52 protein-coding genes and 1 tRNA gene are annotated in these 55,389 nt (G+C 73.0%); 21 read left to right on the top strand and 32 right to left on the bottom strand.

Annotation, left to right across the window (positions count from 1 at the left end):
• Positions 1-69 precede the first annotated feature (69 nt).
• The 8 genes from hpnD to ACFV18_RS10965 all read right to left on the bottom strand — a co-directional run bounded on the left by hpnD (position 70) and on the right by ACFV18_RS10965 (position 7,440).
• Positions 70-927 carry a presqualene diphosphate synthase HpnD gene (hpnD, locus tag ACFV18_RS10930; protein WP_380481982.1) on the bottom strand — a complete coding sequence of 286 codons (858 nt, stop codon included), beginning with the start codon at positions 925-927 and terminating at the stop codon, positions 70-72.
• Between the two features lie 41 nt (positions 928-968).
• A complete protein-coding gene (hpnC, locus tag ACFV18_RS10935) occupies positions 969-1,889 on the bottom strand; it encodes a squalene synthase HpnC (RefSeq protein WP_380481642.1) in 921 nt (306 codons plus the stop codon).
• A gap of 190 nt (positions 1,890-2,079) precedes the next feature.
• Positions 2,080-2,868: an ABC transporter ATP-binding protein gene (locus ACFV18_RS10940; RefSeq protein WP_380481984.1), complete on the bottom strand. Its 789-nt coding sequence runs from the start codon at positions 2,866-2,868 to the stop codon at positions 2,080-2,082.
• A gap of 16 nt (positions 2,869-2,884) precedes the next feature.
• Positions 2,885-3,826 carry an ABC transporter permease gene (locus ACFV18_RS10945; RefSeq protein ID WP_380481644.1) on the bottom strand — a complete coding sequence of 314 codons (942 nt, stop codon included), beginning with the start codon at positions 3,824-3,826 and terminating at the stop codon, positions 2,885-2,887.
• 120 nt (positions 3,827-3,946) lie between these two features.
• Positions 3,947-4,831 (bottom strand): glycosyltransferase family 2 protein, encoded by an 885-nt coding sequence (locus tag ACFV18_RS10950; RefSeq protein ID WP_380481646.1) that lies wholly within the window; start codon positions 4,829-4,831, stop codon positions 3,947-3,949.
• The gene (locus ACFV18_RS10955) at positions 4,828-5,658 is read right to left on the bottom strand and encodes a CDP-alcohol phosphatidyltransferase family protein (RefSeq protein ID WP_380481648.1); all 831 of its coding nucleotides are present in this window, start codon (positions 5,656-5,658) and stop codon (positions 4,828-4,830) included. The genes ACFV18_RS10950 and ACFV18_RS10955 overlap by 4 nt, the downstream gene beginning before the upstream one ends.
• Positions 5,636-6,697, bottom strand: a complete 1,062-nt coding sequence (locus tag ACFV18_RS10960) for an iron-containing alcohol dehydrogenase family protein (RefSeq protein WP_380481650.1) — start codon at positions 6,695-6,697, stop codon at positions 5,636-5,638. Before ACFV18_RS10960 ends, ACFV18_RS10955 begins: the two co-directional genes overlap by 23 nt.
• Positions 6,685-7,440: a sugar phosphate nucleotidyltransferase gene (locus ACFV18_RS10965; protein ID WP_380481652.1), complete on the bottom strand. Its 756-nt coding sequence runs from the start codon at positions 7,438-7,440 to the stop codon at positions 6,685-6,687. Before ACFV18_RS10965 ends, ACFV18_RS10960 begins: the two co-directional genes overlap by 13 nt.
• A gap of 432 nt (positions 7,441-7,872) precedes the next feature.
• Between ACFV18_RS10965 and idi the strand changes: the two genes are divergently transcribed.
• Positions 7,873-8,478, top strand: coding sequence for an isopentenyl-diphosphate Delta-isomerase (gene idi, locus ACFV18_RS10970; RefSeq protein ID WP_380481654.1), 606 nt, complete (start codon positions 7,873-7,875; stop codon positions 8,476-8,478).
• A 4-nt stretch (positions 8,479-8,482) separates the two neighbouring features.
• Here the strand turns inward: idi and ACFV18_RS10975 are convergent, their stop codons facing one another.
• Complete coding sequence (locus ACFV18_RS10975; protein ID WP_380481986.1) at positions 8,483-8,995, bottom strand: ATP-binding protein; 513 nt, start codon at positions 8,993-8,995, stop codon at positions 8,483-8,485.
• Positions 8,996-9,414: 419 nt separating this feature from the next.
• On the opposite strand from ACFV18_RS10975, the gene ACFV18_RS10980 reads away from it, so the two are divergent.
• A tRNA-Leu gene (locus ACFV18_RS10980) sits at positions 9,415-9,502 on the top strand.
• Positions 9,503-9,613: 111 nt separating this feature from the next.
• Here ACFV18_RS10980 and ACFV18_RS10985 read toward each other — a convergent pair.
• A complete protein-coding gene (locus tag ACFV18_RS10985; protein WP_380481655.1) occupies positions 9,614-10,048 on the bottom strand; it encodes a MerR family transcriptional regulator in 435 nt (144 codons plus the stop codon).
• Positions 10,049-10,125: 77 nt separating this feature from the next.
• Here ACFV18_RS10985 and ACFV18_RS10990 point away from each other — a divergent pair, with 77 nt between their 5' ends.
• Entirely contained in the window at positions 10,126-11,574 is a 1,449-nt protein-coding gene (locus ACFV18_RS10990; protein WP_380481656.1) for an MFS transporter, read from the top strand.
• Here the strand turns inward: ACFV18_RS10990 and ACFV18_RS10995 are convergent.
• Positions 11,532-11,954, bottom strand: coding sequence for a Fur family transcriptional regulator (locus ACFV18_RS10995; RefSeq protein WP_380481658.1), 423 nt, complete (start codon positions 11,952-11,954; stop codon positions 11,532-11,534). The two genes, ACFV18_RS10990 and ACFV18_RS10995, sit on opposite strands and share 43 nt — an antisense overlap.
• A 208-nt stretch (positions 11,955-12,162) precedes the next feature.
• On the opposite strand from ACFV18_RS10995, the gene katG reads away from it, so the two are divergent.
• On the top strand, positions 12,163-14,385 hold the full coding sequence (gene katG / locus ACFV18_RS11000) for a catalase/peroxidase HPI (protein ID WP_380481660.1): 2,223 nt from the start codon (positions 12,163-12,165) through the stop codon (positions 14,383-14,385).
• Positions 14,386-14,448: 63 nt separating this feature from the next.
• Here katG and ddaH read toward each other — a convergent pair whose 3' ends face one another.
• The 13 genes from ddaH to ACFV18_RS11065 all read right to left on the bottom strand — a co-directional run bounded on the left by ddaH (position 14,449) and on the right by ACFV18_RS11065 (position 29,138).
• Positions 14,449-15,258, bottom strand: a complete 810-nt coding sequence (ddaH, locus tag ACFV18_RS11005) for a dimethylargininase (RefSeq protein ID WP_380481662.1) — start codon at positions 15,256-15,258, stop codon at positions 14,449-14,451.
• Between the two features lie 87 nt (positions 15,259-15,345).
• On the bottom strand, positions 15,346-16,698 hold the full coding sequence (locus tag ACFV18_RS11010; RefSeq protein WP_380481663.1) for an FAD-binding oxidoreductase: 1,353 nt from the start codon (positions 16,696-16,698) through the stop codon (positions 15,346-15,348).
• 217 nt (positions 16,699-16,915) lie between these two features.
• Entirely contained in the window at positions 16,916-17,251 is a 336-nt protein-coding gene (locus ACFV18_RS11015; protein ID WP_380481665.1) for a hypothetical protein, read from the bottom strand.
• Entirely contained in the window at positions 17,248-17,598 is a 351-nt protein-coding gene (locus tag ACFV18_RS11020) for a cupin domain-containing protein (RefSeq protein ID WP_380481667.1), read from the bottom strand. The genes ACFV18_RS11015 and ACFV18_RS11020 overlap by 4 nt, the downstream gene beginning before the upstream one ends.
• 29 nt (positions 17,599-17,627) lie before the next feature.
• A complete protein-coding gene (locus ACFV18_RS11025) occupies positions 17,628-18,302 on the bottom strand; it encodes a response regulator (RefSeq protein WP_380481669.1) in 675 nt (224 codons plus the stop codon).
• A gap of 122 nt (positions 18,303-18,424) precedes the next feature.
• Positions 18,425-20,152 carry a tryptophan 2-C-methyltransferase gene (gene tsrT, locus ACFV18_RS11030; RefSeq protein WP_380481671.1) on the bottom strand — a complete coding sequence of 576 codons (1,728 nt, stop codon included), beginning with the start codon at positions 20,150-20,152 and terminating at the stop codon, positions 18,425-18,427.
• Between the two features lie 37 nt (positions 20,153-20,189).
• Positions 20,190-21,404, bottom strand: coding sequence for an acyl-CoA dehydrogenase family protein (locus tag ACFV18_RS11035; protein ID WP_380481673.1), 1,215 nt, complete (start codon positions 21,402-21,404; stop codon positions 20,190-20,192).
• The gene (locus ACFV18_RS11040; RefSeq protein ID WP_380481675.1) at positions 21,401-22,723 is read right to left on the bottom strand and encodes an acetyl-CoA carboxylase biotin carboxylase subunit family protein; all 1,323 of its coding nucleotides are present in this window, start codon (positions 22,721-22,723) and stop codon (positions 21,401-21,403) included. The genes ACFV18_RS11035 and ACFV18_RS11040 overlap by 4 nt, the downstream gene beginning before the upstream one ends.
• On the bottom strand, positions 22,720-23,988 hold the full coding sequence (locus ACFV18_RS11045) for an ATP-grasp domain-containing protein (RefSeq protein WP_380481677.1): 1,269 nt from the start codon (positions 23,986-23,988) through the stop codon (positions 22,720-22,722). The genes ACFV18_RS11040 and ACFV18_RS11045 overlap by 4 nt, the downstream gene beginning before the upstream one ends.
• A complete protein-coding gene (locus ACFV18_RS11050) occupies positions 23,985-25,262 on the bottom strand; it encodes an MFS transporter (protein WP_380481679.1) in 1,278 nt (425 codons plus the stop codon). Before ACFV18_RS11050 ends, ACFV18_RS11045 begins: the two co-directional genes overlap by 4 nt.
• The gene (locus ACFV18_RS11055; protein WP_380481681.1) at positions 25,259-26,314 is read right to left on the bottom strand and encodes an NAD(P)/FAD-dependent oxidoreductase; all 1,056 of its coding nucleotides are present in this window, start codon (positions 26,312-26,314) and stop codon (positions 25,259-25,261) included. Before ACFV18_RS11055 ends, ACFV18_RS11050 begins: the two co-directional genes overlap by 4 nt.
• The gene (locus ACFV18_RS11060) at positions 26,311-27,858 is read right to left on the bottom strand and encodes a class I tRNA ligase family protein (protein WP_380481683.1); all 1,548 of its coding nucleotides are present in this window, start codon (positions 27,856-27,858) and stop codon (positions 26,311-26,313) included. Before ACFV18_RS11060 ends, ACFV18_RS11055 begins: the two co-directional genes overlap by 4 nt.
• Complete coding sequence (locus tag ACFV18_RS11065) at positions 27,858-29,138, bottom strand: lysine N(6)-hydroxylase/L-ornithine N(5)-oxygenase family protein (RefSeq protein WP_380481685.1); 1,281 nt, start codon at positions 29,136-29,138, stop codon at positions 27,858-27,860. Before ACFV18_RS11065 ends, ACFV18_RS11060 begins: the two co-directional genes overlap by 1 nt.
• Before the next feature lie 554 nt (positions 29,139-29,692).
• Here ACFV18_RS11065 and ACFV18_RS11070 point away from each other — a divergent pair.
• From ACFV18_RS11070 to ACFV18_RS11085, 4 genes are all read left to right on the top strand, one after another.
• Positions 29,693-31,258 (top strand): alpha-amylase family glycosyl hydrolase, encoded by a 1,566-nt coding sequence (locus ACFV18_RS11070; RefSeq protein WP_380481687.1) that lies wholly within the window; start codon positions 29,693-29,695, stop codon positions 31,256-31,258.
• 194 nt (positions 31,259-31,452) lie between these two features.
• Entirely contained in the window at positions 31,453-32,055 is a 603-nt protein-coding gene (locus tag ACFV18_RS11075) for an SDR family NAD(P)-dependent oxidoreductase (protein ID WP_380481988.1), read from the top strand.
• Between the two features lie 212 nt (positions 32,056-32,267).
• Positions 32,268-33,431, top strand: a complete 1,164-nt coding sequence (locus tag ACFV18_RS11080) for a serine hydrolase domain-containing protein (protein ID WP_380481689.1) — start codon at positions 32,268-32,270, stop codon at positions 33,429-33,431.
• A gap of 711 nt (positions 33,432-34,142) precedes the next feature.
• A complete protein-coding gene (locus ACFV18_RS11085; protein ID WP_380481691.1) occupies positions 34,143-35,258 on the top strand; it encodes an IPT/TIG domain-containing protein in 1,116 nt (371 codons plus the stop codon).
• Positions 35,259-35,411: 153 nt separating this feature from the next.
• Here the strand turns inward: ACFV18_RS11085 and ACFV18_RS11090 are convergent, their stop codons facing one another.
• Positions 35,412-36,221 carry a DUF5753 domain-containing protein gene (locus ACFV18_RS11090; protein ID WP_380481693.1) on the bottom strand — a complete coding sequence of 270 codons (810 nt, stop codon included), beginning with the start codon at positions 36,219-36,221 and terminating at the stop codon, positions 35,412-35,414.
• Between ACFV18_RS11090 and ACFV18_RS11095 the strand changes: the two genes are divergently transcribed.
• Together ACFV18_RS11095 and ACFV18_RS11100 are read left to right on the top strand one after the other, a co-directional pair.
• The gene (locus ACFV18_RS11095) at positions 36,181-36,450 is read left to right on the top strand and encodes a hypothetical protein (protein WP_380481695.1); all 270 of its coding nucleotides are present in this window, start codon (positions 36,181-36,183) and stop codon (positions 36,448-36,450) included. The two genes, ACFV18_RS11090 and ACFV18_RS11095, sit on opposite strands and share 41 nt — an antisense overlap.
• A gap of 135 nt (positions 36,451-36,585) precedes the next feature.
• The gene (locus ACFV18_RS11100; protein WP_380481697.1) at positions 36,586-36,867 is read left to right on the top strand and encodes a hypothetical protein; all 282 of its coding nucleotides are present in this window, start codon (positions 36,586-36,588) and stop codon (positions 36,865-36,867) included.
• Positions 36,868-36,939: 72 nt separating this feature from the next.
• Here the strand turns inward: ACFV18_RS11100 and ACFV18_RS11105 are convergent, their stop codons facing one another.
• On the bottom strand, positions 36,940-37,758 hold the full coding sequence (locus tag ACFV18_RS11105) for a UbiA family prenyltransferase (RefSeq protein WP_380481699.1): 819 nt from the start codon (positions 37,756-37,758) through the stop codon (positions 36,940-36,942).
• A gap of 181 nt (positions 37,759-37,939) precedes the next feature.
• On the opposite strand from ACFV18_RS11105, the gene ACFV18_RS11110 reads away from it, so the two are divergent.
• The 4 genes from ACFV18_RS11110 to ACFV18_RS11125 all read left to right on the top strand — a co-directional run bounded on the left by ACFV18_RS11110 (position 37,940) and on the right by ACFV18_RS11125 (position 42,566).
• The gene (locus tag ACFV18_RS11110; protein WP_380481701.1) at positions 37,940-39,655 is read left to right on the top strand and encodes a protein kinase; all 1,716 of its coding nucleotides are present in this window, start codon (positions 37,940-37,942) and stop codon (positions 39,653-39,655) included.
• A gap of 292 nt (positions 39,656-39,947) precedes the next feature.
• Positions 39,948-41,006, top strand: coding sequence for a type III polyketide synthase (locus ACFV18_RS11115; protein ID WP_380481703.1), 1,059 nt, complete (start codon positions 39,948-39,950; stop codon positions 41,004-41,006).
• A gap of 16 nt (positions 41,007-41,022) precedes the next feature.
• Positions 41,023-41,541, top strand: a complete 519-nt coding sequence (locus ACFV18_RS11120; protein WP_380481705.1) for an isoprenylcysteine carboxyl methyltransferase family protein — start codon at positions 41,023-41,025, stop codon at positions 41,539-41,541.
• On the top strand, positions 41,538-42,566 hold the full coding sequence (locus ACFV18_RS11125) for an NAD(P)/FAD-dependent oxidoreductase (protein ID WP_380481989.1): 1,029 nt from the start codon (positions 41,538-41,540) through the stop codon (positions 42,564-42,566). Before ACFV18_RS11120 ends, ACFV18_RS11125 begins: the two co-directional genes overlap by 4 nt.
• A gap of 30 nt (positions 42,567-42,596) precedes the next feature.
• Here the strand turns inward: ACFV18_RS11125 and ACFV18_RS11130 are convergent, their stop codons facing one another.
• Positions 42,597-43,922: a cytochrome P450 gene (locus ACFV18_RS11130; RefSeq protein WP_380481707.1), complete on the bottom strand. Its 1,326-nt coding sequence runs from the start codon at positions 43,920-43,922 to the stop codon at positions 42,597-42,599.
• 180 nt (positions 43,923-44,102) lie between these two features.
• Between ACFV18_RS11130 and ACFV18_RS11135 the strand changes: the two genes are divergently transcribed.
• Positions 44,103-44,486 (top strand): hypothetical protein, encoded by a 384-nt coding sequence (locus ACFV18_RS11135; RefSeq protein ID WP_380481709.1) that lies wholly within the window; start codon positions 44,103-44,105, stop codon positions 44,484-44,486.
• A gap of 103 nt (positions 44,487-44,589) precedes the next feature.
• Positions 44,590-44,934: a hypothetical protein gene (locus ACFV18_RS11140; RefSeq protein WP_380481711.1), complete on the top strand. Its 345-nt coding sequence runs from the start codon at positions 44,590-44,592 to the stop codon at positions 44,932-44,934.
• 9 nt (positions 44,935-44,943) lie between these two features.
• Here the strand turns inward: ACFV18_RS11140 and ACFV18_RS11145 are convergent, their stop codons facing one another.
• On the bottom strand, positions 44,944-45,765 hold the full coding sequence (locus tag ACFV18_RS11145; protein WP_380481713.1) for an ABC transporter permease: 822 nt from the start codon (positions 45,763-45,765) through the stop codon (positions 44,944-44,946).
• Positions 45,762-46,727, bottom strand: coding sequence for an ATP-binding cassette domain-containing protein (locus ACFV18_RS11150; protein ID WP_380481714.1), 966 nt, complete (start codon positions 46,725-46,727; stop codon positions 45,762-45,764). Before ACFV18_RS11150 ends, ACFV18_RS11145 begins: the two co-directional genes overlap by 4 nt.
• A gap of 248 nt (positions 46,728-46,975) precedes the next feature.
• Between ACFV18_RS11150 and ACFV18_RS11155 the strand changes: the two genes are divergently transcribed.
• The 5 genes from ACFV18_RS11155 to ACFV18_RS11175 all read left to right on the top strand — a co-directional run bounded on the left by ACFV18_RS11155 (position 46,976) and on the right by ACFV18_RS11175 (position 52,689).
• Complete coding sequence (locus ACFV18_RS11155; RefSeq protein WP_380481716.1) at positions 46,976-48,193, top strand: hypothetical protein; 1,218 nt, start codon at positions 46,976-46,978, stop codon at positions 48,191-48,193.
• 16 nt (positions 48,194-48,209) lie between these two features.
• A complete protein-coding gene (locus tag ACFV18_RS11160; RefSeq protein WP_380481718.1) occupies positions 48,210-48,743 on the top strand; it encodes a DUF6529 family protein in 534 nt (177 codons plus the stop codon).
• 133 nt (positions 48,744-48,876) lie between these two features.
• On the top strand, positions 48,877-50,328 hold the full coding sequence (locus tag ACFV18_RS11165) for a catalase (RefSeq protein WP_380481719.1): 1,452 nt from the start codon (positions 48,877-48,879) through the stop codon (positions 50,326-50,328).
• A gap of 125 nt (positions 50,329-50,453) precedes the next feature.
• Entirely contained in the window at positions 50,454-51,473 is a 1,020-nt protein-coding gene (locus ACFV18_RS11170; protein ID WP_380481721.1) for a phosphotransferase family protein, read from the top strand.
• A gap of 4 nt (positions 51,474-51,477) precedes the next feature.
• Positions 51,478-52,689: an acyl-CoA dehydrogenase family protein gene (locus ACFV18_RS11175; protein WP_380481723.1), complete on the top strand. Its 1,212-nt coding sequence runs from the start codon at positions 51,478-51,480 to the stop codon at positions 52,687-52,689.
• Between the two features lie 45 nt (positions 52,690-52,734).
• Here the strand turns inward: ACFV18_RS11175 and ACFV18_RS11180 are convergent, their stop codons facing one another.
• Genes ACFV18_RS11180 through ACFV18_RS11190 form a run of 3 tightly spaced genes read right to left on the bottom strand, consistent with a single transcriptional unit; the run spans position 52,735 to position 55,255 of the window.
• A complete protein-coding gene (locus ACFV18_RS11180) occupies positions 52,735-53,703 on the bottom strand; it encodes an NADPH:quinone oxidoreductase family protein (protein WP_380481724.1) in 969 nt (322 codons plus the stop codon).
• Positions 53,700-54,503, bottom strand: coding sequence for an SDR family oxidoreductase (locus tag ACFV18_RS11185; protein ID WP_380481726.1), 804 nt, complete (start codon positions 54,501-54,503; stop codon positions 53,700-53,702). The genes ACFV18_RS11180 and ACFV18_RS11185 overlap by 4 nt, the downstream gene beginning before the upstream one ends.
• Complete coding sequence (locus tag ACFV18_RS11190; RefSeq protein ID WP_380481727.1) at positions 54,500-55,255, bottom strand: SDR family oxidoreductase; 756 nt, start codon at positions 55,253-55,255, stop codon at positions 54,500-54,502. Before ACFV18_RS11190 ends, ACFV18_RS11185 begins: the two co-directional genes overlap by 4 nt.
• Between the last annotated feature and the right edge of the window lie 134 nt (positions 55,256-55,389).

The raw sequence follows: 55,389 nt of genomic DNA on the forward strand, positions 1-55,389 counted from the left end.
GAGGACACAACAACGTGCGCATGCGTCGTGATTCCCTGTTGACACAGCGTGACAGAACTGGCGTGAGAATCAAGAACGCCCTCCGGCGAGCCCGGACAGTGCCACGTACGCCTTCTCCCAGCCGGGCAGCGAGACGCGGCCGCGGAGCACCGAGTGCGGGTCGGCGGCGATCCGGCCGAGCAGGCGGTGGTAGATGCCGGCCATCGCGGCGGTGGCGGCGCGGCTGCGGCGGTCGAGCATCGGCAGCAGTTGCAGGCCCTCGGTGAAGGCCTGCTGGGCGCGGGCGGCCTCGAAGGCGACCAGGCCGGTGAAGTCGGCGCCGACCGGGAGCTTCGGCAGGGCGAAGCCCTGCTGGCAGCCGAACCTGGCGAGGTCCTCGGCGGGCAGGTAGGTGCGGCCGTTCAGGGCGTCCTCGCGCAGGTCGCGCAGGATGTTGGTGAGCTGCAGGGCCAGCCCCAGGGTGTCGGCGTAGGCGGCGCCGCGCTCCCAGTCCTCGCAGCCGTACACGCCGAGCGAGAGCCGGCCGATCGAGCCGGCCACGCAACGGCAGTACACCTTGAGCTCGTCGAAGGTCTGGTACTCGACGCCCTTGAGGTCCATCTCGACGCCGTCGATCAGCTCGTCGAAGCCGCCGAGCGGGATCGGGAAGCGGCGGGCGGCGTCGGCCAGCGCGACCTTGATCGGGTCGGTGTCGTCCTCGCCGACCGCGCCCGCCCGGATCTCGTCCAGCAGGACGCGGGTGCGGGCCAGCGCCTCGGTCTTCTGCTCGACCGGCAGTTCGCCGTCGCCGATGTCGTCGACCCGGCGGGCCAGCGCGTACAGCGCGGACATCGCCAGCCGCTTGGCCTCGGGCAGCAGCCGGATGCCGTAGCTGAAGTTGCGGGCCTGCAGGGCGGTGACCGCCTCGCAGTACCGGTAGGCCGCCATGACCGGCGCGGACGCCAGTGGTGATGCCCCCACGCGGGCGCTCACCTTCCCTTCGCGAAAAGTGCCGCCGCCCGGCCGGCCAGGCGGCGCTTGTCCGGCTTCGCCCGGTGCGCGAGCACGTCGTACCCGGCCGCCGCGATGGCGTCCAGGGCCGCGTACCCGCCGGCGGTGAATCCCGCCAGCAGCAGTCGAAGCCTCCCGTGAACCGTACCTACCAGCGGCGCGCCGTGATCGAGCAGGGTCCGGGCCCGGCTCGCCTCCCAGGCGATCAGCTGCCGCACCTCGCGCGAGGCGGCGGGGGCGGCGAGGTCCTGTTCGGTGACGCCGAAGGTGGCGAGGTCCTCCTGCGGGAGGTAGATCCGGCCGCGGTCGAGGTCCTCGGCGACGTCCTGCAGGTGTTCGACGATCTGCAGCGCGGTGCAGATCGCGTCGGAGAGTTCGATCCGCTCGGGGGTGGCGCGGCCGGCCAGGGCGAGCACCAGGCGGCCGACCGGGTCGGCGGAGAGCGTGCAGTAGTGCCGCAGGTCGTCCCAGGTCGGGTAGCGGGTGACGGTCTGGTCGGCCCGGTTGGCCTCGATCAGCCGGCGGAAGGGCTCCGGGGTGACGGCGTGCTGTTCGATCAGCGGGACCAGGCGGCGGACCAGCGGGTGCCGGGGCTCGTCGGCGGCGGTGCCGAGCACGGTGCCACCCTGCGCCCGGTCGTCGCCGAGGGCGGTGGCGAAGGCCCGGTCGAGGTCGCGCTCCAGGCCGTCCAGCAGGGCGAGCCGGAAGCCTTCGTCCCCGGGTGCGCCGGGGACGTCCAGCAGGTGGGCGACGGAGGCCGGGTCGGCGAGGTCGCCGTCGCCGGCGTCGTCGATCAGCCGGGCGAAGCCGTAGACCGCCATCAGGTCGTCGCGCCAGGCGGCGGGCAGGAAGGCGGGGGCGACCGGGAAGTTCTCCAGGTCCGCCTTGTCCAGCGTCACCGCCGCTGTCTGGTTATCAGATTTGATTGAAGCCGACACTGCCGTCACTCCCCCGTTCTACACCGGGCCCGGCCGCCATCGCGCCTCGGACACGCTTCCGTCGTCACGCCTTCACCCGCCGCACGGCACAGGGCCGGTGCCGGGGAATGCTCCCCGCGCACCGGCCCTGCGACCGACGGCCGCGCCCCGGTCAGGGGCGCTCGCCCTTCTCGTACCGCCGGACCACCTCGTCGGTGTGCCCGTCCATGATCAGCTCGCCGTGCTCGATCCAGATGGTGCGCTCACAGGTCTCGCGGATCGCGTTGTTGTCGTGGCTGACCAGGAAGACCGTGCCGGCCTCCTTGCGCAGCTCGTTGATCCGGGCCTTGGAGCGCTGCTGGAAGCCCTGGTCGCCGGTGGCGAGGGCCTCGTCGATCAGCAGCACGTCGTGGGTCTTCGCCGCGGCGATGGAGAACCGCAGGCGGGCACCCATGCCGGAGGAGTAGGTGCGCATCGGCAGCGAGATGAAGTCGCCCTTCTCGTTGATGCCCGAGAAGTCGACGATGCTCTGGTAGCGCTCGCGCACCTGGGCCGGGGACATGCCCATCGCCAGGCAGCCCAGCACCACGTTGCGCTCGCCGGTCAGGTCGTTCATCAGCGCCGCGTTCACGCCCAGCAGCGAGGGCTGGCCGTTGGTGTAGATGGCGCCCTTGGCGGTCGGCAGCAGGCCGGCGATGGCCGCCAGCATGGTCGACTTGCCGGAGCCGTTGGAGCCGATCAGGCCGACGGCCTCGCCCTTGTACGCGGTGAAGCTGATGCCGCGCACCGCGTGCACCTCGCGGATCGCGGGCGACTTCTTGCGGGTGATCATCCGGCTCAGCGCCGAGGTGGCGCTGCCCTTGCCGGCACCCGCGCCGTGCACCTTGTAGATGATGTGCACGTCGTCCACCACCACGGTGGGGACCCGGGCCTGGTTGTCCACCGCGGTGGTCTCCTTCATGGTGTCGATCGCTGCGTCAGCCACGGCCGTACTCCTCCTCGGACTTCCAGAAGAACACGAAGCCGATGACGAAGGCGACGACCGCCCAGCTGCCGGCCATGATCCAGATGTGGTGGGGAAGGACCAATGCCTTGCTCCCGTAAACGGCCTTGTCGAAGCTGTCCGGCATGAACGCGTAGCGCATCAGGTCCATGTAGACCGTCGCCGGGTTCCAGGAGTAGACCGTCTGCCAGATCGTCGGCCAGCTCTGGATGTAGCCCGAGACGCTGTACATGACGCCGGAGACGTACATCCAGGTGCGCAGCAGGAACGGCATCAGCTGCGAGATGTCCGAGGTCTTGGCACCGATCCGGGCCATCACCATGGCGAGGCCGGTGTTGAACAGCGACTGCAGCAGCAGCGCCGGGATGATCAGCAGCCAGGTCATGCCCGGCTTGACGTGGTTGGCCAGCACGATGGCGACCAGCACCACCATCGAGATCAGCAGCTGCTGGAGCTGGATCACGGTGAAGGCGATCGGCAGCGAGGCGCGCGGGAAGTGCAGCGCCCGGATCAGGCCGAGGTTGTCCGAGATGGACCGGGTGCCGGCCTGGATCGCGCTCTGCGAGAACTGGAAGACGAAGACGCCGACGCACAGCCAGGCGACGTAGACCGGGACGCCGTCCCGGCTCTTCATGATCACACCGAAGACCAGGTAGAACACCGCGCAGTTGAGCAGCGGGGTGAGTACCTGCCAGAGCTGGCCGAGCTTCGCGGTGGTGTACTGCGCGACCAGGCGGGCGGTCGCGAACGCGCTGATGAAAGCGCGACGGGCCCACAGCTGGCGGATGTACTTCGGCAGACTCGGCCGCTTGCCGCTGACGGACAGCCCGTACTTGTCCGCCAGTTGCTTCGGGGTCAGACCCGCGTCGGTGCCCCTCGGTGCGGAGAGGTTGACCGGGTCACTCAGTGTCGACACATTCGTCCTTCAGGGGGTCGAAATTCCGCGGCCCCGGGGGGACGGGGCGCGGAACCGGGGCGTACCACGAGGAGCTCAGGTTTGCGTGCGGGCGGCCAGGGTATTGCCGACCGGTTGCGATCAGATGATTGGCGGTCTGCCGAGCCTGGTCAAGCGCCAGACGGTGGACCACTTCATCGGCCGACGCGGGCCGCAGGGCTCGCTCCAGCCGGCCCGGAACCCGCCGAGCCACGCCTTGAGCGCCGAGCCGGAGGGCCGCCGGGCGACCGTCAGCAGGAACCAGGTCCCCAGGTAGAGAGGCACCAGAAGGGCCGGGAGGTTCCGTCGGGCCAGCCACACCCGGTTGCGGGCCACGTTGTGGAAGTAGGCCGCGTGCCGGGCCGGGGAGGTCGCCGGGTGGTGGAGCACCACGTCCGGGAGGTAGTCGATCGACCAGCCGGCGTCCAGCGCCCGCCAGGCCAGGTCGGTCTCCTCGTGGGCGTAGAAGAACTCCGCGGGCAGCTGCCCGGCCTGCGGGAAGACGGCGCTGCGCACGGCGCTGGCGCCGCCCAGGAAGGTGGTGACCCGGGAGCCGCGCATCGGGTCGCTGGCGCGCAGCCGGGGCACGTGCCGGCGCTGGGTGGTGCCGGTCTCCGGGTCGGCGATCCGGAACGAGACGATGCCCAGCGAGGGGTCGGCGGTGAACGCCTTCCGGAGCAGTTCGGCGGAGTCGGTCCTCGGCAGCGAGCCGTCGTCGTCCAGGAACAGCACCGCGTCGACGTCCCGGCCGTCCGGGCCGAACAGTTCGATGCCGACGTTGCGGCCGCCGGGGATGCCCAGGTTCTCGGGCAGTTCGACGGTGCGCACGCCCGCCGGGAGCGGGGGCAGCGGGGCGCCGTTGCCGACCACGGCGAGTTCGACCGGCGGGCCCTGCTGGGCGCGCACCGACTCGATCAGCGCGTTCAGTTCGGCGGGCCGGTTGCCCATGGTGATGATGACCGCGCCGAGGCGGAAGTCGTCGCTCATCGCAGCCTGCTGGAGAGCACGATGGACAGCAGGTGCAGGACGGTCTGGAGCATCGCGATGGCGGCGAGCACCACCACGGCGAGGCGGGTGAAGTACAGGCCGCCGTGGACCTGGTCGGCGATGCCGGCGGCCAGGATGAACAGCGAGGCCTCGACGGCGCCGACCAGGCGGTGGAACTTCAGCAGCGCGGCGGCCCGGCGGGCCTTGGCGACGGCGCTGGAACGCGGCACCGAGGCCTCGTCCTCGACGGCGGTCATCCCGGAGCGGGCCCGGGCGACGTCGACCAGGTCGGTCTCGGACTTGATCAGGATCGCGCCGAGCGCGGCCAGCGTGCCGAGGAAGGCCCACTGCCAGGCGGCGTGCGAGCCCTCGCGGTGCAGCAGGTCGGTGGCCCGCAGGCCGAGGCCGGTGAGCAGCGCGGCCTCGGACATGTAGTGGCCCACCCGGTCCAGGTAGACACCGGTGAGCGAGGTTTGCCGGCGCCAGCGGGCGACCTCGCCGTCCACGCAGTCCAGCAGCAGGTAGATCTGGATCAGCAGGGCGCCGAGGATCGCGCCGCCCAGGCCGGGGACCACCAGGGCGATGCCCGCCAGGATGCCGGTGAGCATCATCAGGTAGGTCAGGCCGTTGGGCGTGATCACGGTGGCGGTCGACAGGATGCGGGTGATCCGCAGCGAGATCTTCCGCATGTAGAGGCGGCCGGCCCAGTGCTCGGCGCTGCGTCGCTGGAGCATGCCCTCCGGGTGGATGACCGCCCGGAGCTCCTCGATCGACGGGCGGCGGGTGAGGTCAACCGGCGGGCGTTCAGCTGTTGACGGCTTGGACATAGTCGGCGTACGCGTCCCTGATGTCTGTGGCGGAGAGGTCGAGGTGTTCGAGGATGGTGAAGCGCCCCGGTCTGGTGTTCGGAGCGTAGTGCACCGCTTCGGTGAACTCCGCCTCGGTGAAGCCGAGCTGATCGGCCGTCACCGGCAGGCCGTGGAAACGCAGGCGCTCCACGATCAGTCCGGACAGGTCCCGCTCGCCCCGCAGGAAGCAGGCGAAGGCCGCGCCGAGGCCGACCTGCTCGCCATGCTGGGCGGACCGCTTGGGGTACAGCACGTCCAGGGCGTGCGAGATCTCGTGGCAGGCGCCCGAGCTGGGTCGGGTGCTGCCGGCGATGTTCATCGCGATGCCGGACAGTACCAGGGCTTCCGCGAGCGTGGTCAGCAGGTCCGGGTCCTCCAGGGTGCCCGGGTGCCGCAGCAGGTTCTCACCGGCCGCCCGGGCCATCGCCACGGCGAGGCCGTCGACCGGCTCTCCGGTGACGGTGTGCGAGAGCTCCCAGTCCGCGCAGGCCGAGATGTTGGAGACCGCGTCGCCGATCCCGGCCGCCACGAAGCGTTTCGGTGCCTTGGTGATGACGTCCAGGTCGACCACGATGCCGATCGGGCTGGGCACCCCGTAGGAGCCGCGGCCGGCGTCGTTGTCGAGGGTGGAGACCGGGGAGCAGATGCCGTCGTGGGCGAGGTTGGTGGCGACCGCGACCACCGGCAGGCCGACCCGGGCCGCGGCGTACTTGGCCACGTCGATGATCTTGCCGCCGCCGAGGCCCACCAGGGCGTCGTAGTGGCCGCGGCGGATCTCGTCGGTCAGCCGGACCGCGCTGTCCAGGGTGCCGTCGTCGACCTGGTACCAGTCGGCGCCGGGCAGCGCCGGCTCCAGGCGCTCGCGCAGCAGGATGCCCGAGCCGCCGCTGATCGCCACCGCGATCCGGCCGGACGCGGACAGCCGCTGGTCGGCGAGGATGCCGCCGAGCGAATCCAGTGCGCCGGCCCGCACCTCGACGAAGACCGGCGACGGCACCAGTCGGGTCAGTACCGGCACGCGATCTCCCGAGCCTTGGCCAGGTCGTCGTGGTTGTCGACCTCGACCCAGGAGACCTCGCCGATCGGCTGGACGTCGACGATCAGGCCGCGGTCGACCATCTCCTGGTAGCCGTCCTCGTAGTACAGCTGCGGGTCGCGCTCGAAGACCGCCTTGAGGGCGTCGGCCAGGGCCGGGCCGGCCGACGGGTTGATCACCGTGACGCCGATGTACTCGCCGGTGGCGTCCAGCGGGTCCATCAGCTTGGTGATCCGGCGCATCCCGAGCTCCGGGTCGACGACGACCTTCATCTCCTCGTCGGCGAGCTTCTTCACGGTGTCCAGCGCCAGCAGGATCCCGGGGGCCTTGCCCTCCTTGATCCGCCGGTCGTTGCCGTCCAGCATGGTCCGCTGCACCGACGCCGGGTGGACGGTGTCGCCGTTGGCGAGCAGCAGGCCCTCGCCGAACAGGTCGCGGGCGCACCACAGCGAGTAGGCGTTGTTCCACTCCTCGGCCTTGTCGTTCTCGACCAGGGTGAGCTTCACGCCGTACTTCTGCTCCAGCGCCTGCTTGCGGTCGTAGACCGCCTCCTTGCGGTAGCCCACGACGATCGCGGCCTCCCGCAGGCCGACCTCGGCGAAGTTCCCCAGGGTCAGGTCGAGCACCGTCCGCTCCCCGTCGACCGGCACCAGCGCCTTGGGCAGGGTGTCGGTGTACGGACGAAGCCGGCGGCCTGCGCCGGCGGCCAGGACGAGGCCGATCATGCGGGACTCCAGGGTCTCGGGTGCCGTCCGGTGCACCGGTGCGGGCCGGGCGCCGGGGCGCGGCCGCGGCTGCGGCGCGCCGTACGGGCGCGCCTTGCGGTCCGCCCGGTCTCACTGATGGTAGGCGACCCCGACCACCTGCCAGAACGCGGCCCGGGCAGGTCAGGTGATCAGCTGAGGGTACGACGTGAACCTTCGATGACGGTCTGCGGTCGCGGACCGAACAGTTCTGCCGAACAACCGATCCACCGCCCCGGCGGTGTGCGTCGCGGCCCCGGGCCCGCCTGGGCATGCGGCAGACTTGGGCCCCGACGCCGTCGGCGGACCGGGCCGGTCCGGTCCAGTCCGCCGCGCGCGCAGCCGACCTCAAGGACCGGGGTGGGCGGCCCGGCGGCCGCCCCCGGTCCACGTGCCGAAAGGGGCATTGTGCCCATGAGCCCTGCTGTCAGCCCGACCGACGACCTCTCCCCCGAGCTCGCCGTCCCGTCCGCGGCCGCGCCCGGCGAGATCATGCTGGAGCTGGTCGACGACCACGGCGTGACCATCGGGACCGGGGAGAAGCTCTGGGCCCACCAGCAGCCGGGCCGGCTCCACCGCGCCTTCTCGGTGTTCCTGTTCGACCGGCAGGGCCGGATGCTGCTGCAGCGCCGCGCGCTCAGCAAGTACCACTCGCCGGGTGTCTGGTCGAACACCTGCTGCGGCCACCCGTACCCCGGCGAGCAGCCGTTCGTGGCGGCCGCCCGCCGCACCACCGAGGAGCTGGGCGCGGCCCCCGCGCTGCTCTGCGAGGCCGGCACCGTCCGCTACGACCTGCCGGACGAGGCGACCGGGCTGATCGAGCGGGAGTGGAACCACCTGTTCGTCGGGCTGATCACCGCCGAGCCGGACCCGGACCCGGAGGAGGTCGAGGACACCCGCTTCGTCACCGCCGGCGAGCTGCGCGCGCTGCGGGCCGAGAAGCCGTTCTCGGTGTGGTTCGAGACGGTCTTCGAGGCCGCGCTGCCCGGGATCCGCGAGATCGCCGGCAACGACTGGTGACAGCTCAGTAGTCCGGGTCCCCGTCGGGACCGTCCTCCGTCCCGGCGGGCCCCGGTACGGGCAGCGGCAGGCCGGCCCAGATCACCTTGCCGCCGTCCGCGGTGCGCTCCACGTCGCACTCGCCGCCCGCCTGCAGGGTGATGCTCTTGACCAGCAGCAAACCGCGTCCGCCCGGACGGGCCGGGTCGTTCTCCTGCGCCCTGGGGCGGTACGGGTGCCCGTCGACCACCGAGATCCGCACCCGGTCCGGGCCGATCACCAGTTCGCAGTGCACCTGCGGGGAGAGCGCCGCGGCGTGCGTGACCGCGTTCGACACCAGCTCCGAGACGATCAGCAGCAGGTCGTCCACCAGTTCCTGGTAGCGCTCCCCCGCCATGCCCTGGGCCAGCAGCCGGTCCCGCACCGCGTGTCTGGTGCGCGGCACCGAGGACTCGTGCGGGGCGGCGGTGAACCGCCACACGCCCGGCTGCGGCCCCGGCCGGGGCTCCCACCAGGTGGCCGCGTCCGCCGCCACCATCTCCGTCTCTTCCACTGCACGCCGCCCTTCACGCGGTGACGGGAGCTCGGCGGCAGCTGTCGGGCATCGGGCGTTCCGCTCAGGGCTCCCTGGTCACCCGAGGCTAGGAGAGCAGCCCCCGCCGACCCGCACCCGGACAGGAATCACGCGTGTCGTGAAGCTTCCCGACCGAATCCGCGCACGATGTGCCCTGTCCTGGCCGCCCGCACCACCGGGTCTGCCGCCAGAACACCCGCCCGAACCCCCACCACCAGCAGTTTCACCCCTTTCTTCGCCCACCTTGCCCCCCTCTGACCGATTTGCCCCGGCGCTTCGCCCCTGCGCCTCGAAAACGCAGGTGAGAAGCACTCCGGAAGCCTGGTAATGTTCTCTTTGTCGCCAGGGGGCAGCCGAAAGGAAGCCCGAAGGCGAGACACCCGGTCCGGGTGGCGGAATGGCAGACGCGCTAGCTTGAGGTGCTAGTGCCCTTTATCGGGCGTGGGGGTTCAAGTCCCCCCTCGGACACCAACGAAGAGGCTCCAGTTATCTGGGGCCTCTTCTGGTTTTTCGCGGCCTGCCGCGCGGGGTCGGCGGCAGCGCTTTGGCGGCCTCGGCCCGGTAGTCGGAGGCGGCCACGGGCTACTCGCCCGGTGCCCAGAAGCCTTCGGCGCGGCCCGTGGCGAGGCGGGTGCGGTAGGTGTGGACCTTGTGGTCGATGCGGGTCAGGTGGGACTGGAGCTCGGCCAACCGGGCGGCCACCTCGGCGCGGTGGGATTCGAGGAGGGCGAGGCGGTCGGGTTCGTTTCCGGGGCCCGCGGTGACGAGTTCGGCGTAGTGGCGGATGGTGCGGATCGGCATGCCGGTGGCGCGCAGGCGGGTGCAGAGGTCGATCCATTCGAGGTCGCGGCGGTGGTAGCGGCGGCGGCCGCCGGGGGTGCGGTCGATGGGGGTGACGACCAGGCCGGCGCGCTCGTAGTAGCGCAGGGTGTGGACGCTGACGCCAGTCCGTTCGGCGGCTTCGGCGATCGTCAACCCGTGGGCGGGAAGCGCGGGTTGGGGCTTGATTTCGAGCACGCTCGAAATCGTAGCGTCGGCGCGACAGGCCGGGCTGGGCGTCAACTGCCGGTCCGGGAACGGGCGGAGGGGATCTGGTGTCCGAACTTGGCGGTCGGCGGAAGCAGTTGGTGCTCGCGGTGTGCTGCGTGAGCATGGTGATGGTGGTGCTGGACATCACCGTGGTGAACGTGGCATTGCCGTCCGTGCGAAGGGAGTTCAGGGCGTCGGTGTCGGCGCTGCAGTGGACGGTGGACGCGTACACGCTGGTGCTGGCGGCGTTTCTGCTGCCGGCGGGGGCCGCGGCGGACCGGTGGGGGCGGCGGCGGGTGTTCATGGTGGGGCTGGCGCTGTTCGGGCTGGGGTCGGCGCTGTGCGCGCTGGCGCCGGGGGCGGGTGCGCTGGTGGGGGCGCGGGCGGTGCAGGCGGCGGGCGGGACGATGCTGAACCCGGTGGCGATGGCGATCGTGGCGACGACGTTCCCGGGGCGGGAGGAGCGGGCCCGCGCGGTCGGGGTGTTCGGGTCGGTGTCGGGGTTGTCGTTGGCGCTGGGCCCGGTGCTGGGCGGGGCGCTGGTGGACGCGCTGGGCTGGCGGGCGGTGTTCTGGGTGAACCTGCCGGTGGTGGCGGCGGGCCTGGCGGGGGCGGCGCGCTGGGTGCCCGAGTCGCGGGCGGCGCGGGTGCGGCGCTTCGATCCGGTGGGCCAGTTGCTGGTGGTGGTGCTGCTGGGCGGGGTGGTGTTCGGGCTGATCGGGGCGGGCCGGGACGGCTGGTCGGCGCCGGTGGTGTGGGGGCCGCTCGCGGCGGCGGCGGTGGCGGTGCCGGTGCTCGGACGGTGGGAGTCGCGGCGGGCGGATCCGCTGCTGGAGCTGGGCCTGCTGCGCAGCGTCCCGGTGGTGTCGGCGCTGGTGATGGCGTTCGCGGCGCTGTGCGCGTTCGGGGCGTTCCTGTTCGCGGTGACGCTCTACCTGCAGGGGGTGCGCGGGATGTCGGCGCTGCGGGCGGGGTTGTGCCTGGCGCCGGTGGGGGTGCTGATCGTGCTGCTGTCGCCGTGGACGGGCCGGGTGGTGGGGCGGCGGGGGACGCGGCTGCCGCTGCTGGTGTCCGGGGCGGCGCTGGCGTCGGCGGGCGTCCTGTTGCTGCTGATCGGCCCGGGGACGCCGGTGCCGGTGCTGTTGGCGTCGTTCGCGCTGGTGGGGGTGTTCCAGGGGACGGTGAATCCGCCGGTCACCACGACGGCGGTGGCGGGGCTGCCGGTGTCGATGGCGGCGCTGGCATCCGCGTTGGCCTCGGCGGCCCGGCAGACGGGTTCGGCGGTGGGGGTGGCGGTGGCGGGCACGATGCTCGCGGGCAGTGCGGCGGCGAGCAGCGCGGCGGCGGGCGGCGCGGCGTTCACCTCGGCGGCGCACGGGGTGTGGTGGCTGCTGGTGGCGGCGGGTGTGCTGATCGCACTGCTCGGCGGGGCGGGGCCGGGCCGCCGGTCGAGTGGGCCCGGGGGCGGACGTCAGGCGGAGGCGCGGGCGCAGTCGGCGCAGAGTCCGCGGTAGGTGACCTCGGCGGTGGTGATGGTGAAGCCGAAGCGCTCGGCGGCGGGGAGGGCGGCCAGCGGGTCGCCGGTGGGGTGGACGTCGCGGATGGTGCCGCAGGCGAAGCAGACCAGGTGCTGGTGCGGCTGGTGCGCGTTGGGGTCGTAGCGCTTGGCCCGGCCGTCGGTGGCGACTTCGAGGATCTCGCCGAGGGTGACGAGTTCGCCGAGGGTGTTGTACACGGTGGCGCGGGAGATCTCGGGGAGGCGTTCGGCGGCGCGCGCGTGGACCTCGTCCGCGGTCAGGTGGACGTGGTCGCCGTCGAGGACCTCGGCCACCACCCGGCGCTGGGAGGTCAGCCGCCAGCCCCGGTCACGCAGACGTTCGAGCAGGTCACTCATGTGTTCATCCATTCAGCTCAACAGACGCCCGAACTGTACAGGGGGCGCGGCCTGGCGCCGATTCGAGCGGAAACCACCACCCGATTGAGGGAGTTCTTGACTTAGACTGTGTCTATCTTAGGATCGACTCCGGCGAACAGCCAAGGTGCCCGCCAGAGCCAAGGCGCCCGTCAGAAGAGTGCGATCTGCCCGACCCGGAGGGACTCCCATGCCCGAGAACGACGACGCCATCGTCACCGACCCCAAGTCCGAGGGTGCGGGCGGCTGCCCGGTCGCGCACGGCCGCGCGCCCCATCCCACCCAGGGGGGCGGCAACCAGCAGTGGTGGCCGAACCGGCTGAACCTGAAGATCCTCGCGAAGAACCCGGCGGTGGCGAACCCGCTGGGCGCGGACTTCGACTACGCCGAGGCGTTCAACAGCCTCGACCTGCCCGCCGTGAAGCGGGACATCGAGCAGGCGCTCACCACCTCGCAGGAGTGGTGGCCGGCCGACTTCGGCCACTACGGCCCGCTGATCATCCGGATGGCCTGGCACAGCGCCGGCACCTACCGGATCTCCGACGGCCGCGGCGGCGCGGGCGCCGGCCAGCAGCGCTTCGCCCCGCTGAACTCGTGGCCGGACAACGCCAACCTGGACAAGGCCCGCCGAGTGCTGTGGCCGGTGAAGAAGAAGTACGGCAAGAGCCTGTCCTGGGCCGACCTGCTGATCCTGTCGGGCAACGTGGCGCTGGAGTCGATGGGCTTCCAGACCTTCGGCTTCGGCGGCGGCCGACCGGACGTCTGGGAGGCCGACGAGGACGTCTACTGGGGCCCCGAGACCACCTGGCTGGGCGACGAGCGCTACACCGGGGACCGTGACCTGGAGGACCCGCTGGGCGCCGTCCAGATGGGCCTGATCTACGTCAACCCGGAGGGCCCCAACGGCAACCCGGACCCGATCGCGGCGGCCCGCGACATCCGCGAGACCTTCCGCCGGATGGCGATGGACGACGAGGAGACCGTCGCGCTGATCGCCGGCGGCCACACCTTCGGCAAGACCCACGGCGCCGGCCCGGCGGAGAACGTCGGCGAGGCCCCCGAGGGCGCGGGGCTGGAGGAGATGGGCCTCGGCTGGAAGAGCACCTACGGCTCCGGCAAGGCCGGCGACGCGATCACCTCCGGCATCGAGGTGATCTGGACGAACACGCCGACCACCTGGGACAACTCCTTCTTCGAGATCCTGTTCGGCCACGAGTGGGAGCTGACGAAGTCCCCGGCCGGCGCGCACCAGTGGAAGCCGAAGGGCGGCGCCGGCGAGGGCACCGTGCCGGACCCGTTCGACCCGGCGAAGAAGCACGCCCCGCAGATGCTCACCACCGACCTGTCGCTGCGCTTCGACCCGGTGTACGAGCCGATCGCCCGCCGCTTCCTGAACGACCCGAAGGCGTTCGCGGACGCCTTCGCCCGCGCCTGGTTCAAGCTGACGCATCGCGACATGGGCCCGGTGGTCCGCTACCTCGGCCCCGAGGTGCCCACCGAGGAGCTGATCTGGCAGGACCCGCTGCCGAAGGCGCAGGGCGCGCCGATCGACGCGGCGGACATCGCCGCGCTGAAGGAGCGGGTGCTGGCCTCCGAGCTGACCACCGCCCAGCTGGTGTCCACCGCCTGGGCGGCGGCGGCCTCGTTCCGCGGCAGCGACAAGCGCGGTGGCGCGAACGGCGCCCGGCTGCGCCTGGAGCCGCAGCGCGGCTGGGAGGTCAACGACCCGGAGCAGCTGGCGCAGGTGCTGCCGGTGCTGGAGAGCATCCGGTCGGCGTTCAACGCGCAGGGCGGCCACCAGGTCTCGCTGGCCGACCTGATCGTGCTGGCCGGCACCGCCGCGGTCGAGCGGGCCGCGCGGGCGGGCGGCGTGGACGTCGAGGTCGCCTTCCACCCGGGCCGGGTGGACGCCACCCAGGAGAAGACCGACGTGGAGTCGTTCTCGGCGCTGGAGCCGAAGTCCGACGGCTTCCGCAACTACCTGGGCAAGGGCACCCGGCTCCCCGCCGAGTACCTGCTGGTGGACAAGGCGAACCTGCTGAACCTGTCCGCCCCCGAGCTGACGGTGCTGGTCGGCGGCCTGCGGGTGCTGGGCGCCAACCACGGCGGCTCGCAGCACGGTGTGTTCACCGACCGTCCGGGCACCCTGAGCAACGACTTCTTCGTCAACCTGCTCGACATGGGCACCACCTGGGCGCCGGTCGCCTCCGACAACACCCTCTTCGAGGGCCGGGACGCCTCCGGTGCGGTCAAGTGGACCGGCACCCGGGCCGACCTGGTGTTCGGCTCCAACTCGGAGCTTCGGGCGGTGGCCGAGGTGTACGCCTCGGACGACGCCGAGCGGAAGTTCGTCGAGGACTTCGCCGCCGCGTGGACGAAGGTGATGGACCTGGACCGCTACGACCTGGTCTGACGCCGACGCACTGACGAGGGCCCGGTTCCGCGCGAGCGGAGCCGGGCCTTCGCGGTGCGCGGGTCAGTGGCGCAGTTCCAGGGTGCAGCACTTGACGGCGCCGCCGGCCCGGAGCAGTTCGGTGAGCTCGACGCCGATCGGGGTGAAGCCGCGCTCGCGCAGCTGCTCGGCGAGGCCGGTGGCGGCTTCGGGGAGAACGACGCGGGCGCCGTCGGAGACCGCGTTGAGGCCGAACACCCGGGCGGCGTCGGCGTCGGCCAGGATCGCGTCCGGATAGAGGCGTTCCAGGACGGCCCGGGAGTCGGCGTCGAAGGCCGGCGGGTGGTACATGATCTCGTTGTCGTCGAGGACGGCGAGCGCGGTGTCCAGGTGGTAGTAGCGCGGGTCGACCAGCCGCAGGGTGACCACCTCGCGGTCGAGGAAGGCCGCGGCCTCGGCGTGGGCGGCGGTCTCGGTGCGGAAGCCGGTGCCGGCCAGGATCCGGTCGCCGACGACCAGCAGGTCGCCTTCGCCCTCGTTGACGTACTCGGCGTCCCTGACCTGCCAGCCCCGGTCGCGGAACCAGTCCGCGTAGGCCGGGCCCTCGGCGGCGCGCTCCGGGTACCGGAAGCGGGCGCCGAGCACCTTGCCGTCGACCGCGGTGGCGCCGTTGGCGGCGAACACCATGTCGGGCAGGCCCGGTAGTGGGTCGATCAACTCCACGGTGTGGCCGAGGCGTTGGAACAGCGAGAAGAGCTCGTCCCACTGGGCGAGGGCGGTGCCGGTGTCGGTGGGTTTGGCCGGATCCATCCACGGGTTGATGGAGTAGTCGACGGTGAAGTGCGCGGGCCGGCACATCAGGTAGTGGCGCGGGCGGGCGATTCGCGGCGACACGGTGGTGTCTCCTTCCGGGCTTCCGGGCAGGGCAGCGGGACGTGATGGTCGATCAGTTCCGCTGCGTCGGGCGGGAGTTCGATGGTTTCAACTGCCGATGGACTGCGGGAAGGCGAACAGTCCGTCCGGGTCGTGGCGGCGCTTGGTGGCCACCAGCCGCGGATAGTTCGCACCGTAGTAGGCGGTTCGCCAGTCCCGCAGGTCGGGGTCGGTGAAGTTCAGGTAGGCGCCGCCGGTCGTGTGCGCGGCGATCAGGTGGTCGAGTCCGGCCAGCCAGTCCAGGTGGGGGGCCGGGTCCTCGCCGGGGAGCCAGGAGGTGTCCAGACTGACCAGGTACTGGGCGTCGCGGTGGACGAAGGCGGTGGCCTGCGGGTCGACCCGGTTGATCGCGCCGCCCCAGCCGAACAGGGCCAGGCCGCAGCCGTCGGCGTTGCCGCTGCGGGGAGCCTCGGCGATCCGCGCCAGCGCGGCGTCGACCGCCTCGGCCGGCAGCGGGTCGGCGGCGAAGTGAGTGCGGACGGCGAACGCCCCTCCGCTGGTCTCGTGCTTGAGGTAGTCCATCGCGTCCCAGAAGTCCCGGTCGGCGATCTCGGCGCGCAGCGGCTGCCCGGCGGCGAGGGCGGGGGCGAGCAGGTCGCGCAGGTCGGCGGCCGGGCCGAGGTGCAGACCGACGGTGGAGACCAGGGTGCGGCCTCCGGAGGTGGCGACGCCCAGGCGCAGCGAGGTCTCATCCGGGGCGGTGCGCATCAGGTGCTGGACGGCCGCGAGGACGGCCGGGGCGTGGGCGACGTCCCAGAGCAGCAGGCAGGTGGCCGCGGCCGGGGCCTCGACGGCCTGGAAGGTGAGGTCGAGGTTGATGCCGAAGTTGCCTCCGCCGCCGCCCCGGCAAGCCCAGTACAGGTCCTCGTTCTGCTGGTCGTCGCAGGTCAGGACGGTGCCGGCGGCGGTGGCGAGAGTGGTGGCGCGCAGCGTGTCGGCGGTCAGGCCGAGCCGGCGTGAGGTGGCGGCCGAACCGCCGCCGAGAGCGAGCCCGGCGATGCCGACACCCGCGCCGTTGCCGAGCGGCAGGGCCAGCCCGTGCGGGCGCAGCGCGGCGTAGAGCGCGCCGGTGAGGACGCCGCCGCCGACGGTGACCTGGCCGCTCCCCGGGTCGACGGTGATGACGTCCAGCGCCCGCAGGTCGACCACCAGGCCGGAGTTGACGGAGTGCCCGGCGTACGAGTGCCCGCCACCGCGCGGGACGATCGGAACACCGTGGTCGCGGGCCCAGTCAATGGCGCGCAGCACGTCGGCGCGGTCGGCCGCCCGCAGCACGGCGGCGGGGCTGCGGTGGGCCCAGCGCTCATTGAACGCGGCGGACGAGTCGTGGAACGCGGCGTCGCCGGGGTGCAGCAGGGGGCCGGTGGTGTGCCTGTCGAGCAGCACCCAGTCGGGGGTCATCGGGCGGCCTCCACCGTGACATCACCGCTGCGCGGGGCCGGCGGCACGCGGCCCCCGACGAGGCCCGGGGAACCGCACCCCTCCGCCCGGGGGGCGATGCCGCCGCAGCGCAGGGCAACGGAGCGAAGGACGCCGCGCTCCCCCGCCCGGAGGGGGTCGGTGGGTGGGTGGAGGGTGGTGGGGGGCGGGCCGTCGCGGTGGGGGGCGGCGGGGGGCATCAGGTGAGCTCCTCGATGGTGGAGGTGCCGGTGGTGGGGTGGGGGCCGTAGCGTTCCCAGGTTTCGTGGAGGCGGATGCGGCCGTCGGGGGTGAGGGAGGGGGTGTTGTGGGTGCGGCCGCAGATGATTTCGCCGTCGGTGAGGACGAAGGTGTAGCCCATGGCGAGGGTGCCGTCGGGCCGGCGGGTGCCGGCGGTCCAGCCGCGTCGGATCGCGCCGCCGGCGATCTCGCCCCAGACCAGGTCGCCCTGCTGGTGGTAGACGGCGACGGTGCGGTGGTCGCCGTCGGGTGCGTGGAAGCGGCGGCCGTCGTAGTCGAGGTGGCGGGGGTTCATGCCTGCCACCAGATGGCGTAGTAGGCGAAGTCCTCGCTGTGCGGGTTGGCGACGGCGTGGTCGGTGTCGGCGGGCAGCAGGACGAGGTCGCCGGCGGCGATGGGGTGGCTGCTGTGGGCGGTGCGGACTTCGCCGCGGCCGCTCATGCAGATGAAGAGTTCGCGTTCGGTGTGCTGGTGGGTCTCGGTGAGGTCGCCGGGGCGCAGGACGCACCAGGCGCCGTGGAAGGGGGTGGTCAACTCGCCCCAGGGGTGGAGGAGTTTGAGGTCGAGGCCGTGGGCGCGTTCGAGCTGTCGGGGTTCCTGGCGGCGGATCACCAGGCCGGGTGGCAGGCCGGTTTCGGGCATGGCGGGCTCCGTTCGGGACGCGGTGGTGGTCAGCGGGCGGCGGCGTGGCCGAGTCCGGCGTCGCGGGCGAGGACCAGGGCCTGGGCGCGGTCGGCGACGCCGAGTTTGCCGAGGATGCCGGAGACCCGGTTGCTGACGGTTTTGGAGGCGAGGGCGAGTTCCCGGGCGATGGCGGTGTTGGAGCGGCCGGCGGCGAGGTGTTCGAGCACGTCTCGTTCGCGGTCGCTGAGTTGGGGGAACGGGTAGCTGCGCGGGCGCTGGCCGGTGCCGATCAGGGTGCCGAGGCGGGCCGCGATGGCGCGGTCGAAAATGGCCTCGCCGGCGCCGACGGCGAGGACGGCGCGGACGATCTGGTCGGCGGTGGCGCGTTTGACGAGGTAGCCGCGGGCGCCGGCGTGGAAAGCGGCGGCGACGGCCTTGTCGTCGTCGAGGGTGCTGAACACCAGGACTCCGGTGGCGGGGGTGAGGCGCACCACCTGGTTGATCATCCGCATGCCGGCGCTGTCGTCCATCTGCGGGTCGAGGACCAGGACGTCGGGCCGGTGCCGGGCGGTGGCGGCGAGCACCTCGCCGGTGGTGCCGGCCTCGCCGACCACCGCCGCGCCGTCGCAGGCCTCCACCATGGAACGGACGCCCTGCCGGACGGCGGGTTGCATGTCGGCGAGCAGCACGGTCAGCGGCCCGGAACTCCCGTGCTGGTTCATCGTCCCCTCGCGGCGTGTGGTGGTGCGGCGGTGGTGCGGCGCGCCGGCGGCGAGACGACCGGCAGTGACGGTTCCGTTACCTCATCATGATCTGATCAACTCAACACCTCAAGTGTTCTATGTCACATAGGAGTTGACAGATATGACGGTCGGTCGGCCGCCTCCCGGGCCTTGCGGGCGATCTCCTCGCGCTCGCGCCAGTGCGACCAGAACGCGCCGGTGTAGCCGAGCCCGCCGAGGCTGGTGAGGAACGGGTTGTCGGCGTAGTTGTTGTCGTGCTCGCTCATGCCCTCGACGGTGGGCAGCATGACCCGGTGGTGGTCGGCGGGGTCGACCAGCGCCCACAGGTCGGCGACCGCGCCGTGCCAGCGCTCCTCGGGGTCGGCGGCGCGGGCCGGGTCGGGCAGCAGGCCGGGCGAGAAGTAGCAGACCAGCCGGAAGTTGCCGTGCTCGTCGAACATGAACTGCCGCTCGTACTCGGCCGGGGAGGCGCACATCCGCAGCGGCTTGAGCACGATCGGGCCGTCGGCGGTGTTGGACTGCAGGCCGGGGGCGGTGCGCACGCCCGCGCACTGCTCGGCGAGGTCGATGCCCATCGGGGTGTACGGGAACAGCCGCAGGCCGAGCGAGAAGCCGGTGACGGTGGCGTCCAGCGCCATGAAGGCGTCCACGCAGGCGCGTACCGTCTCGGGGGTCTCCCCCGGCATGCCGAACAGCGCCTCGACCATGGTGAGGATGCCGCGTTCGTGGCACAGCCGCACCAGGCGCTCGGTGTCGGCGAAGGTGTAGTAGGTGCCGCCCTTCTCGGTGACCTTCCAGCCGCTGAGCACCTCGGGGCGGATGTGGTCGCTGCCGACGTTGACGCCCCGGCAGCCGGCCGCGGCCAGCAGGTCGGCGAACTCCTCGTCGAACGGGCTGGGTTGGCAGTAGACCCAGAGCCGCAGCCGGTTCAGCGGATTGTCGGGGTCGGCGTGCCGGCGGCGGACGATCTCCCGCAGCAGGTTCTTGGCGTGCGCGACGGAGAGGTTGAACTCGCTGTCGGTGGTGTGCTGGTCGAGGATGCCCTGCGCGGCCAGCGACTCCATCTCGTCGACCACGGAGGCGAGTTCGCGCTGCCCGTAGCGGGTGCCCTTGGCGTCGGGTTCGACGCAGTGCGCGCAGCGGTAGGCGCAGCCGTTCTTGGTCAGGATGGAGCCGAGGCCGCCGCGCCGGTAGTACTCCAGGTTGTCCACCCGGCGCGGGACGCCGGAGCGCCGCCGGTACACCGAGAGCCGGTCGACCTGCCACACCCGGGGCTCGAACTGTCCGGTGGCGTCGGCCTGTTGGGTCTCGCCGTGGCGGATCGTCAGCACCGCGGGCGGGACCCGGACGGCACCGTGTTCGGTGTTGCGGATCAGGCCGGGGATGCCGGTGGTGTCGCGGCCCTCGGCGACGGCCCGGGCGAGTTCGCAGAGGATCTTCTCGCCGGGGCCCTTCACGCCGTAGTCGATGCCGAAGTACTCGACCAGGGCGAACGGCATGGTCGAGAAGCCGATGCCGCCGCCGACGATGGGCGCGTCGGTGAGCCGGCGGATCTCGGTGATGATCTCCCGGTGCTCGCCGACGAACGGGCGCTGCTCGAAGGCGTACACGGTGTCGGTGTTGCGGACGGTCACTCCGACCAGCATCGGGGAGCGCTCCGCGAAGTACTCGTGGAGGCAGATCTTCCAGTCGTCGCGGCGGAAGGTCAGGTCGAGGACCTCCACTTCGAAGCCGGCGTCCTCCAGCGCGGTGGTGAGCACGTCGAGGGCGTAGGGCGCGATCGGTGGATGCACCTTGTTCGGGTTGACCAGCAGGACGGGTCTGCTCATCGGGGTTGCCTCCCTTGGGGGTTCGGGCCGGGTGGTCTCAGGCCAGGCCGAGGCTGATGCCGAACTCGGGCTCGGAGCCCAGCAGGTACGCGCCGGCGGACTGCAGGATGCGGTCCTGGGCGACCAGGTGCTGGGCGAGTACGGCGGTGTCGCGCAGCCAGCGGTCCATCGGCGAGGTGCGGTTGATCGACCAGGTCTGCAGCAGGTCGTAGAGCCGGGCCACCAGGTCGCGGGAGTTGCGGAACGCGTGCAGCCAGGACAGCGGGGAGGCGGCGCGCTCGGTCGGGGTGAGGTCGTCCAGCGTGCCGCCGGCCGACAGCACCTCCCACTGGCGCCGCATCGCGCCGTACACGCCCTCCCGGGTGGCGTTGAACTCGGCCTCGCAGCGGGCGAGTTCGGTCTGCACCCGCCAGCTGTCGGCCCAACTGCGGCCGGCCATCCCGTCATAGCGGGTGGTCGCGATCTCACGGGCGTGGTCGAGCGCGGCCCGGGCCACGCCGAGCGGGACGCCGGACATGGCGCGCATGAAGGAGTCGGAGTAGGCCATCGGGTTGGGCGCGACGCACGGTTCGAAGAAGGTGAAAGTGTGGCCCTCGGGGACGAACACGTCGGTGAGGGTGTAGTCGCTGCTGCCGGTGCCGCACAGGCCGGTGGTGTCCCAGTTGTCGATCGGCTCGGCGGCGGAGGCCGGGACGAGGAACTGCATCGAGTCGTGCCGGTGCGCGCTGCCGGGGGCGGCCCAGGGCTCGCCGTCCTGGTAGACGAACGCGCCGGAGGTCAACAGGTCGGCGTGCCTGACGCCGGAGCCGAACGACCAGTGGCCGCTGATCCGGTAGCCGCCGGGGACGCGCTCGGCCCGGCCGGACGGGGCCAGCGAGCCCACGGTGATCAGGTCGGGGCTCGGGTAGAGGGCGCGGACCGCGTCCGGGGTGAGGAAGTTGGTGATCGCGCCGCCCATCGAGCCGATCCCGGCGCACCAGGCGGCGGAGGCGTCGCCGTGGGCGAGGGCCTCGATCACCTCGGTCTGCTCCATCGAGGTGAGGCCGGGGCCGCCCCACTCGGGGGCGTGACCCATCCGGAACACCCCGGTGGCGCGCAGCAGTTCGACCACCTCGGCGGGCAGGGTGCGGTTGGCCTCGATCTCCGGGGCCTTCTTGCGCAGGACGGGCGCCAGCTCGCGGGCGCGGCGCAGGATCTCGGCGGCGTCGAGCGGGGCGTCGAACGGGGCGTCGGACGGGGTGTCGGTGTTCATCGGTCCACATCCAGGAGTCCGGCGGGCATCGTGAAAGGGGCGTGCGGATCGGCGGGTCCGACCTCGGAGGTGACGGTCTCGACCAGGGCGGCGGCGACGTCCAGCCGCTGTTCGCAGGCGGCGACGCTGCCCGCCTCGCAGACCACGAAGGAGTGCCGGGCCAGGTAGCCGCCGGGGGGCAGCCGCAGCACGGTGCCGGGCGGGGCCATCGGCGCGGCGTGCAGCAGGCCGGGCGCGTCGCCGGGCTTGGGGAGCGTCAACTCCTCCAGCCGGCAGTCCCGTTCGGGGCAGCCGAAGCGGATGCCGGCCACTGCGGAACGGGTCGGGGCGATCTCCGGGCGGCGGCCGACCGCGATGTCGAACAGCACCTCGCCGGGCTCCAGGCCGGTGGCGATCCGGCCGAGCAGCGGGATCAGGTCGCCGCCGAGCCGGCCGTTGACCTCGACGATCAGCGGGCCGCGCGGGGTGAGCCGCAGCTCGGTGTGGGTGATGCCGTCCTCGACGCCGAGCGCCCGGTGCGCGTCGGCCAGGACAGCGAGCAGGGCGGGGTCGGCGAGCAACGGGTCGGCGGCGTCGACGATGTGGCCGACCTCCTCGAAGTACGGCTCGTCGCTGCTGTACTTGCGGGCCAGGAACAGCGGCAGGTACTCGCCCCGGTGGACGGCGCCGTCCACGCTGATCTCGGGGCCGCCCGCGTACTCCTCGACGATCACGCTGGCCCGGTACGGCCCGGGGTCGACCCGGCTGGCGGACAGCGCGGTGTCGAAGGCCGCGTCGAGCTCGGCCTCGTCGGCGGCGAAGACCACGCCGATGCTGGCACCCATGGCGCGCGGCTTGAGTACCACCGGGTAGCCGATTCGGGCGGCGGCGGCGCGGGCCTCGGCGAGGTCGGTGGTGAGCGCGAAGCCGGGCTGGCGCTGGCCGGCGGCGGTGAGCACGGTGCGGGTGCGCTCCTTGTCGCGGACGCCGCGCACGCCGCGCTCGGACAGGCCGGGGACGCCGAGTTCGGCGGCCAGCAGGCCGGCGTCGAGCACCAGCGGCTCGTCCCAGCAGAGCAGGCCGACGACGCGCTTGCGGGCGGCGATCTCCCGGACGGTGGCGTTCATGGTGGCGGTGTCGAAGACATCGGCGACCACGATCTCGTCGAAGTACTCGCGCTGCCAGGTCGGCCGCAGGTTGTTGACCAGCAGCAGTTCGAGGCCGGCGGCGCGGGCGCGGCGGCTCATCGGGCCGACCAGGTACTCGCGGTACTCCTTCAGTCCGCTGCCGATCACCAGCAGCGTGCCGGGACCGTCCCCGGTCTTCTGATGTTCCGTCATGAGTCCTCCTGTGCACGGGAGTCGATGTCGAAGCGGACCAGCGCGGCGGCCTGGTCGGCGAGCCGGCGGGCCTCGGCGGGGGTGTCGGCGAGGGTGGTGACGATGCCGACCCGGTCCCAGGAGCTGCGCAGCCCGGCGGCGCGGTGGCCGGGGGCGATACCGACCACCGCGAGCTGCACGCCCTCGGCGGCCCGGGCGGCGTCCAGGCCGTGCACGGCGGTGACGGTGCCGGGCCGGTCGGGGGCAAGGAAGGCGGCGGCGGTGGCGCGTTCGGCCTTCGCGGGCAGCGGGCCGGGGTCCTCGCCGCGCATCACCGCGTAGTAGGCGCGGGTGAGGTCGACGGGGTAGGCGGCCTCGATCAGGTCGGTGATCGAGTCGCCGGGCAGCCGTCCGGCGCACTCGACCAGCACCGGGACGCCGTCGGCGAGGATCCACTCGCAGTGCAGCACGCCGGTGCCGAAGCCGACGGCGGCGGCCAGCCGTTCGGTCTCCTCCGCCAGCAACTCGTGGGTTTCGGAGGGCAGTTCGGCCGGGATGGTGTGCCCGTACTCGATCGGGTACGGGCCGGGGTAGAGCAGTTTGCCGGTGGTGTTGGCGAACACCGGGCGGCCGTCGACGACCAGCATCTCGACGCTGAACTCCGGCCCGCCGACGTACTGTTCGGCCAGCATGGCGGGCGTGATCGGCCGGTCGGGAACGAACACCCCCTCGTCCTGGGCCTGCCCGAACGCCCAGGCCGCCTCGGCCTCGGCGGGCGCGCGGACCACCAGGGTGCCGACCGAAGCCTGCCGGTTGGCGGGCTTGAGCACCACCGGGCCGGGGTGCCGGGCCATGAAGCCGGCCAGTTCGGCGGCGCTCGCGACCGGCTCGGAGGCCGGGTTGGCGATTCCGGCGGCAGCCGCGACCACCCGCAACTGGTGCTTGTCGCGAAGCAGTTGGGCCGCGCCAAGGCTCGCTCCGGGCAGTCCGTAGCGCTCGGCGAGCCGGGCCGCGAACGGCACCGCGTACTCGACTGCGGGGATCACCGCGACCGGGTCGAGCCCGGGGTGCGCGGCGTGGAAGGCGTCCGCCCGGCCCGGCAGGTGGTACTCGCACTCGATCAACTCGCGGGCGTAGTCGATGCGTTCGACCGCCTCGGCGAGGTGCCGCTTACGGGCGACGTCCGGCTCCTCGACGTAGACCACCGAGTCGGCGCCCTGGAAGGCGGCGAGCGCGGGCACCGCGAAGGCCACGTAGCCGACGACCAGCACGGGGCGGGCGCTCATGCCGTGCCCCCGACCGGCTCGGCGGCCTCGGGCAGCGCGGCCTCGGCGGCCCGCCGGTCCGCGTCGCGCTTGATGCCGTACACCGCGAACGCGCCCGCCAGTGCGGCCGTCAGGCCGGCCAGCGCCCAGAAGCCCTGGCCGAACCGGCTCCACAGGTAGACGCCGAACAGCGGGGCGACGGCCCCGGCCAGACCGGTGACGGCGTGCATGGCCGCCAGGTAGCGGGCCTTCAGCGCGGCCGGGAAGGTCGCCGGGTGGGCGAACATGCTGGGCGCGGCGGTCATCAGCCCGGCGACGTAGACCAGCATGCCGAGGATCACGAACGCCCCGGCGTGCGCCGCCAGCCCGTACAGCGCCAGCCCGAGCGCGTTCAGCGCGTGGCCCGCACCGACCGCCAGGTAGGTGGGGATCCGGGTGATGTACGCGGTGATCTTCAGCTCGCAGCTGATCAGGACGACCGAGGAGGTGGCCAGCACCACGCTGTACAGCCAGGTCGGGTAGCCGTCGTGGACGATCTCCAGCGGCAGCGAGACCGAGGACTGCACGTAGGTGAGCGTGCCGAGGGTGATCGCCACCAGGTACGCCAGGTAGGCCCGGTCGCGCAGCATCGCCGCGTACGCGGCTCGGCCGGTCGCCCGGCGCTCGTTGACGGACACGGCCGCCGGCTCGGGCACCGCGTGCCGGGGCAGCAGCCGGTAGGCGAGGGCCGCGTAGACCACGGTGGTGGCGCCGTCGATCCAGAACAGCAGGTCCCAGTCGAGCAGGATCACCCCGGCGGCGATCAGCGGGGCGAGCGCGGCGCCGACGTTGAGGGCGATCCGCATCATCGAGAACGCCATCACGTGGTAGCGGTCCGGCATCAGGTCGCTGAGCAGCACCGACGCGGCAGGCCGGTACGCCTGGGCGAAGAGTCCGGCCCCGGCGACGGCGAGCAGCAGCGGCACCAGCAGCCCGGGCCGGGCCAGCAGCGGAAGCAGGGCGACCAGCGGCGCGGAGCCGGCCATCGCGGTCACGATGGTGGTGCGGGCGCCGAGCCGGTGGGTGGCCTCGCCGCCGAGCACTGTGCCGACGGCGGTGCCCAGGCTGTACGCGCCGAGCGCCAGGCCCGCGGCGCCGTCCGACATCTCCTTGTGCGTCAGGTAGAGCACCAGGAAGGTCTGGACGAACGCGCCGAGCTGGTTGACCAGCACGCCGCCGAGCAGGTACCGGACGGTGGCCGGGGTGGCCCTGAGCGTGTCGAGGACGCCGATCGGTGGCCTGTCGTCGTCGGTCATATCGCCTCCTTCACTGCTTCAGCGATGCGTTCCGCGACCAGCGGAGCGGTGGAGAACCCGCTGCCGCCGCAGGCGGCGCGGGTCCACAGGCCCGGGGAGACCCGGGCCAGCAGCGGGCCGCCGGTGGCGGCGTCCGCGGTGTAGTGGCAGACCCGCACGCCGGCCACGGGGTAGCGCTCCAGGTCGGGCAGGATGCCCTCGGCGGCGAGCCGGTCCAGGTACGGCTGCTGGTCCTCGCCGGCGGTGTCGGTGTCCGCGACGGGGCGGCACACCGTGTCGGAGCTGAGTTTGAGCAGGGTGCCGGCGCCCGGCGGCAGCACCCAGCCGCGGCCCTCGCGGCCGAGGCCGCCCGCGGCGGGTGCGCCGTCCCAGCGGTCACCGCCGGCGGGCCGGCCCAGGTAGAGCATGGTCTGCCGGTACAGCACGACCTGGGCGTCGGTCAGTCTGCGCGTCCACGGGCCGCCGGCCAGCAGTGCCAGGTCGCCGCGGACCACCTCGCCGCCGGTCAGCACGATCCGTCCCGACCCGGCGAACACCGTCCGCACGGTGCTGTGCGGGCGCAGTGTCACGCCGGGTCGGGCGGTCAGCCAGCGGGCGGCGGCGTGCAGCACCCGGTCGGCGAGCAGCACGCCGCCGGTGCGTTCGCGCACCGCGACGGTGCCGGACGGCAGTCCCAGGGGCGGGAGTTGACCGTCCGCCGGCAGGTCGACCGGGATGCCGGCCTTGTCGGCCTCGGCGAGCAGGCCGTCGAGGCGGTGAGCGGGCCAGGCGGTGAGCGCCCCGACGCGGCGGTACAGCTCGGTGCCGAACAGGGTTTCCAGCTCGGCCCAGTGGCGGTGGGCGGCGAGCCGGCGGGCAGTGCCGTCGGGGTCGCCGGGGAGCAGGGTGCGGATCGCGCGGTGCTGGTCGTGGGAGGTGGCGTCCGGGTTGGGCACCGGGCCGCGTTCCAGCACGGTGACCAGGTACCCGGCCCGGGCGCAGGCGACGGCGGTGAGCAGCCCGGTGACGCCGGCGCCCACCACCACCACGTGCGCGGCGGTGCTGCTGTTCACCGTCCGCCGCCGTGCACGCGGGTGGCGAGTCTGGGCAGCGGGCGGGGGCTGATGGTGGTGGCGGACGGTTCGGCGGGGATGGCGGTGTCGGGCAGCGCCTCGGCGGCCAGGTCGACCAGCAGGGGGGCGGCGCAGCGCAGGAACAGGTCGAGTTCGTGCCAGAAGTCGCCGGCGTCGTCGTCGGTGACCTCCCAGCGGTCGAGCCGGCCGAGTTGTTCGGTGAGGGTGAAGGCGGCGGCGCCGAGGCTGAAGCGGCGCGGTCGCAGGGCGGCGGCGAAGCGTTCGGCGATCAGCGCGGCGGCGCGGTGGGAGCGGGCGCTGACGGGCAGCGGGCCGCGGTCGAGGTGGGCCTCGGCCTTGGCGGCGACCCGGTTCCACGGTTCGACCAGGCGCTGTCCGCAGACCCGGTCCATGGCGGCGCGGGTGAAGTTGGAGCGCTGGAAGTCGGGGCCGGTGGCGGCCAGGTAGTAGCGGACCAGGTCGCGCGGGACTTCGGCGGTGAGCTGACGGCCGGTGACCACGTGGCCGCGGCTGGTGGAGAACTTGTCGCTGTCGAGTTCGTAGAACTCGTTGGTGACGAAGTGCGCGGGCAGCGCGAGTCCGCCGAGGGCGAGCAGCATGGCGGTGCCGGCCAGCGCGAACGCGAAGCTGGCGTCGGAGCCGAAGAAGTAGACCACTTCGGGCCCGGACTCGACGGCCCAGTGCCGTTCCTCGTCGCCGGGCACCTCTCCCCTGGCCTCGGCGGCGAGCGCGATGGCGTGCAGGCTCCAGGCGACGGTCTCGGTGTCGGAGTACAGCACCTGCCCGGGGGTCTCCGGGAACGGGGCGGGGATGCCCCAGTCGATCGGCAGGGTGATCGGGTAGTCGGGCAGTCGGCGGGCCATCAACTCCTCGACCAGCTGGGCGAGTCGGGGCCGCATGGTGGGGGCGAGCCGGGCGAAGTAGGAGGCCAGGGCGGCCCGGTGCTCCTCCAGCGGCAGCACCAGGACTTCCCGTTCGCGCAGTTCGACGGGGAGTTCGGGGTACCGGGTGGAGCGCGGGTCGAGCAGGTCGCCGGAGGCGATCCAGTGGCCGCAGTTCTCGCAGAGTCCGGCGCAGCCCTCGGCCAGGCAGACCGGGCAGCCGCCGCGGACGTACGCGTCGGTGAGGTACTCGCCGGTCTCCGGGAGGTACGGGAACGTGACCTTGCGGAGCCTCAAGTGGCCTTCGCCGTGCAGTCGTTCGAAGAAGGTGCGGACGGTCTTCAGGTACCGCTCGTCGAACCGGACGAAGCCGTCGGGGACGATGCCGGCGGCGGCGAGGGTGGCCTCGACCTGTTCGGCGGCGCGCAGCCGGAGTTCCTCGGGCTGTTCGCCGAGGCGGCGGGCGGTGGTGACGATGTAGTTCTGGGTAAAGTGCACGCCGGTGCCGAACAGGGTGTCCCGGGCGGTGGCGCGGGCGTAGCGGGTGCACACGTCGGCGGAGAGGAACGGCCCGGCGAGGTGGCCCAGGTGCAGGTCGCCGTTGGCGGTGGGGCCGGGTGCGATCACCAGCAGCGCGGCCATCAGCGGGCACCCGCCGGGGCGAGGCCGTGGCGCTCCAGCAGGTCGTCGGTGATGTCGCGGGCGCGGTGGGCGAGCACGCTGATCAGCGAGTCGGCGATGCCATGGGTGGCCTCGTTGACGCCCTGGAGGTACAGCGCGGCGTCGGTGCCGGCGCCCAGGTCGACCCGGTAGTCGCGACTGACGGTGACCTCGGGCAGTCCGGCCTTCTCTGTCAACTCCCGTACCAGGGCGGGCATCCGGCTGTCGTAGCCGGTGCCGAGCAGCACCAGGTCGCAGCGGTGCTCGGTGACCTTGCCGGTGCGCAGGTCGCGCAGGTCGAGCACCACCTCGCCGTCCTCCTCACGGGCGGCGATCACCTCGGTCATCGCCCGGACCTCGGCGCGGCCGGTGCCGATCATCTTCTCCCGGTACAGCAGCATGTACAGCTCGTCGAGGAACGGCGGGGCGAGGCCCGCGTAGTTGGTCAGCCGCATCTGGTCGAGCACCTGGGCGCGCACCTCGGCCGGGGCGTCGTAGAACTCGTCCACGAAGGAGGGGTAGAACAGCTCGTTGACGAACTTGCTGCTCTGGTAGTTCTGCAGGCCGATCGAGCGGACCAGCATGGTGACGGTGGAGTTCGGCAGGCTCTCGTACAGCGCCATGAACATCTCGGCGGCGCTCTGCGCCCCGCCGATCACCACGGCGCGCAGCGGCGCGTCCTTGTCGACGGCGGTGATCCGGCTGCGGAACCGGGCGCTGTGGATGACCTTCTCGGCGGGCAGGTCGGCGAAGACCGGCGGGATGTGCATGTCGCGGCCGGCGCCGACCACCAGGTCGCGGCAGCGGATGGTGTCGCCGTCGGCGAGGGTGACCTGCCAGCCGATCAGCCGGCCGTCCGCGTCGTAGCGCGGCTCGGTGGCGGTGGCCTTGGCGTCGTAGCGGATTCGCACCTTCTCCAGCGAGCGGGCCACCCACTGCAGGTAGTCGGAGAACTCCCAGCGGTGCGGGTGGAAGGTGCCCAGGTTGATGAACTGGTCCAGCCGGTCGTGCTGGTGCAGGAAGTTGAGGAATGAGAACCGGCTGCGCGGGTCGCGCAGCGTCACCAGGTCCTTGAGGAAGGAAACCTGGCTGCGGGCCCAGGGCATCAGCAGGTCGCGCTGCCACTTGATGTCCGGGGCCTGCTCCAACAGCAGCGTGCCTTCGGCCAGTTCGGCCGAGCCGCTCTCCTCGATCGCGGCCGCGAGGGCCAGATTCGCCGGGCCGGCGCCGATCGCCAGTACGCCCACCTCTAGGTCAGCCATACGTCCCCCTCGTGAACTCGGGTCTCTCCAGGGCCGGTTGTCGTGCACCGAGAAACCTAGGAAGCCGGCCTTCCCGCCAGGTAGGGACGGTTTCCCGGCCACGGGGGAATTTCCGGACGTACGGACGAGGGCCCCGGGACCCTTGCCTTCTGGTGGTCGCGCGAGGAAGACCGGGTCCACATGGCCGACCGGCTGCGCGAAGGCGCGGGCGTCCGTACGATCGCCGCCGAGCTGGGCCACGGCCCCGACGCGGCCCGCGCGATCGCCCGCGAACTCGTCGCCTTCATGCAACGCCCCGGCGGCCAGTCGCAGTTCTCCACCGCGCTCGCCACGCCGCCGGTGCGCCGCCCCACCCTGCGGGCCCTCGTCGAGGCCGTCACCGCCGGCCCGGCCGGCCCGCACGCCCTCAGCGCTTCGCCACCACGAGCCGGTAGCGGGGTCGTCCGGTTCCCGCGAGGTCGTCCGGTTCCCGCGAGGTCGTCCGGTTCCCGGGGGGTCGGGCCGGGCATGGCTGAGGGATACCGCTGTGGTGTTCGGGGCGAGAGGGGACGGGTGTGGGGACGGACTGGGTGCGGGGCGCGGTGCTGTACCAGATCTATCCGCAGAGTTTCGCGGACGGGAACGGGGACGGGATCGGGGACTTCGCGGGGCTGACGGAGCGGCTGGAGTACTTGCAGTGGCTGGGGGTGGACGCGGTGTGGCTCAACCCGTGCTTCGCCTCGCCGTTCGGGGACGCGGGGTACGACGTCGCGGACTTCCTGACCACCGCGCCGCGTTACGGCGCGCCGGAGGACCTGGCGAAGTTCACGGACGCGGCCCGCCGGGCGGGGATCCGGGTGCTGCTGGACCTGGTGGCGGGCCACACCTCGGACCAGCACCCGTGGTTCGTCCGCTCGGCGGGCGACCCGGACGATCACCGGTACATCTGGGCGGACCAGCCCGCGCCCGGGTACGTGGCCTCGCCGGGGAGCCGGTCGGGCTGGTACCGGCCGAACTTCTTCGACTTCCAGCCGGCCCTCAACTTCGGCTACGCGCAACGGGATTCGGCCGAGCCGTGGCGGCAGCCGGTGGACGCGCAGGGCCCGCGGGCGAACCGGGCGGCGCTGCGGGAGATCATGGCGCACTGGTTCGGCCTGGGCGTCTCGGGTTTCCGGGTGGACATGGCGTCCTCGCTGGTGAAGGACGACCCGGGGTTCGTGGAGACCGGCAAGCTGTGGCGGGAGACCCGGGCCTGGATGGACACCCACCACCCCGACCAGGTGATCCTCGCCGAGTGGGGCGACCCGGCGCGGTCGGTGCCGATGGGCTTCCACGGCGACTTCTTCCTCCAGTTCGGCGGCCCGGACGACGGCGCCGCGCTGCGTTCGCTGTGGGACAACGGCACGGGCACGGTGCACGAGCACTGGCCGCAGCAGGCCTGCTACTTCGACGCCGAGGGCCAGGGCTCGATGCGGCCGTTCGTCGCCGAGTGGGAGCGCACCGCGCAGGCCATGGACGGCGGGGGCTTCGCCTCGCTGCCGACCGCGAACCACGACTACTCCCGGCTGGCGTGCGGCCCGCGCACCCGCGAGCAACTGGCGGCCGCGTTCACCTTCCAGCTGACCTGGCCGACCGTCCCGGCGATCTACTACGGCGACGAGATCGGCATGCGGTTCGTGCCGGGCCTGCCGGACACCGAGGGCAGCGTGCTGGGCCCGCGCTACAACCGGGCCGGCTGCCGGACGCCGATGCAGTGGGACGCGACGCCGGACGCCGGGTTCTCCTCCGCGCCCGCCGAGCGGTTCTACCTGCCGCTGGACCCGGCACCGGACCGTCCGGACGTGGCCTCCCAGCGCGCCGACCAGGCGTCGCTGCTGCACCAGGTGCGGCAGTTGATCGCGCTGCGCCGCGCGCACCCGGCCCTCGGACCGGACGGGTCGGTCGAACTGCTGCACAGCGGCTACCCGTTGGCGTACGTGCGCGGCGGCCGCTACCTGGTGGTGGTCAATCCGCGCCGCACGCCCGCGCACCTGCCGGTGGAGCGGGAGCTGCCGGGGCGGCTGCTGTTCGGGCGGGGCGTGTCGTTGACGCACTCGGCGCTGCACGCGGACGGCTTCGCGTACGGCGTGTTCGGCCTCTGAACCGGCGCCTCGGGATGCGCTCGCCTTCGCCGTCTGCGCGCTGCTGACCGGCGCGCCCGGCTGGCGCGGGCCCAGGTCCGGGAGTTCCTCGCGCCGGTCCGGGAGCGCTTTCCCGAACTGGTGATCCGCCACCGGGTGATCCTCGAGGACGGCGACCTGGACCGGAAGGCCGCCCTGCGGGAGGTCTCGGACCGATCGTCGAACGGATCGAGGGCCTGGGCCGGCGCGCCCTGGCCGTCCGGGCCGACAGCGCGGACTCCGCCGCGCTGAACGCCGCGGTGGAACGGACCGTCGAGGCGTTCGGCCGGCTGGACGTCCTGGTGAACAACGCCGGCGTGTTCCTGGTCGGCCCGCTGGAGCAGCTCGGCCGCGCCGAGATCGACGCCACGCTCGCCGTCAACGTCCGCGCGCCGTACGAGCTCGCGCAGGCCGCGTCCCGGCACCTGGCCGACGGCGGGCGGATCATCGGCATCGGCAGCAACGTCGCCGAACGGGCCCCGCTCCCCGGTCTCGCGCTGTACTCGATGAGCAAGACCGCCCTGATCGGCCTCACCAAGGGCCTGACCCGCGAACTCGGCCCGCGCGGCATCACCGTCAACCTCATCCACCCCGGCCCCACCGACACCGACGCCAACCCCGCCGACGGCCCGAACGCCGCGGCCATCGCCGGACTGACCGCGCTCGGCCGGTACGCCGACCCGGCGGAGATCGCCGCCACCGTCGCCCACGTGGCCAGCCCCGACGCCCGGTACGTCACCGGCGCGGTGATCTCCGTAGACGGCGGCTTCTCCGCCTGAGGGGGTACGCCGACGCCTTCTCCGCCCGGGGAGGTACGTCGCCCCTGACGGGCCATCAGGGTCGGTGTACCCCGGTGGAATCAGTCGCCCGGCTCCGCGCTGCGACCGCAGCAGGGGCCGGGTTCGTCCGGTGCGGCGACGACCGGGCGGCGGGGCGCGTGATGGTGTGGGTCGCACCGTAACCGCTGCCCTTGACCGGAGGATTTCCGCTCGTGAACTCGCCTTCTGTGCCAGGCCGTTGTCGTCGCAGGACCGTCACCGCCGGTGCCGCGGCGGCCGTCCTGGCGCTGCTCGCCGTCGCGTCGCCCGCCGTCGCCTCAGCCCCTGCGCCCGCGCCGCCGGGTGTCCAGCGGTCGCTGGAAGCCCTGGTGTCGGAGCTCGGGGTTCCCGGCGCGCTGGTCACCGTCCGGGAGCCGGGCGGCCGGACGGTGAGCGGCGCCGCCGGCGTCGGCGACGTGGCGACCGGGGCGCCGGTGCCGCTCGACGGGGAGGTCAGGGCGGGCAGCAACACCAAGACCTTCGTGGCCGTCGTGGTGCTCCAACTGGTCGCCGAGGGCCGGGTGCGCCTGAACAGCAACATCGAGCACTACCTGCCCGGGCTGGTCCGTGGAAAGGGCATCGACGGACGGCACATCACCGTCCGTCAACTGCTCCAACAGACCAGCGGCCTGCCCAACTACAGCGACTACCTCGGCGAGGACGTCCGGCACTTCGAGCCCCGTGAACTCCTCGACCTCGCGCTGCGGCACCCCGCCGCGTTCCGCCCCGGCACGTCCTGGCAGTACAGCAACACCAACTACCTGCTGGCGGGCCTGCTGGTCGAACGGGTCACCGGCCACACCCTCGCCCAGGAGCTGGACACGCGCATCGTCCAGCGCCTCGGCCTGCGCCACACCTACTTCCCCGCCCCCGGCGAGACCGCCCTCCGGGGGCCGCACCCGCACGGCTACTACCGGGACGCGGGCCACCTGCTCGACGTCACCGAGTTCGACCCGTCCTGGGCCTGGGCAGCGGGCCAACTGGTCTCCACCAACGCCGACTTGGACACCTTCTTCACCGCCCTGCTCACCCCCGGCCGACTCCTCCCCGCCGCCCAACTCGCCCAGATGCAGGCCGCCACCGCCACCGCCGACGCCACCTTCGGCCCCGGCGCCCGCTACGGCCTCGGCCTGGTCAGCCGCCCCCTCTCCTGCGGCGGCCGGTACTGGGGCCACGGCGGCAGCTTCCCCGGCTACGAGACGCGCGGCGGCGCCACCGAGGACGGCCGCGCCGCGAGCGTCGCCGTGACGGAGCAGGTCACCGACTCCGCGAGGCGGCAGCACCTCGACGACCTGGTCGACGGCGCGCTGTGCGAGGCGGCTGCCGCCGCCCGCTGACTCTGCCTCCGGCCTGCCTCCGGCCTGCCTCGGTCGGGCTTCTGTCGGCTCTTGTCGGCTTTTGTCAGCCGCGCAGTGCCTCGGCGATCCGAGGGGCGGCCTGGGCGGCGACGCGCGGATTCGTGGCGGCGCAGTGGGTGCAGGCGTTCAGGCCGGCGGTCAACGCCCAGCCGCGACCCTTGGTCCAGGTCGCCTCACCAGTTCCTTCGCGGCCTGCCCGACCGTATCCGGGCGCCGGGGCAGCCGGACGGCCAACTCCCCGCTCCAGCCTGGCGATCAGGCGGGCGCGCCGCCGATCACCGGTCGGAGCTCCGCGCCCACCACGGTCAACTCCCGGCCGACCCGGCCCGCGACGCACGGCGGGCGGTCGGGGCCATCACCGGGCCCCGCTGCCGCGCCTGTCGAGCGGATCGCCCCCGCAGTCCGGACGCCGCTTCGCCATGCCGTAGGTGTCGCTGACGCGTCAACAGATCAGTTTGTCATACCGGAATTTGAGGAATGTGGAGCCCACTTGTGGATGGTGTGAAAGGATCACCGCCGGTACTGCGCCCACATCGCCGACGCCCTGGTGTGACCATCGGCGGCCGAGTGCGGCGCGTTCCCACCGACAACTACCGTCCAGCGGGCGGCCGCGCTCACGCGCCCCCGCTCGACCGCGCCGGACCGGCCTCGCCCGGCATGGCGCGGCCCGACACCTCATGAAGGGTGTTCATGTCTCGTTCCGTACTCGCCGCGACACCGGCCCGCCGCACCGCGGCGCTGCTCGCCACGGCGACCACCACGTTCGGCCTGCTGACCCTGGCCGCACCCGCGCACGCCGACTCCCCGGCCGCGGGCGGAACCGTCACCACTCTCGCCTCCGCGCGCGACGTCCTCGACCGGCAGCTGGGAAGCGTCACCCTCGACACCCTGGCCCCGGCCCCCACGGTGACCGGCATCGAACCCGGCCACGGCCCCCTCGCGGGCGGCGCCACCGTCACCATCTCCGGCACCCACCTCACCGGGGCGACCGGAGTGTCCTTCGGCTCCGTCCCGGCCACCGGCTTCACCGTTGACAGCGACACCAGCATCACCGCCACCGCCCCCGCCGGCACCGCCCCCGGTGCCGTCGCCGTGGCCGTCACCACCCCTGGCGGCACCAGCAGCACCGGCCAGTTCACCTACGACGCACCCCCGGCCATGATGTACACCTTCACGGAGACCTCCGACCCGAAGTCCGGCTCTGTCGTTCACCCGGGCGACAAGGTGACCTACACCGTGACCGTCGTCCAGCACGGCAACCGCGCGGTCAAGGAACTCGGGATCCTCGACGACCTGTCGCAGGTGCTGGACGACGCCGACTACAACGGCGACGTCAAGGCCGACTCCGGCACCGCCGAGGTCAGGAACGGAAGGATGCTCTGGACCGGCGACCTCTCGGTCGGCGGCCGCGCGACGATCACGTACTCCGTGACCGTCAACGGCAAGGGCGACCGCCGGCTGTCCACCTCCGTCACCGCGCCGGACGACGCGCGCGGCGACTGCGAGACCCAGAAGGGCTGCGCGACCGACCTCACGGTCAAGGACGCCGTCACCCCCTCGCCGTCGCCGTCGTCCACCGGCGGCAGCCAGACGCCCGGCACCCACAGCCCCAGCGCGTCGGCCTCCTCCACCACGCCGAGCTCTCCCGACACGCAGACCCCGTCGGCCTCCGCGACCCCGCAGACCTCGGGCGTCCTCGCCAGCACCGGCGCCACCGTACTCGGCACGGCCGCGGCCGGCGGCGCCCTGCTGCTGGTCGGCGGTCTCACCGTCGTACTCAGCCGCCGCAAGGCCCGCCACAACTGATCCGACCCGCGCGGGCCGTGGGGCGGTCGTGACGTCCGGTCACGGCCGCCCTGCGGCCACCCCTCAGTTCGGCTGCCGTCCGACGGTCCGTGGCGTCGCCGACCAGCAGGGCCACTCCGCCCAGACCGTACCGGTGGCGACTGATGTGCCGAATCACCCGAGTGCGTTGCGCGCGGCCCCAATCAAGGCCCGCGCGGCGTCGCCGTACACCGCGCTGGAAGCCAATCCGGAGAAGGCTCGCATGTAGTCGGCAAGCTCGCGGGGCTGCGTGACATTGACCTCAGCAGTGAGCGTTTCCACGAGGGCTTGGCGGTCGTCGTAGAGGTAAAAGGCCTCAAGCGGCCAGATCGTGCGGGCGGCACCCATTGGAATGATGCCCAAGGAGACCGACGGCAGCCGCATCACGTCCAAGAGGTGGGACAGTTGGCCGACCATCGCGCTGCGGTTGCCGACCCAGGACCGAAGGACCCACTCCTCCATCAGAACGACGAACCGATGGTTCCCCTCGTACAGGAATCGGCTTCGGGCGACACGTGCGACAACGGCCTCAGCAACGTCGTCCGGGGTGCCTTGGAACTCGGTGATGGCAGTCATGAGAGCGGTGGCGAAGGCCGGTGTTTGGAAGAACCCGGGAGGCACGTTCGAGGCATACACGCGGCAGAGGATCGTCCGCTCATGGAGCGCGTAGAAGTCCTCGTGCACCTTGCGCATCCCCATTCGATGGAGTCTGCGCCACTCCAGGTACATCGAGTCCACTGAGCGTGCGGTGGCGATCAGGTCCTCTGCTTGGTCTTCCGCCCCGGATGCTGAGCACCACGCCCGAATGTCCGAGTCGGACGGGGCGGCCTTGGCGCTCAGAATGCGGGACGTCTTGGCAGCATGCCACCCGCACCGGGCAGAGAGCAAGCGGGATCTGCGGGACGTGACCCACGCCGTCCAGGTCCACGACGACGGCGCCCACACCCTGTGGCTGTACTCCCTCACCGCCCCGGCGTGGGCTGCCGCGACCTTCCGCGACGGCGAGGACGTCCACCACGTCCGCCAGTGCGGCGACCGCCGCCTGTGGGACGACTTCGAGCGGACCGTCGCCTGGTGGCAGCGGGCGGGCGAGCCCGGCGTCGAGCGGCTCGGACTTGCCGTCACCCCGACCGGTTGGCACGCCTGGCTGGACGGCCCTGATCGCCCGATCTGAGCCGAGCGGCTGGGGAAGCTCTCCGGATTTCGCAGGTTATCGGCCAACTCCGTTGGTGGCGCCCAGAATTGTCAGTGCCGGGTGGTGGAATCGCCGCGTGCGGGGAGCATGTCCACAACCCTCTCTGGAGTGTCGATGACCAAGACCGTCCCGGTTCGCGGCCACTACCGAAACGACGGAACCTATGTCAGGCCCCACATCCGGACGATCAACGGCGCGAACAACGCCGCCCGCAGCTCCACCTACACCGGCTACCGCGGCGGGTCCGGCGGTGGAAAGGCGGCCGCTGGGGGTGGTGGGCTGCTGCTGGCCCTGCTGTTCCTGATCGGCATCACCTCCGGCGGCGGCGACAACGCCGGTACCACCAGTCCGTCTCCGACGTCCACCGTCGTTCAGCATGCCGGAGTCACTCCCTGATCCCGTCATGAGCACTCGGCTCAGGCCGTCCGCACGGCCTGAGCCTTGCTGCGCGCGCACGGATCGCCAGGGCTAAGGGCCGGTACGCAGGCCGCCGTTGAGCAGGAGGAGGGCCAGTGCGAGGGCGGCCGCGGCGATGACGGACAGGAACGGGAGACGGCCGTGCGGGGCGAGGAGGGTGGCGAGCACGGGTAGGGCGGCGATGGCGAGGACGGGCCAGCCCGGGGCGAGGAGGAGGGCGGCGGCGGTTGCGGCGAGGACGGCGGCCAGGGCCGAGGTGCGGGCGCCGGCGCGTTGGGGGAGGCCGCGGATTCCGGCGGCGCGGTCGGCGGCCAAGTCCGGTAGGACGTTGGTGAAGTGGGCGGCGACGCCGAGCAGCGCGCCGGCGCCGAGGACGGGGGCGGCGGGCCATGGCCGGCCCGGCAGCGCGAGGGTCGCGAAGGCGGGGAGAAGGGCGAACGCGACCGCGTACGGCAGCCAGGACCACCAGGTGGCCTTCAGTCGCAGGTTGTAGGCCCACCCGGCGGCCACTGCCACCAGGTGCACCGTGGCTGCCGCGAACCCGCACGCCGCCGACAGCAGCACACAGCAGGCGATCGCCCAGCCGATGGCGGCGGTGATCCGGCGGACAGTCACTTCGCCCGAGGCGAGCGGCTTGTCGGGACGCCGGGCGGCCCCGTCCCGTTGCCGGTCGATCAGGTCGTTGCTCCAACCGATCGAGAGCTGCCCGGCCGCGACCGCGCCGCCGGTGAGCAGCGTCCCGACCAGTCCGCGCCCGGCACCGACGGCCATCGCCCCGGCCAGTCCGGTCACGGCCGCGGCGGGCACGGGGTGGCAGGCTCGCATCAGGCTCCCGACCCGGGCCCGGGGCACCACCGCTGCGCCGCTCATGTCCGCCACGCTAGCCGTCCGCGCGCCGGCGGGGCGGGATCACCGCGCCGACCGTTCGGCGCAGCACAATGAGGTGGAATGTCAAGAATGCTGTGGGATACCGGAGTTGTCGCGCCGCGAGCAACGCGCCGCACATATACTCCCGGTGCCCGTTCACCGGCCGACCAGGGGGAGTCCGACGGTGCTGAACACCGATCTCACCGTTGACCTGTCGCTCGTGCTGCTGCTTGCACTGGTCACGCGCCTGCTGTCGCTGCCGCTGCTGTGGCGCTCCCAGCGCACGCTCCGGGCCCGGGCCGTGGCCACCGCGGCCGGGGCCGCGCCGCCCGGTGTCGGGCCGGTGGTGGGCGACTTGGCGGTGTGCGTGGTGGTCGCGACTGCGCTCGAAGTCCTGATGAACGTCTTCCTGAACGCCGGCTTCGACGTGCTGCGCAGCCCGGCGGCGTTCGCCGACGAGCACCCGCTCGGGGTCGCAATCCGGCTGCACACCGCCAGCCTGCGGATCTGGCTGTGGCTCGTCTCGGCGCTGCTGGTGGGCGCGTTGCTGCTGCTCACTCATCGGGTGGGGCGGGCGCTGTTGACGGTCGGTATGCCGCCCGAGGTGGCGTCGGACGGGCGGTTTCGCCGGCGCGGCCGGATCGTGCTCGGGGTGCTCGCGGTCCTGGCGGTGCTGGTGCTGCCGCTGGGTGTGGTGATCGGTGCGCTGGTGTTTCAGACGGTGGCGCTGATCACCGCCCGCCGTCACCCCGCACCGCTGCCCGCCGCACCGATCGGCCAGCCCTACGCGCAGCCCTACGGCCAACCGTACGGCCAGGCCTACGCGCAGCCCCAGGGCCAACCCTGGGGCCAGCCGTATGTACAGCCGCATGCCCAGCCCGCCGCACAGCCGTTCGCGCCGCCCGCCACCGCGGTCACCGCCCCGGCGACCGCTCTCGCCGCCCCGTCCCCGCCCGCCGTGCCGCCCGCCGCTCCCCCGGTGCCCGTTCGGGCGGCCGCCCAGGTGCCGCATCAGCCATTGAGCGGGCACGAGCCGCGCAGTATCGGCGGGTACCAGTTGCTCGGCCGGATCGGGTCGGGTGGCATGGGGACGGTGTACCTGGCGCGGCGCGAGGGGGCGGCCACCCAGGTCGCGTTGAAGACGATCAACCTCGAACTGCTGGACGATCCTGACCTGTTGCGACGCTTCCAGCGCGAGTCCGAGGTCCTCGCGATGGTGCCGGGGGCGTACACCGCGCGGGTGCTGGACACCGGCGTGGACGCGGGCCGGCCGTTCCTCGCGATGGAGTTGCTGGACGGGCGCCCGCTCGACACCCACCTGCGGGAGAACGGGCCGGTCCGGTCCCCGGAGGCGCTGCGGGCGCTCGGCCTGGCGTTGGCGGTGGCGCTCTCGGGTGTTCACCGGCTCGGTCTGGTACACCGCGACCTCAAGCCGGCGAACATCATGCTGACTTCGGCCGGGCCCCGGCTGCTCGACTTCGGCATCGCCGCTCTGGTGGACGGCACCCGGCTGACCATGACGGGCGCGGGGCCGGGCACGCTCACCTACATGGCTCCGGAGCAGTTCGGCGAGGAGCGGGTGGGCACGGCCGCCGACATCTGGGCGTGGGCGTGCTGTGTGGTGTGCGCCGCCCACGGGGCCAGCCCGTTCGCGGCCACCAGCACCGGCGGGGTGATCCGCCGCATCATCGACACCGGCCCGGACCAGACCGCCCTCGCCACCGTCCGTTCCCTGGACCCGGCGCTCGCCGACGTGGTCGCCCGCGCCCTCACCCCCGACCCGGCCGCCCGCCCGGCCGACGGCACCGCGCTGCTCGCGCTGCTGACGTCCGCGCAACCCGACGGCACCACGGACGTCCGCGAGGAGATCACGCGCGGCTGGAGCACCCTCCGCCTCTGACCATCCGCCTCCGGCGCCGGGCCCGGCTGTCGGAGTGCGCGCGTATGGTCCGACCCGAAGTGGGGTCCGATGGCAGGAAGATCGGATCTTCGTAGTGCAGGAGGACGGGCGGCTGGTCCGTTCGCCGAGCCTTTCCCCGGACGGTGGGATCGTCGGGAACCTCGGCGCGCCACAGCCGTACTGGGCGCCCCGTGTCGCCCGCCGCGGACTGACGCACCGCCGCCAGGCGTCGGACGCGCCCGACGCGGGCGGATTGCCTGGTTCGGGTGGGTTCGGTCCCTATCCTGGGCCGGTGACGCGGATCGCTGGAGTGTCCGGGGTTCTTCCGCCCCATCGGTACCGGCAGGGCGAGTTGGCCGCTGGGCTGGCGGCGCTGCGCGGTGGGGCGGGGGACGAACGGGCGCTGGCGGAGCGGTTCTTCACGGGGGCGGGGGTGGAGTTCCGGCATCTGGCGTTCCCGTTGGAGCGGTACGGCGAGTTCGACGGTTTCGGGGAGGCCAACGACGCCTGGTTGGAGGCCGCGTCCGAACTCGCCGTTCAGGCAGCCGAGTCGGCGCTGCGTGCGGCCGGGATGGATGCCGAGCAGATCGATGTGGTCGTCTCCACCACCGTCACCGGCATCGCCGTGCCCTCGCTGGAGGCGCGGGTCGCGGCCCGGCTCGGCCTGCGTCAGGACGTGCGGCGGGTACCGCTGTTCGGCCTGGGGTGCGCCGGCGGGGCGGGCGGGTTGGCGGTGGTGGACGAGGTGCTGGCGGGGCGTCCGGACGGGGTGGCGCTGTTGCTGGCCACCGAGTTGTGTTCGCTGACCTTGCAGCGGACGGACACCTCGCCGCCGAACCTGCTGGCCACCTCACTGTTCGGGGACGGCGCGGGCGCGCTGCTGGCGGTCGGTGACGGGCATCCGGCGGCAGGCGGCGGGCCGGTGGTGGTGGCGACCCGGAGCCGGCTGTATCCGGGGACGGAGCGGCTGCTCGGCTGGCAGGTCGGCGAGTTCGGCTTCAGCATCCTGCTGGGGCCCGACCTGCCCGAGCTGGTCCGGCTGCACGTCGGCGAGGAGGTGGCGTCGTTCCTGGCCGCGCACGACCTGAAGCCGGGGGACGTGGGCAGTTGGGTGTGCCATCCGGGCGGCCCCAAGGTGTTGGACGTGCTGGGTGAGGAACTCGGCCTGCCGGAAGCCGCGTTGGGGCCGAGCCGGCAGTCGCTGGCGCGCTGCGGCAACCTGTCCTCGGCGTCGGTGCTGCACATTCTGCGCGCGGTGATCGACCAAGGTCCGCCGCCACCGGGCTCGTTCGGGCTGATGCTCGCGCTCGGCCCGGGATTCTCCTCCGAACTCGTGCTGCTGCGCTGGTGATTGAGTGGTGGGACAGATGATCGCCTGGACCGTGCTGGTCGCGCTGGTCGCCGTGGAGCGGCTTGCGGAGCTGCAGGTCGCCCGCCGGAACGCCACCTGGAGCCTGGCCCGGGGCGGGGTGGAGTACGGTCGGCGGCACTATCCGCCGATGGTCGCCCTGCACACCGGGCTACTGGCGGGCTGCCTGTTGGAGACCTGGTGGGCGGGCCGCCCGTTCCTGCCGCTGCTGGGCTGGCCGATGGCGGCGCTGGCACTCGCCGCGCAGGGGCTGCGCTGGTGGTGCATCGCGACGCTCGGGCCGCGCTGGAACACCCGGGTGATCGTGGTGCCGGGCCTGCCGCTGGTCACCGGCGGGCCGTACCGGTGGCTGCGGCATCCCAACTACCTGGCGGTGGTGGTGGAAGGGTTCGCGCTGCCGCTGGTGCACACGGCGTGGGTGACGGCGCTGGCCTTCACCGTGCTCAACTCCCTTCTGCTGGCCACCCGTTTGCGCTGCGAGGACGCCGCGCTGACGCTGTGCCGGGCCGCCGCGTGATCGACCTGCTGGTGATCGGCGGCGGCCCGGCCGGGCTGGCCACCGCGATCCACGCCGCCCGCGCCGGGCTGTCCACCACCGTGCTGGAACCGCGTCCGACGCCGGTCGACAAGGCCTGCGGCGAGGGCCTGATGCCCGGCGCGGTACGGGCGCTGGCGCGACTCGGCGTCACCGTCGAGGGGCGCCCGTTCCACGGCATCCGCTACCTGGAGGCCGACGGCCCGTGCGCCGCCGAGGCCCGCTTCCGCACCGGCCACGGCCTGGGCGTGCGCCGCACCGTGCTGCACGCCGCCCTCGCGGCCCGCGCGGACCAGCTGGGGGTCCAGCGCACCACCGGCCGTGCGGAGAGCCTGCACGTCACTGAACGAGCGGTGGTGGTGGGCGACTTGACCGCACAGAGCGTGGTCGCTGCGGACGGGCTGCACTCCCCCGTCCGCCGCGCGCTCGGACTCCACCGGCCGTCCGGCGCCCGCCGGTCGGCACGCTACGGACAGCGGCGCCACTTCGCGGTGCGGCCGTGGAGCGACCTGGTGGAGGTGTACTGGTCGCGGCACGCGGAGGCGTACGTCACGCCGGTGTCGGACGAGGCGGTCGGGGTGGCGGTGCTCGGCTCGCAGCGCCTGCCTTTCGATCGCCAACTCGCGGCGTTTCCCGCCCTGTTGGAGCGACTGGGCGAGGCGGAGGCCGGACCGGTCCGGGGCGCGGGGCCGCTGCGACAACACGCGGCAGCGCGGGTGTGCGGGCGGGTGCTGCTGGTCGGGGACGCCGCCGGGTACCTGGACGCCCTGACCGGCGAGGGCATCGCGATCGCCCTGGCCTCCGCCGAGGCCGCCGTCCACTGCCTGACCGCCGGCCGCCCCGCCGCGTACGAACGCGCCTGGCGCCGCGCCACCCGACCCTACCGCCTGCTCACCAGCACGCTGTTGGCCGCCCGGCACCACCCGCTGATCGGCCCCCGGATCGTCCCGCTGGCCGCCGCGACCCCGCCGCTGTTCCGCGCGGCCGTCAACCTGCTGGCCCGCTGATCCCGTCAACCTGCTGGCCCGCTGATCCCGTCAACCTGCCGCCATGCCGGTCCGCTCCGTCAGGCGCATCGGCTGCGGGCCGGGCGAGAGCACCAGCCTGGGCAGTGGCCGCACCGGTTCGGCGACCGCCGGGCGCAGCCGCCAGCGGCCCGCGACGGTGGCCAGGGCGAGGGTGGCTTCGACGGTGCCGAAGCGGTCGCCCGGACAGCGGGTGGCGCCGAGTCCGAACGGCAGGTAGGCGTCCCGGTGGACGGCGCCGGGGGCGAAGCGGTCGGGGTCGAAGCGGGTGGGGTCGGGGAACAGCTCGAGGCGGCGCTGGAGCAGGTAGAGGCAGCAGATCACCGGCGCCCCGGCGGGCAGTTGGACGCCGCCGAGTTCGAGCGGGCGGGTGGTGCTGCGGCTGATCGCCCAGGCGGGCGGGTAGAGCCGCAGCGCCTCGCTCACCACCTGTGCGGTGTACGGGAGTTGGGCGAGATGCTGCCAGCGGGCGGGGGCGCCGGCCGGTCCGGCGTCCAGCTCGGCGTGCAACTTCCGTTCCACCTCGGGGTGTTCGGCGACCAGGCGGAGCGACCAGGCCAGCGCGGAGGAGGTGGTCTCGGCCCCGGCGAGCACCAAGGTCGCGACCTGGTCGGCGAGTTCGCGCTCGCCCAGCGGCCGTCCGTCCTCGTCGCGGGCGGCCAGCAGCAGCGACAGCACGTCGCCGTGGTCGCGGCCGCGCGCCCGGTAGTCGGCGATGATGGCGGCCACCCCGGCGTGCCAGGTGCGCAGCGCGCGGCGGTACTCGCGGCGGGCGGGCGTGGGCAGCAGGTCGGCGGCGGGCAGCACGACGCGCAGGTAGAGGCCGCGCAGCAGCACGTCCAGGGCGTGGCGCAGCTGTTCGGCGGCTTCGGCGGTCAGGCCGGCCGAGAACAGGGTGCGGACGGCGACGGCGGTGGTGAGGGTGAACGCCTCGCGGGTGACGTCGATGGTCTGTCCGGCCCGCCAACTCGCGGTGAGAGCGGCCGTTTCGGCGGTCATCGCCTCGGCGTAGCGCGGCAACAGGGCACGCTGGAAGGCGGGTTGAACGATGCGGCGGAGCCGCTGGTGGTCGGCGTGCGGGCAGGAGGCGAGGCCGTTGCCGAGGAAGGTGCGGATCTTCGCGTAGAGCGGGCCGGCGCGGTCGAAATCGGCCCGGTCGGTGAGCACCCGCCGGATCAACTCCGGTGCGCCGACCAGGTACAGCTCGCGCGGGCCGACCCGGATGCGGACCACGTCGCCGTACGCGGGCAGGGTGTCGAGGAAGGCGAGCGGGCGGGTGATCATGGCGGGCAGGTGGCCCAGCAGCGGGAGGCCGCCGGGGACGGTGGCGGGGTGCACGGGCCCTCGATTCGATGACGGGACGCGGGTGGCACACGCGAACGCCACGATGCGTTACGACGCGTACACAGTGTGCAACAATCGTGCCGCATCCGGGTGGTGATGATGCGTCAGGCGCGGCCGTCGCCTCCCCGGCCCGGCGGCCGGCGCGGCCCCGGTCCAGCGACAGACGGGACGACCGTGCCTTCCACTCCCGCACCGACGGATGCCCGCACCGCCGAACTGCCCGGCCCCCAGCCGCCGTTGCTGCGGCGCCTGGTCGCCACGGTGCACGTGGACCCGGCCGGGCGGGTGCTGCTGTACCGGCGCGCGGCCGGGGCGGCGTACTACCCGGGGCACTACGACCTGCTGGCGCAACAAAGACCGCCGGATGGGCAGTTGGCGTCCGGCTTCCTGGTGGTGCGCCGGGTGCTGACCGACCGCCCGCCGGTGCCGCTGCCGGGCCCGGGAGCGGGCGAGGTCGACTGGTGCGGCTTCGTCCCACCCGCCGAGCTGCTGGCCGGCCGCCGCCTCCCGCTGGTGCCGGACGGGTTGCGCGTCCTGCGCCGCCTGAACGCCGTCTGAACGCCCTCCGGCGGGCGCGCTCCGCAACCGGCCGCACACGCCCCGCGTCCACTCGCCGACCTGCACCGATGCCGGACCGTCCGGGGCGCGCGACACTGGGGGTATGAGCGAGTCCGGAGACATATTCCACCCGCCGGTCGTGGTCCGCCCACCGACCCGCGGGGCGCGACCGTACCGGCGGGTGGAGATCTACGGGCGGACGGTGGGGCGGGCCACCTCGGCGGAGGACGTGGCGGAGTTCATCCGCCGCGCGGGCGTGGACGAGCCGGACCTGGACGACGCCGAGCTGGTCGCCTGGCGCGGCGGCGACCGCACCGTCTGGTCCCAGCCCGAGCAGCCCCAACAGCCCGAGCAGCCGGAGCGGCCACAACAGCCCCAGCCGCCCAAGCAACCCGAGCAACCCGAGCAGCCGGAACGGCCGGAACAGCCCGAGGACGCCTCGTCCTAGCCCGGGAGTTCACACGGCCTTGCGGTAGAGCCAGACCCCCAGCGGCGCGAAAGCCGCGACGATGCCGACGTCCCAGGCGAGGGCCTGCCAGACCTGCGAGCCGACCGGTGTGCCCAGCATCAGGGCCCGCACCGCGCCGGCCGTGATGGTCACGGGCTGGTGGTTGGCGAACACCTGGAGCCACCCGGGCATGGTCACGGTCGGGACGAACGCGGAGGACGCGAACACCAGCGGGGCCAGCACCGGGAAGGCGGCGGCGGTCGCGGTCTCCGGGTCGCCGACCGCGAGTCCGACCACGGCGAACACCCAGGACATCGCGAAGCCGAACGCCAGCACCAGCAGCGCCCCGGCCAGGAACCCCCAGACGTTGCTGTGCACCCGGAAGCCGACCAGGAAGCCAACGCCGCTGATCAGTGCCACCACGAACACGTTCCGGGTCAGGTCGGCGGTGGTCCGCCCGGAGAGCACGGCGGAGCGGGCCATCGGCAGCGACCGGAACCGTTCCATCAGGCCGGTCTGCAGGTCGGTGGCCAGGCCGATCGCGGTGTTGACCGCGCCGAAGGTGACCACCTGCACGAACACGCCGGGCATCAGGTAGTCGACGTAACTCACCCCGTGCAGGGCCGCGCCGACCACCCCGCCGAACACGTAGCGGAACATCAGCACGAACACGATCGGCTGCACCGTGGAGAAGATCAGCAGCCGGGGCACCCGGCGCAGCGCGATCAGGTTGCGCCCGCAGACCGCCAGGCCGTCCCGGACGGGGGCCAGCAGGCGTCCGGACAGGCCGGGCGTGGGGGCGAGGTCGATGGCTGGGGCGGTGGCGGTCATGACGGGCCTCCGGAGGTGCGGTGGCCGGTGAGGGCGAGGTAGACGTCGTCCAGGCTGGATTCGCGGACGGCGATGGTGTGCGGGGTGAGCCGTTCGGCCTCCAGCGCGTGCAGGACGTCCATCAGCAGCAGTGACCCGTCCGGACTGGGCAGGCGCAGCAAGGCACCCTCGCGCTCGGGGGTGCGTTCGAGACGGTCGGTGAGCAGGGCGGCGGCGCGGACGGCGCGCGGGTCCTCGCCCATGCCGAGTTCCAGCACGGTCATGCCGAGGCGGGCCTTGAGGGCGTGCGGGCTGTCGTCGGCGACCACCCGGCCCTCGGCGAGGACGGCGATGCGCTGGGCGAGGCGGTCGGCCTCCTCCAGGTACTGGGTGGTGAGCAGGACGGTGGTGCCGTCGGCGACGAGTTCCCGGATCAGCTCCCAGAGTGCTGTGCGGCTCTGCGGGTCGAGTCCGGTGGTGGGCTCGTCGAGGAACAGCACGGGTGGTTCGGGGACCAGCGCGGCGGCCACGTCGAGTCGGCGGCGCATGCCGCCGGAGAAGGTGCGCACGGGCCGGTCGGCGGCCGGGGTGAGGTCGAATCGGGCGAGCAGGTCGGCGGCGCGTGGGGACCTTCGGTGGCGGGGCAGTTGGGTGAGTTTTCCGATCAGGCGGAGGTTCTCACGGGCCGTCAGGTTGGGATCGACGGCGGCGTACTGGCCGGCCAGGCCGATCATTCGGCGCACGGCGCCCGGGTGGGCGACCACGTCGGTGCCGAGCACTTCGGCGCGGCCGCTGGTGGGCTGGATGATGGTGGTGAGGATGCGGATGGCGGTGGTCTTGCCCGCCCCGTTCGGCCCGAGCAGTCCGAACACGCTGCCGGGTGGCACCTCGAAGTCGACGTCGTCGAGTGCGACGAGGTCCTTGAAGCGTTTGCCGAGCCCTTGGACCCGGATCGCGGGGGTGGTGCTGTGCTGGGTGGTCATGGGCGCCCCCTCGGGCGAGGTGGTTCCCCTCCAGTGTCCGCCCGTCCGGGTGGGGCGCGCAGGACGGCCGTCCGGCGGCCGGGGCTGATGGGTTGCCAGGTGGGGCGGTGGGCCGTCCAGGGCAATGGGGTACCTCCTGGTGCGGACCGGGCCCGCTCTGGAGTGGCCGGGCGGCGGGCGGCGGGGGTGGATGGTGACCAGCCCGAAGCTGGTGACCAGCCCCCTCCGCTCCGTCTCCTGGAGTCGTGATGCCCCGTTCCCGTTGTCTGACCGCCGCCGCGGTGCTGTCCCTGTCCGTCCTCGCGGCCGCGGGCTGCGGCGCGGACCTCGCTCCGAGCGGCCCGCCGGCCACCGGGTCCGGGTCGCCGGCGCCGGCCGCCGAGGCGAGTCCGTCGGCCGGGTCGGCGTTCGCGACCTCGGCGGGCACCCGGGTTGCGCTGAAGAGCGTGGGCAACCTCGGCCCGGTCCTGGTGGACGCGCAGGGCCGCACGCTGTACCTGTACGGCGCGGACACCTCGGTGCACGGCACCTGCGTGGGCGAGTGCGCGAAGTCCTGGCCGCCGGTGACCACGCCGGGCTTCCCGTTGGCCGATCCGGGCGTGGACGACGGGCTGCTGGGCGCGGCGGCGCTCCCGGACGGGACGGCGCAGGTGCTGTACAAGGGCCACCCGCTGTACCGGTACACGGGCGACCACGGACCGGGCGAGGCCACCGGGCACACGGTGGCGGACCCGCACGGCACGTTCTACGCGGTGACCTCGCTGGGCGACCCGGTGGGCGTGGACGTCTCGACGCTGCACGGGGCCGGGGGCGTGCCGTCGGGGGCGGCTACGGCGAGCCCGGGGGCCACCGCCACCGCCACGGCTACCGCCAGTGCCAGTGCCAGTGCCACGGCTACTGCCACCGCCACCGCCACCGCCACCGCCACCGCCGGTCCAACTGCTGGGGCCACGGCAGGTGCCACCACGGGCACGACGGCTGGGGCCGACACCCCGGTGGCGCCCGCCAACCCGGCGGACCCGTACGTGCCGGTGGCGCCCTCCGCGCCCGCCGTGGTGCAGCCGCCCGACACCTCCGGAACGGATCCGGGCACGGACGCGGGTACCGACTCGGGCGCGGGTACCAGCACCAGCACCAGCCTGGGCGCGGGCGCGGACGCGGGTACCAGCACAGGCGCGGGCACCAGCACGGACGCGGACCCGGGCACCAACACAGGCGCGGGCACCAGCACGGACGCGGACGCGGGTACCAGCTCGGACGCGGACGCGAGCACCGGACCGGACGCAGGCACGGGCACCAGCACCAGCACCAGCACCAGCACCAGCACGGACACGAACGCGGGTACCAGCTCGGACGCGGACGCGGGCACCGACACCAGCACCAGCACCAGCACTCCCCCGGACACCAGCGCAGGCACCGGCGCGAACACCGACAACGGCCTCGACAACGGCACCCCGGACAACTGAGGTGCAGCGCCCGACCATGTCCCGGCAGACCGCCCTCACCGCACTCGCGGTGCTGGCGCCGCTAGCCGTCACTGCGGGGCTGGTGTGGTTCGGCCGCGCGCACACGTCCGACCCGGGCCGGAGCCTGTTCGGCCAGTCCGGGGTGGACGCGCTGCGGCTGAAGTCGCAGCTCGGTTCGGCGCTGCTCGGTCTGGCACTGGTGCAGGTGCTGCTGGCGCTGTGGATGTACCGGGGCGGCGCCCGGGCCCCCCGGGTGCGGATCTGGCACCGGGCGGGCGGGGTGGCGGCGTTCGCGCTGTCGTTGCCGATCGCCCAGCACTGTCTGCTGGCGTACGGGGTGCGGTTCACCGACGCGCGGGTGGGGGTGCACTCGGTGACGGGCTGCTTCCTGTACGGGGCGTTCGCGGCGAAGGTGCTGCTGGTGCAGCACGGGAAGTTGCCGGGCTGGGCGCTGCCGGTGGCGGGCGGCGCGCTGTTCTGCGCGATCGGGCTGCTGTGGTGGACGGCGGCGCTGTGGTTCCTGAACGGGTACGCCACGCCCGGGTTCTGACGGTGCGGCAGGTAACGGTCTGCGGTTGTGGGCGGCCCGGGCCGGTGTTCGAGTGGTAGGCAGTCGCGGTGGACGACCCTCGCCGCCGCGCGGTCACGGCGCCCGGCGGGGTGCCCGAGGAGGAGTTGCCCCGATGTCCCAGCACGTCCCGTTCACCACGAACAACGCGGGTGTCCCGGTCGAGAGCGACGAGCATTCGCTGACGGCGGGCCCGGTCGGCCCGGTCCTGCTGCACGACCACTACCTGATCGAGAAGATGGCCCAGTTCAACCGGGAGCGGGTGCCGGAGCGGGTGGTGCACGCGAAGGGCAGCGGCGCGTACGGCACCTTCGAGGTGACGCAGGACGTCAGCCGGTTCACCAGGGCGGACCTGTTCCAGCCGGGCAAGCAGTGCGACATGCTGGCCCGGTTCTCCACGGTGGCGGGCGAGTTGGGGTCGCCGGACACCTGGCGCGACCCGCGCGGTTTCGCGCTGAAGTTCTACACCGAGCAGGGCAATTACGACCTGGTCGGCAACAACACGCCGGTGTTCTTCGTCCGCGACCCGATGAAGTTCCAGGATTTCATCCGCTCGCAGAAGCGCCGCCCGGACAACGGCCTGCGCGACCACGACATGCAGTGGGACTTCTGGACGCTCTCCCCGGAGTCCGCGCACCAGGTGACCTGGCTGATGGGCGACCGGGGCATCCCGAAGAACTGGCGGCACATGGACGGCTTCTCCTCGCACGCCTACAGCTGGGTGAACGCGGTCGGCGAGCGCTTCTGGGTGAAGTACCACTTCAGGACCGACCAGGGCAACGACTTCCTGACCCAGGCGGAGGCGGACCGGCTGGCGGGCGCGGACGGCGACTGCCACCGGCGCGACCTGTTCGAGGCGATCGAGGGCGGCGACTTTCCGTCGTGGACGCTGCACGTCCAGGTGATGCCGTTCGACGAGGCGTGGAACTACCGGTTCAACCCGTTCGACCTGACCAAGGTGTGGCCGCACGGCGACTATCCGCTGATCGAGGTCGGCCGGTTCACCCTGAACCGCAACCCGGAGGACCACTTCGTCCACATCGAGCAGGCCGCGTTCGAGCCGTCCAACCTGGTGCCGGGCATCGGGGTCTCTCCGGACAAGATGCTGCTCGGCCGGATGTTCTCCTACCCGGACACCCATCGGCACCGGATCGGCCCGAACTACGCGCAGCTGCCGCCGAACCGCTCGCACGTGCCGGTGCACTCGTACGCCAAGGACGGCCCGATGCGTTTCGACGCGGCCCGCACCGCCCGCCCGTACGCGCCGAACTCGTACGGCGGGCCGGCCGCCGAGCCGGAGCTGTGGGGTGCGCCGCTGGGGTGGGACGTCGCCGGGCAGATGGTCCGCGAGGGGTACCCGCTGCACCGGGAGGACGACGACTGGGGGCAGGCCGGCACGCTGGTGCGCGAGGTGCTGGACGACGCGGCCCGGGACCGGCTGGTCGCGAACATCGCCGGGCACCTGCAGGACGGCGTGTCCGCGCCGGTGCTGGAACGCGCTTTCCAGTACTGGCGCAATGTCGATCAGGCGCTCGGGGACCGGGTCGTCGCCGCCGTCGCCCGCTGAATCCCGCTCTCGCCGCCCGCCCGGATCGCGCTTCCTGGCGGGCGGTGCTCGTTGACAACTCGGGCCCCCGGGGCAATCCTAAGCAAGCGCTTAGTCAGCCCACGTTTCTCTGCGAGGTGCCCCCGATGACCACCGCCGCTCCGCCCGGACTCGACCTGGAGAGGCTGCGCGCCCACCTGGACGTCGCCCTGCCCGCACCCACCGCCGGACCGCTGACGGCCCGCCGGTTCGAGGGCGGCCGGTCGAACCTGACCTACCTGGTCGAGGACGGTGTCTCCCGCTGGGTGCTGCGCCGGCCCCCGCTCGGACACGTGCTGGCCACCGCGCACGACATGGCCCGCGAGTACCGGGTACTGGGCGCACTTGCGCCGACCGCCGTGCCGGTGCCGAACCCGGTGCTGCTGGTCGAGGACGACACGGTGCTCGGCGCGCCGTTCTACCTGATGGAGTACGTCGAGGGCACCGCGCACCGGGACGCCAAGACGCTGGCCGCACTCGGCGAACAGCGGGTGCACGACCTCGGCGAGCGGCTGGTGGACACCCTGGTCGCCCTGCACGCACTGGATCCGACCGCGGTCGGCCTGGCCGGGTTCGGCCGCCCCGAGGGCTTCCTGGAGCGCCAACTGCGCCGCTGGGGCAAGCAGTTGGACGCCTCCCGAAGCCGCGAGGTGCCGGGCATCGACGAGTTGCACCAGCGCCTCGCCGACACCCTGCCCGGCTCCCCCGCCCCGGCGCTGGTGCACGGCGACTACCGGCTCGACAACGTGCTGGTCGGCCCGGACGACCGGATCACCGCAGTGCTGGACTGGGAGATGTCCACGATCGGCGACCCGCTCACCGACCTGGGCCTGCTGGTGATGTACACCGAACTGGCCCGCCGCTTCGACGGCGTCCTGCCCGGCGCGGCGCTCGCCCCCGGCTTCCCCGAAACCGACGAACTGGTGCGCCGCTACGCCGAGTTGTCCGGTAGGGACGTCTCCGGACTCGGCTGGTACGTGGGCTTCGCCTCGTTCAAGCTGGCGGTGGTGCTGGAGGGCATCCACTACCGGTTCACCCAGGGCGGCACGGTCGGCGCCGGGTTCGACCGGGTCGGCGAACTGGTGCCCCTGTTCGTGGAGTTCGGACGCACGTCGGTGGAGGGCTGAGAAGATGGATTTCGCGTACGACGCCAGGACGGTCCACCTGCTGGGTGAACTCGGCGCGTTCATGGACGAGTTCGTGTACCCGGCCGAGCCGGTGCTGGCCGGGCAGCTGGAGGACCCGAAGCGCGAGCCCTGGGCGATCCCGCCGGTGATCGGCGAACTCCGGGCGGCGGCGAAGGCCCGCGGCCTGTGGAACCTCTTCTTGCCGGGTGAGCTGGGCGCCGGGCTGACCAACCTCCAGTACGCGCCGCTCGCCGAACTCACCGGCCGCTCCGTCCTGTTGGCCCCGGCGGCGGTCAACTGCGCGGCCCCCGACACCGGCAACATGGAGCTGCTCGCCCAGTTCGGCTCCGCCGAGCAGCGCGAACGCTGGCTGCGCCCACTGCTGGACGGCGAGATCCGCTCGGCGTTCGCGATGACCGAGCCGGACGTCGCCTCCTCGGACGCCACCAACATCACCACCCGGATCGAGCGGGACGGCGAGGAGTACGTCGTCACCGGCCGCAAGTGGTACATCACCGGGGCGATGAACCCGAACTGCCAGCTCCTCATCGTGATGGGCAAGACCGACCCGGACGCCGAGGTGCACCGCCAGCAGTCGATGATCCTGGTGCCGCGCGACGCCCCGGGTGTCCAAGTCCTGCGCGGCATGCGGGTGTTCGGCTACGAGGACGCCGACCACGGTGGGCACGCCGAGATCGTCTTCGACCACGTCCGGGTCCCGGCCTCGAACCTGCTCGGCGAGGAGGGCTCCGGCTTCGCGATCGCCCAGGCCCGACTCGGGCCGGGCCGGATCCACCACTGCATGCGGGCCATCGGCATCGCCGAGCGGGCCCTGGAACTGACCTGCCACCGGGTCAACTCCCGGGTGGCGTTCGGCCGTCCGCTGGCCGAGCAGGGCGTGGTGCAGGACTGGATCGCCGAGGCCCGGGTGCGGATCGAGCAGGCCCGGCTGCTGGTCCTGAAGACCGCCTGGCTGATGGACACCGTCGGCAACCGGGGCGCCCACACCGAGATCCAGGCCATCAAGATCGTCGTCCCGTCCACCGTGGAGTGGATCCTCGACAAGGCCGTCCAGGCGCACGGCGCGGCCGGCGTCAGCCAGGACACCGTCCTCGCCCAACTCTGGTCCGGCAACCGCACCTTGCGCCTGGCCGACGGCCCGGACGAGGTCCACCGGCGCTCGCTGGCGCGGCGGGAGCTGAAGAAGTACCGCTGAGCACGCGCCGGGGGGCGGCCCGAACGGGCCGCCCCCTCTTGGCAGTTACGGCAGGACGACGATCCGGCCGGTGCTGGCGCCGGTGGCGACCCGGTGGACGGCCTCGGCGGCGCCGGCCAGCGGGACGCGCTCGGAGATCAGCGGGCGGACCACCCCGGTGGCGGCGAGGGCGGTCAGGGCGTCATGGCAGTCCCGGACGGCCTGCGGGTCCTTCGCCACGTACAGACCCCAATGCAGGCCCAGCACCGAGTAGTTCTTCACCAGGGCATGGCCGAGCGGCGGGGCAGGGATCTCGCCGGAGGCGAAGCCGACCACCACGATCCGGCCCTCGAAGGCCACGCACTTGGTGGAGCCGGTGTAGGCGCTGCCGCCGACCGGGTCGAAGACCACGTCGGCGCCCCGGCCCGAGGTTGCGGCCCGGACGGCTCCGACGAAGTCCTCGGACTTCCGGTCGATCACCAAGTCAGCGCCCAACTCCCTGGCCACGTCCGCCTTTTCGGCCCCGCCGACGACAGCGATGACGAACGCCCCGGCGGCCTTGCCGAGTTGCACGGCGGCGCTGCCGACGCCACCGGCCGCGGCGTGCACCAGCAGCGTCTCGCCGGGCGCGAGGCGGGCCCGGCGGTGCAGCGCGAACCAGGCGGTCTGGTAGGCGATCAGCAGGGCGGCCGCCTCGGCGTCGTCCAGGCTGTCGGGCGCGGGCAGCGCGGTGGCGGCGTCCATCAGCGCGTACTCGGCGAAGGCCCCGGCGGGCAACTCGGCGGTGCCGATGAGGCGTTCACCCGCGCGCGGGCCCTCGATCAGCTCGCCGCAGAGCTCCACCCCGGGGGTGTAGGGCAGCGGCGGGCGCACCTGGTACCGCCCTGCCGCCATCAGCGCGTCCGGGAAGTTGACGGCCGCGGCCCGGACCCGGACCAGCAGCTGCCCCTCGCCCGGAACGGGGCGGTCGGCGTCCTCCGCGAGCTTCATCACGTCCAGCGGGGCGCCGAGTTCGGCGATCTGCCAAGCTCTCATCGGGTCTCCCCTCGGTTCTCGATCTGCTGCTGGAGCCGGTTCATGCCGTGCAGCCAGCGGTCGGGAGTGGTGGCGCGGGCCGCATAGTAGTCGGCGACCTCGGGATGCGGCAGGATCAGGAACTCGCCCGCCGCCATGCCCCGCAGGGCGGCCCCGGCCACCTCGGCGGGCTCGATCGCGGTGGGCGCGAGCAGCACCTGCCCGTGCTCACCGGTGCCGTCCAGCATCCTGGTCCGCACCCCCTGCGGGCACAGCGCGTGCACCTGGACGCCGCGGTGCCGGTACGTCGCGGACAGCCACTCGGCGAAGGCGAGGGCGCCGTGCTTGGTGACGGCGTACGGGGCGGAGCCGAGCATGGTGAGCAGCCCGGCGGCGGAGACGGTGGCCAGGAACCGGCCGCGGCCGCGCTCCAGCCAGTCGGGGAGCAGCAGTTGGCTGGCGCGGACGTGGCTGAGCACGTTGACCTGCCAGGCCTGTTCCCAGGCTTCGGGCGGGGCGTCGGGGCCGCCGGTGGTGGCGACGCCGGCGTTGGCGCAGTACAGGTCGATGGCGCCGAGGTGGGCGCGGGCGGCGCCGATCAGTGCGGCGACGCCCTCGGCGCTCGCGGCGTCGCCGGGGGCGGCGTGGGCGCCGAGTTCGGCGGCGACGGCGTGGGCGGCGTCCGCGTCGAGGTCGTTGACCACCACCCGGGCGCCGGCCTCGGTCAGCGCGCGGGCGAGGGCCGCGCCGATGCCGTGGCCGGCGCCGGTGACGACGGCGCCGGTCCCGGTGGCGTCGAAGGCGGGTCGGCCGCCTGTCACAGCCCGCCGCCGAGGGTGACGCCGCCGTCCACCACCAGGGTCTGGCCGGTGATCCAGCCGGCGTCCTCGGAGAGCAGGAAGGCGACCGCGCCGGACACGTCCTCGGGCAGGCCGAGGCGGCCGAGCGGGTAGGCGCGGGCGACCTTCTCCTCGCGGCCCTCGAACAGGGCTTCGGCGAAGCGGGTCTTGACCACGCCGGGGGCGACCGCGTTGACCCGGATGCCGGGGCCGAGTTCGGAGGCGAGTTCCATGGTGAGGCGGATCAGCGCGGCCTTGGAGACGCCGTACATGCCGATGCCGTTGGAGGCGCGGATGCCCGCGATCGAGGCGACGTTGACCACCGCGCCGCCGTGCTCGGCCATCCAGGCGGCGTGCGCGCGGCGGGTCCAGGCCAGCGGGGAGAGCACGTTGACGGCGAGGATCTTGGCGGCGGCGACCGGGTCGGTCTCCAGGATCGGGCCGTAGACCGGGTTGATGCCGGTGTTGTTGACCAGCAGGTCGAACCGGCCGAAGGTCTCCATCACCCGGGTGACGGTCTCCTCCTGGTGCGCGGCGTCGTCGGACTTGCCGGCCACCGCCAACGCGTGGTCGGGGCCGCCGAGTTCGCGCACCGCCTCGTCCAGGGTCTGCTGGGTGCGGGCGGTGATGCAGACCTTGGCGCCGCGCTGCACCAGTTCGCGCGCGATGCCGAGGCCGATGCCGCGGCTCGCTCCGGTGACCACCGCCACCTTGCCCTTGAACGACACTGTCATCGCCGTACCTCTCGGATCTGCTGCCAGGGATGGTTCCGCCTCGCACCGACGCCCTGTCTCGGCGGCGGCTTGACTAAGCGCTTGCTTAGCATCTTGGCGGCGGGCGACACTGTCAACAGCCCACCCCGCCCGGC

Origin of the sequence: Kitasatospora sp. NPDC059673 (assembly GCF_042734215.1) — a bacterium.
Classification (GTDB): Bacteria; Actinomycetota; Actinomycetes; order Streptomycetales; family Streptomycetaceae; genus Kitasatospora.

What these genes read in the sequence shown, in the direction of transcription:
- ACFV18_RS11040 (WP_380481675.1), bottom strand. Translation starts at nt 22,723, where the DNA reads ATGACGGAACATCAGAAGACCGGGGACGGTCCCGGCACGCTGCTGGTG.
- tsrT (WP_380481671.1), bottom strand. Translation starts at nt 20,152, where the DNA reads ATGAGCAGACCCGTCCTGCTGGTCAACCCGAACAAGGTGCATCCACCG.
- ACFV18_RS11045 (WP_380481677.1), bottom strand. Translation starts at nt 23,988, where the DNA reads ATGAGCGCCCGCCCCGTGCTGGTCGTCGGCTACGTGGCCTTCGCGGTG.
- ACFV18_RS11190 (WP_380481727.1), bottom strand. Translation starts at nt 55,255, where the DNA reads ATGACAGTGTCGTTCAAGGGCAAGGTGGCGGTGGTCACCGGAGCGAGC.
- idi (WP_380481654.1), top strand. Translation starts at nt 7,873, where the DNA reads ATGAGCCCTGCTGTCAGCCCGACCGACGACCTCTCCCCCGAGCTCGCC.
- ACFV18_RS11050 (WP_380481679.1), bottom strand. Translation starts at nt 25,262, where the DNA reads ATGACCGACGACGACAGGCCACCGATCGGCGTCCTCGACACGCTCAGG.
- ACFV18_RS11100 (WP_380481697.1), top strand. Translation starts at nt 36,586, where the DNA reads ATGACCAAGACCGTCCCGGTTCGCGGCCACTACCGAAACGACGGAACC.
- ACFV18_RS10965 (WP_380481652.1), bottom strand. Translation starts at nt 7,440, where the DNA reads ATGATCGGCCTCGTCCTGGCCGCCGGCGCAGGCCGCCGGCTTCGTCCG.
- ACFV18_RS11015 (WP_380481665.1), bottom strand. Translation starts at nt 17,251, where the DNA reads ATGAACCCCCGCCACCTCGACTACGACGGCCGCCGCTTCCACGCACCC.
- ACFV18_RS11175 (WP_380481723.1), top strand. Translation starts at nt 51,478, where the DNA reads ATGGATTTCGCGTACGACGCCAGGACGGTCCACCTGCTGGGTGAACTC.
- ACFV18_RS10995 (WP_380481658.1), bottom strand. Translation starts at nt 11,954, where the DNA reads ATGAGTGACCTGCTCGAACGTCTGCGTGACCGGGGCTGGCGGCTGACC.
- ACFV18_RS10955 (WP_380481648.1), bottom strand. Translation starts at nt 5,658, where the DNA reads ATGTCCAAGCCGTCAACAGCTGAACGCCCGCCGGTTGACCTCACCCGC.
- ACFV18_RS11150 (WP_380481714.1), bottom strand. Translation starts at nt 46,727, where the DNA reads ATGACCACCCAGCACAGCACCACCCCCGCGATCCGGGTCCAAGGGCTC.
- katG (WP_380481660.1), top strand. Translation starts at nt 12,163, where the DNA reads ATGCCCGAGAACGACGACGCCATCGTCACCGACCCCAAGTCCGAGGGT.
- ACFV18_RS11145 (WP_380481713.1), bottom strand. Translation starts at nt 45,765, where the DNA reads ATGACCGCCACCGCCCCAGCCATCGACCTCGCCCCCACGCCCGGCCTG.
- hpnD (WP_380481982.1), bottom strand. Translation starts at nt 927, where the DNA reads ATGGCGGCCTACCGGTACTGCGAGGCGGTCACCGCCCTGCAGGCCCGC.
- ACFV18_RS11025 (WP_380481669.1), bottom strand. Translation starts at nt 18,302, where the DNA reads ATGAACCAGCACGGGAGTTCCGGGCCGCTGACCGTGCTGCTCGCCGAC.
- ACFV18_RS11060 (WP_380481683.1), bottom strand. Translation starts at nt 27,858, where the DNA reads ATGGCCGCGCTGCTGGTGATCGCACCCGGCCCCACCGCCAACGGCGAC.
- ACFV18_RS11120 (WP_380481705.1), top strand. Translation starts at nt 41,023, where the DNA reads ATGATCGCCTGGACCGTGCTGGTCGCGCTGGTCGCCGTGGAGCGGCTT.
- ACFV18_RS10950 (WP_380481646.1), bottom strand. Translation starts at nt 4,831, where the DNA reads ATGAGCGACGACTTCCGCCTCGGCGCGGTCATCATCACCATGGGCAAC.
- ACFV18_RS11105 (WP_380481699.1), bottom strand. Translation starts at nt 37,758, where the DNA reads ATGAGCGGCGCAGCGGTGGTGCCCCGGGCCCGGGTCGGGAGCCTGATG.
- ACFV18_RS11155 (WP_380481716.1), top strand. Translation starts at nt 46,976, where the DNA reads ATGCCCCGTTCCCGTTGTCTGACCGCCGCCGCGGTGCTGTCCCTGTCC.
- ACFV18_RS11010 (WP_380481663.1), bottom strand. Translation starts at nt 16,698, where the DNA reads ATGACCCCCGACTGGGTGCTGCTCGACAGGCACACCACCGGCCCCCTG.
- ACFV18_RS11170 (WP_380481721.1), top strand. Translation starts at nt 50,454, where the DNA reads ATGACCACCGCCGCTCCGCCCGGACTCGACCTGGAGAGGCTGCGCGCC.
- ACFV18_RS11020 (WP_380481667.1), bottom strand. Translation starts at nt 17,598, where the DNA reads ATGCCCGAAACCGGCCTGCCACCCGGCCTGGTGATCCGCCGCCAGGAA.
- ACFV18_RS11035 (WP_380481673.1), bottom strand. Translation starts at nt 21,404, where the DNA reads ATGAACACCGACACCCCGTCCGACGCCCCGTTCGACGCCCCGCTCGAC.
- ACFV18_RS11180 (WP_380481724.1), bottom strand. Translation starts at nt 53,703, where the DNA reads ATGAGAGCTTGGCAGATCGCCGAACTCGGCGCCCCGCTGGACGTGATG.
- ACFV18_RS10975 (WP_380481986.1), bottom strand. Translation starts at nt 8,995, where the DNA reads ATGGTGGCGGCGGACGCGGCCACCTGGTGGGAGCCCCGGCCGGGGCCG.
- ACFV18_RS11165 (WP_380481719.1), top strand. Translation starts at nt 48,877, where the DNA reads ATGTCCCAGCACGTCCCGTTCACCACGAACAACGCGGGTGTCCCGGTC.
- ACFV18_RS11160 (WP_380481718.1), top strand. Translation starts at nt 48,210, where the DNA reads ATGTCCCGGCAGACCGCCCTCACCGCACTCGCGGTGCTGGCGCCGCTA.
- ACFV18_RS10940 (WP_380481984.1), bottom strand. Translation starts at nt 2,868, where the DNA reads ATGAAGGAGACCACCGCGGTGGACAACCAGGCCCGGGTCCCCACCGTG.
- ACFV18_RS11140 (WP_380481711.1), top strand. Translation starts at nt 44,590, where the DNA reads ATGAGCGAGTCCGGAGACATATTCCACCCGCCGGTCGTGGTCCGCCCA.
- ACFV18_RS11065 (WP_380481685.1), bottom strand. Translation starts at nt 29,138, where the DNA reads ATGGCTGACCTAGAGGTGGGCGTACTGGCGATCGGCGCCGGCCCGGCG.
- ACFV18_RS11085 (WP_380481691.1), top strand. Translation starts at nt 34,143, where the DNA reads ATGTCTCGTTCCGTACTCGCCGCGACACCGGCCCGCCGCACCGCGGCG.